This is a genomic window from Cupriavidus sp. GW821-FHT07C08, assembly GCF_059419025.1.
On the sequence record NZ_JBWKQZ010000036.1, the window covers coordinates 1 to 55,739 of the forward strand.

The 55,739-nt window shown below is 63.3% G+C and carries 60 protein-coding genes (1 of these 60 running past the window's edge); 29 read left to right on the forward strand and 31 right to left on the reverse strand.

Annotation, left to right across the window (positions count from 1 at the left end):
- Positions 1–360 precede the first annotated feature (360 nt).
- The 8 genes from AC07UK_RS32740 to AC07UK_RS32775 form a co-directional block, all read right to left on the reverse strand.
- Positions 361–600, reverse strand: a complete 240-nt coding sequence (locus tag AC07UK_RS32740) for a hypothetical protein (protein ID WP_494687640.1) — start codon at positions 598–600, stop codon at positions 361–363.
- Positions 597–3,704, reverse strand: a complete 3,108-nt coding sequence (locus AC07UK_RS32745) for an SNF2-related protein (protein WP_494687641.1) — start codon at positions 3,702–3,704, stop codon at positions 597–599. Before AC07UK_RS32745 ends, AC07UK_RS32740 begins: the two co-directional genes overlap by 4 nt.
- A 67-nt stretch (positions 3,705–3,771) precedes the next feature.
- Entirely contained in the window at positions 3,772–4,479 is a 708-nt protein-coding gene (locus AC07UK_RS32750) for a hypothetical protein (protein WP_494687642.1), read from the reverse strand.
- A gap of 61 nt (positions 4,480–4,540) precedes the next feature.
- Complete coding sequence (locus tag AC07UK_RS32755; protein WP_494687643.1) at positions 4,541–5,326, reverse strand: hypothetical protein; 786 nt, start codon at positions 5,324–5,326, stop codon at positions 4,541–4,543.
- Between the two features lie 117 nt (positions 5,327–5,443).
- The gene (locus tag AC07UK_RS32760) at positions 5,444–5,926 is read right to left on the reverse strand and encodes a hypothetical protein (protein ID WP_492316554.1); all 483 of its coding nucleotides are present in this window, start codon (positions 5,924–5,926) and stop codon (positions 5,444–5,446) included.
- Positions 5,927–6,009: 83 nt separating this feature from the next.
- Positions 6,010–6,252 (reverse strand): hypothetical protein, encoded by a 243-nt coding sequence (locus tag AC07UK_RS32765; RefSeq protein WP_494687644.1) that lies wholly within the window; start codon positions 6,250–6,252, stop codon positions 6,010–6,012.
- Between the two features lie 104 nt (positions 6,253–6,356).
- Entirely contained in the window at positions 6,357–6,551 is a 195-nt protein-coding gene (locus AC07UK_RS32770) for a hypothetical protein (RefSeq protein WP_494687645.1), read from the reverse strand.
- A gap of 161 nt (positions 6,552–6,712) precedes the next feature.
- Complete coding sequence (locus AC07UK_RS32775; RefSeq protein WP_494687646.1) at positions 6,713–7,192, reverse strand: hypothetical protein; 480 nt, start codon at positions 7,190–7,192, stop codon at positions 6,713–6,715.
- A gap of 188 nt (positions 7,193–7,380) precedes the next feature.
- On the opposite strand from AC07UK_RS32775, the gene AC07UK_RS32780 reads away from it, so the two are divergent.
- The 8 genes from AC07UK_RS32780 (at position 7,381) to AC07UK_RS32815 (ending at position 12,104) form a co-directional block, all read left to right on the forward strand.
- Entirely contained in the window at positions 7,381–7,824 is a 444-nt protein-coding gene (locus AC07UK_RS32780; RefSeq protein WP_494687647.1) for a hypothetical protein, read from the forward strand.
- A gap of 171 nt (positions 7,825–7,995) precedes the next feature.
- Positions 7,996–9,234 carry a DUF1173 family protein gene (locus tag AC07UK_RS32785; RefSeq protein WP_494687648.1) on the forward strand — a complete coding sequence of 413 codons (1,239 nt, stop codon included), beginning with the start codon at positions 7,996–7,998 and terminating at the stop codon, positions 9,232–9,234.
- 67 nt (positions 9,235–9,301) lie between these two features.
- On the forward strand, positions 9,302–9,427 hold the full coding sequence (locus tag AC07UK_RS32790) for a hypothetical protein (protein ID WP_494687649.1): 126 nt from the start codon (positions 9,302–9,304) through the stop codon (positions 9,425–9,427).
- Positions 9,427–9,837, forward strand: coding sequence for a DNA translocase FtsK (locus AC07UK_RS32795; RefSeq protein WP_492316549.1), 411 nt, complete (start codon positions 9,427–9,429; stop codon positions 9,835–9,837). The genes AC07UK_RS32790 and AC07UK_RS32795 overlap by 1 nt, the downstream gene beginning before the upstream one ends.
- 2 nt (positions 9,838–9,839) lie before the next feature.
- Positions 9,840–10,154: a hypothetical protein gene (locus AC07UK_RS32800; RefSeq protein WP_492316548.1), complete on the forward strand. Its 315-nt coding sequence runs from the start codon at positions 9,840–9,842 to the stop codon at positions 10,152–10,154.
- 176 nt (positions 10,155–10,330) lie between these two features.
- The gene (locus AC07UK_RS32805) at positions 10,331–10,939 is read left to right on the forward strand and encodes a hypothetical protein (protein WP_492316547.1); all 609 of its coding nucleotides are present in this window, start codon (positions 10,331–10,333) and stop codon (positions 10,937–10,939) included.
- Positions 10,940–10,990: 51 nt separating this feature from the next.
- Positions 10,991–11,935: a DNA/RNA non-specific endonuclease gene (locus tag AC07UK_RS32810; protein ID WP_492316546.1), complete on the forward strand. Its 945-nt coding sequence runs from the start codon at positions 10,991–10,993 to the stop codon at positions 11,933–11,935.
- Positions 11,936–11,948: 13 nt separating this feature from the next.
- A complete protein-coding gene (locus AC07UK_RS32815) occupies positions 11,949–12,104 on the forward strand; it encodes a hypothetical protein (protein WP_435385155.1) in 156 nt (51 codons plus the stop codon).
- Positions 12,105–12,195: 91 nt separating this feature from the next.
- Here the strand turns inward: AC07UK_RS32815 and AC07UK_RS32820 are convergent, their stop codons facing one another.
- Entirely contained in the window at positions 12,196–12,831 is a 636-nt protein-coding gene (locus tag AC07UK_RS32820; RefSeq protein WP_435385154.1) for a hypothetical protein, read from the reverse strand.
- Positions 12,832–12,850: 19 nt separating this feature from the next.
- Positions 12,851–14,005 carry an integrase domain-containing protein gene (locus AC07UK_RS32825; protein ID WP_494687650.1) on the reverse strand — a complete coding sequence of 385 codons (1,155 nt, stop codon included), beginning with the start codon at positions 14,003–14,005 and terminating at the stop codon, positions 12,851–12,853.
- Between the two features lie 1,088 nt (positions 14,006–15,093).
- Here AC07UK_RS32825 and AC07UK_RS32830 point away from each other — a divergent pair.
- Positions 15,094–16,098, forward strand: coding sequence for a PRTRC system protein D (locus AC07UK_RS32830; protein ID WP_479944787.1), 1,005 nt, complete (start codon positions 15,094–15,096; stop codon positions 16,096–16,098).
- 12 nt (positions 16,099–16,110) lie between these two features.
- On the forward strand, positions 16,111–16,536 hold the full coding sequence (locus AC07UK_RS32835; protein ID WP_492316542.1) for a hypothetical protein: 426 nt from the start codon (positions 16,111–16,113) through the stop codon (positions 16,534–16,536).
- A gap of 235 nt (positions 16,537–16,771) precedes the next feature.
- On the opposite strand, the gene AC07UK_RS32840 is transcribed toward AC07UK_RS32835, so the two are convergent.
- The 6 genes from AC07UK_RS32840 to AC07UK_RS32865 form a co-directional block, all read right to left on the reverse strand.
- On the reverse strand, positions 16,772–16,990 hold the full coding sequence (locus AC07UK_RS32840) for a hypothetical protein (protein WP_479944789.1): 219 nt from the start codon (positions 16,988–16,990) through the stop codon (positions 16,772–16,774).
- A gap of 113 nt (positions 16,991–17,103) precedes the next feature.
- Positions 17,104–18,177 (reverse strand): primase-helicase zinc-binding domain-containing protein, encoded by a 1,074-nt coding sequence (locus AC07UK_RS32845; RefSeq protein ID WP_494687651.1) that lies wholly within the window; start codon positions 18,175–18,177, stop codon positions 17,104–17,106.
- 240 nt (positions 18,178–18,417) lie between these two features.
- A complete protein-coding gene (locus tag AC07UK_RS32850) occupies positions 18,418–18,993 on the reverse strand; it encodes a single-stranded DNA-binding protein (protein WP_479944791.1) in 576 nt (191 codons plus the stop codon).
- An 18-nt stretch (positions 18,994–19,011) separates the two neighbouring features.
- Entirely contained in the window at positions 19,012–19,773 is a 762-nt protein-coding gene (locus AC07UK_RS32855) for a hypothetical protein (RefSeq protein WP_494687652.1), read from the reverse strand.
- Between the two features lie 8 nt (positions 19,774–19,781).
- Positions 19,782–20,210: a hypothetical protein gene (locus AC07UK_RS32860; protein WP_494687653.1), complete on the reverse strand. Its 429-nt coding sequence runs from the start codon at positions 20,208–20,210 to the stop codon at positions 19,782–19,784.
- Between the two features lie 95 nt (positions 20,211–20,305).
- The gene (locus AC07UK_RS32865; protein ID WP_494687654.1) at positions 20,306–20,614 is read right to left on the reverse strand and encodes a hypothetical protein; all 309 of its coding nucleotides are present in this window, start codon (positions 20,612–20,614) and stop codon (positions 20,306–20,308) included.
- Positions 20,615–21,526: 912 nt separating this feature from the next.
- On the opposite strand from AC07UK_RS32865, the gene AC07UK_RS32870 reads away from it, so the two are divergent.
- The 4 genes from AC07UK_RS32870 (at position 21,527) to AC07UK_RS32885 (ending at position 25,509) form a co-directional block, all read left to right on the forward strand.
- Positions 21,527–22,696 carry a hypothetical protein gene (locus tag AC07UK_RS32870; protein WP_494687655.1) on the forward strand — a complete coding sequence of 390 codons (1,170 nt, stop codon included), beginning with the start codon at positions 21,527–21,529 and terminating at the stop codon, positions 22,694–22,696.
- Positions 22,697–22,707: 11 nt separating this feature from the next.
- Positions 22,708–23,892 (forward strand): FlhC family transcriptional regulator, encoded by a 1,185-nt coding sequence (locus AC07UK_RS32875; RefSeq protein WP_494687656.1) that lies wholly within the window; start codon positions 22,708–22,710, stop codon positions 23,890–23,892.
- A gap of 84 nt (positions 23,893–23,976) precedes the next feature.
- The gene (locus tag AC07UK_RS32880; RefSeq protein ID WP_494693904.1) at positions 23,977–24,288 is read left to right on the forward strand and encodes a hypothetical protein; all 312 of its coding nucleotides are present in this window, start codon (positions 23,977–23,979) and stop codon (positions 24,286–24,288) included.
- Positions 24,289–24,492: 204 nt separating this feature from the next.
- Positions 24,493–25,509 (forward strand): CAP domain-containing protein, encoded by a 1,017-nt coding sequence (locus AC07UK_RS32885; protein ID WP_494687658.1) that lies wholly within the window; start codon positions 24,493–24,495, stop codon positions 25,507–25,509.
- A gap of 572 nt (positions 25,510–26,081) precedes the next feature.
- On the opposite strand, the gene pilV is transcribed toward AC07UK_RS32885, so the two are convergent.
- The 15 genes from pilV to AC07UK_RS32960 all read right to left on the reverse strand — a co-directional run bounded on the left by pilV (position 26,082) and on the right by AC07UK_RS32960 (position 40,937).
- Complete coding sequence (gene pilV, locus AC07UK_RS32890; protein ID WP_494687659.1) at positions 26,082–27,329, reverse strand: shufflon system plasmid conjugative transfer pilus tip adhesin PilV; 1,248 nt, start codon at positions 27,327–27,329, stop codon at positions 26,082–26,084.
- Between the two features lie 7 nt (positions 27,330–27,336).
- Positions 27,337–27,816, reverse strand: a complete 480-nt coding sequence (locus AC07UK_RS32895) for a hypothetical protein (RefSeq protein WP_494687660.1) — start codon at positions 27,814–27,816, stop codon at positions 27,337–27,339.
- A gap of 196 nt (positions 27,817–28,012) precedes the next feature.
- On the reverse strand, positions 28,013–28,513 hold the full coding sequence (locus tag AC07UK_RS32900; protein WP_439672811.1) for a type 4 pilus major pilin: 501 nt from the start codon (positions 28,511–28,513) through the stop codon (positions 28,013–28,015).
- A 34-nt stretch (positions 28,514–28,547) separates the two neighbouring features.
- On the reverse strand, positions 28,548–29,588 hold the full coding sequence (locus tag AC07UK_RS32905; RefSeq protein WP_494687661.1) for a type II secretion system F family protein: 1,041 nt from the start codon (positions 29,586–29,588) through the stop codon (positions 28,548–28,550).
- The gene (locus AC07UK_RS32910; RefSeq protein WP_494687662.1) at positions 29,585–31,390 is read right to left on the reverse strand and encodes a GspE/PulE family protein; all 1,806 of its coding nucleotides are present in this window, start codon (positions 31,388–31,390) and stop codon (positions 29,585–29,587) included. The genes AC07UK_RS32905 and AC07UK_RS32910 overlap by 4 nt, the downstream gene beginning before the upstream one ends.
- Positions 31,390–32,628: a type 4b pilus protein PilO2 gene (gene pilO2 / locus AC07UK_RS32915; RefSeq protein ID WP_494687663.1), complete on the reverse strand. Its 1,239-nt coding sequence runs from the start codon at positions 32,626–32,628 to the stop codon at positions 31,390–31,392. The genes AC07UK_RS32910 and pilO2 overlap by 1 nt, the downstream gene beginning before the upstream one ends.
- Before the next feature lie 3 nt (positions 32,629–32,631).
- Positions 32,632–33,318 carry a type IV pilus biogenesis protein PilP gene (gene pilP / locus AC07UK_RS32920; RefSeq protein ID WP_494687664.1) on the reverse strand — a complete coding sequence of 229 codons (687 nt, stop codon included), beginning with the start codon at positions 33,316–33,318 and terminating at the stop codon, positions 32,632–32,634.
- A gap of 15 nt (positions 33,319–33,333) precedes the next feature.
- The gene (locus AC07UK_RS32925; protein ID WP_494687665.1) at positions 33,334–34,992 is read right to left on the reverse strand and encodes a type II secretion system protein GspD; all 1,659 of its coding nucleotides are present in this window, start codon (positions 34,990–34,992) and stop codon (positions 33,334–33,336) included.
- On the reverse strand, positions 34,989–35,501 hold the full coding sequence (locus AC07UK_RS32930; RefSeq protein ID WP_494687666.1) for a toxin co-regulated pilus biosynthesis Q family protein: 513 nt from the start codon (positions 35,499–35,501) through the stop codon (positions 34,989–34,991). Before AC07UK_RS32930 ends, AC07UK_RS32925 begins: the two co-directional genes overlap by 4 nt.
- Positions 35,502–35,529: 28 nt before the next feature.
- A complete protein-coding gene (locus AC07UK_RS32935; protein ID WP_479944807.1) occupies positions 35,530–35,967 on the reverse strand; it encodes a lytic transglycosylase domain-containing protein in 438 nt (145 codons plus the stop codon).
- Entirely contained in the window at positions 35,964–37,247 is a 1,284-nt protein-coding gene (locus tag AC07UK_RS32940) for a TrbG/VirB9 family P-type conjugative transfer protein (RefSeq protein WP_494687667.1), read from the reverse strand. Before AC07UK_RS32940 ends, AC07UK_RS32935 begins: the two co-directional genes overlap by 4 nt.
- Positions 37,244–38,011 (reverse strand): lysozyme family protein, encoded by a 768-nt coding sequence (locus tag AC07UK_RS32945; RefSeq protein WP_494687695.1) that lies wholly within the window; start codon positions 38,009–38,011, stop codon positions 37,244–37,246. The genes AC07UK_RS32940 and AC07UK_RS32945 overlap by 4 nt, the downstream gene beginning before the upstream one ends.
- Positions 38,012–38,054: 43 nt before the next feature.
- Positions 38,055–39,314: a TraB/TrbI/VirB10 family type IV secretion system protein gene (locus AC07UK_RS32950; RefSeq protein ID WP_494687668.1), complete on the reverse strand. Its 1,260-nt coding sequence runs from the start codon at positions 39,312–39,314 to the stop codon at positions 38,055–38,057.
- 14 nt (positions 39,315–39,328) lie between these two features.
- A complete protein-coding gene (locus tag AC07UK_RS32955) occupies positions 39,329–40,213 on the reverse strand; it encodes a TrbG/VirB9 family P-type conjugative transfer protein (protein ID WP_494687669.1) in 885 nt (294 codons plus the stop codon).
- 16 nt (positions 40,214–40,229) lie between these two features.
- A complete protein-coding gene (locus AC07UK_RS32960) occupies positions 40,230–40,937 on the reverse strand; it encodes a VirB8 family type IV secretion system protein (RefSeq protein WP_492316519.1) in 708 nt (235 codons plus the stop codon).
- A gap of 382 nt (positions 40,938–41,319) precedes the next feature.
- Here AC07UK_RS32960 and AC07UK_RS32965 point away from each other — a divergent pair, with 382 nt between their 5' ends.
- The 15 genes from AC07UK_RS32965 to AC07UK_RS33035 form a co-directional block, all read left to right on the forward strand.
- Positions 41,320–42,369 carry a TadA family conjugal transfer-associated ATPase gene (locus AC07UK_RS32965; protein WP_494687670.1) on the forward strand — a complete coding sequence of 350 codons (1,050 nt, stop codon included), beginning with the start codon at positions 41,320–41,322 and terminating at the stop codon, positions 42,367–42,369.
- Positions 42,370–42,384: 15 nt separating this feature from the next.
- Complete coding sequence (locus tag AC07UK_RS32970) at positions 42,385–42,735, forward strand: TrbC/VirB2 family protein (protein ID WP_494687671.1); 351 nt, start codon at positions 42,385–42,387, stop codon at positions 42,733–42,735.
- A 6-nt stretch (positions 42,736–42,741) separates the two neighbouring features.
- A complete protein-coding gene (locus AC07UK_RS32975; RefSeq protein WP_479944815.1) occupies positions 42,742–43,071 on the forward strand; it encodes a conjugal transfer protein in 330 nt (109 codons plus the stop codon).
- Positions 43,065–45,512, forward strand: coding sequence for a VirB4 family type IV secretion system protein (locus AC07UK_RS32980; protein ID WP_494687672.1), 2,448 nt, complete (start codon positions 43,065–43,067; stop codon positions 45,510–45,512). The genes AC07UK_RS32975 and AC07UK_RS32980 overlap by 7 nt, the downstream gene beginning before the upstream one ends.
- A 36-nt stretch (positions 45,513–45,548) precedes the next feature.
- Complete coding sequence (locus AC07UK_RS32985; protein ID WP_494687673.1) at positions 45,549–46,298, forward strand: conjugal transfer protein TrbJ; 750 nt, start codon at positions 45,549–45,551, stop codon at positions 46,296–46,298.
- A gap of 10 nt (positions 46,299–46,308) precedes the next feature.
- Positions 46,309–47,295 (forward strand): TrbL/VirB6 family protein, encoded by a 987-nt coding sequence (locus AC07UK_RS32990; protein ID WP_494687674.1) that lies wholly within the window; start codon positions 46,309–46,311, stop codon positions 47,293–47,295.
- Between the two features lie 2 nt (positions 47,296–47,297).
- Positions 47,298–48,584, forward strand: coding sequence for a TraI domain-containing protein (locus tag AC07UK_RS32995; RefSeq protein ID WP_494687675.1), 1,287 nt, complete (start codon positions 47,298–47,300; stop codon positions 48,582–48,584).
- Positions 48,585–48,588: 4 nt separating this feature from the next.
- Positions 48,589–50,445 (forward strand): conjugative transfer system coupling protein TraD, encoded by a 1,857-nt coding sequence (gene traD, locus AC07UK_RS33000; RefSeq protein WP_494687676.1) that lies wholly within the window; start codon positions 48,589–48,591, stop codon positions 50,443–50,445.
- 6 nt (positions 50,446–50,451) lie between these two features.
- Positions 50,452–50,958: a hypothetical protein gene (locus AC07UK_RS33005; RefSeq protein ID WP_494687677.1), complete on the forward strand. Its 507-nt coding sequence runs from the start codon at positions 50,452–50,454 to the stop codon at positions 50,956–50,958.
- Positions 50,930–51,175 carry a hypothetical protein gene (locus AC07UK_RS33010; protein ID WP_494687678.1) on the forward strand — a complete coding sequence of 82 codons (246 nt, stop codon included), beginning with the start codon at positions 50,930–50,932 and terminating at the stop codon, positions 51,173–51,175. The genes AC07UK_RS33005 and AC07UK_RS33010 overlap by 29 nt, the downstream gene beginning before the upstream one ends.
- 1 nt (position 51,176) lies before the next feature.
- A complete protein-coding gene (locus AC07UK_RS33015) occupies positions 51,177–51,794 on the forward strand; it encodes an IncC plasmid conjugative DNA transfer DtrJ family protein (protein WP_494687679.1) in 618 nt (205 codons plus the stop codon).
- A 78-nt stretch (positions 51,795–51,872) separates the two neighbouring features.
- Positions 51,873–52,724, forward strand: a complete 852-nt coding sequence (locus AC07UK_RS33020; RefSeq protein ID WP_494687680.1) for an ATPase — start codon at positions 51,873–51,875, stop codon at positions 52,722–52,724.
- Positions 52,725–52,875: 151 nt separating this feature from the next.
- Positions 52,876–54,078 (forward strand): RNA-guided endonuclease InsQ/TnpB family protein, encoded by a 1,203-nt coding sequence (locus AC07UK_RS33025; RefSeq protein WP_494687681.1) that lies wholly within the window; start codon positions 52,876–52,878, stop codon positions 54,076–54,078.
- A gap of 96 nt (positions 54,079–54,174) precedes the next feature.
- Complete coding sequence (locus AC07UK_RS33030) at positions 54,175–54,345, forward strand: hypothetical protein (RefSeq protein WP_494687682.1); 171 nt, start codon at positions 54,175–54,177, stop codon at positions 54,343–54,345.
- Positions 54,335–55,739 carry the 5' portion of an ATP-dependent helicase gene (locus AC07UK_RS33035; RefSeq protein ID WP_494687683.1) on the forward strand. The gene runs 302 nt beyond the window's last position, so only the first 1,405 of its 1,707 coding nucleotides appear in the window; the start codon lies at positions 54,335–54,337; its stop codon lies beyond the right edge, outside the window. Before AC07UK_RS33030 ends, AC07UK_RS33035 begins: the two co-directional genes overlap by 11 nt.

Sequence of the window (55,739 nt, forward strand, 5' to 3'; positions counted from 1 at the left end):
TGCACGAAATCACCGAAATGTATCGGATCTTCCAGAAAAACGAGTAAGCCGCCGGAAGTTGTGGGTAAAGGCAAGATCTGGGGAGGGCGAGTACTACGGGTCACGGGGTTGTAGCAGGAGCGCTACAGGAACCCATAGTAACTGGCAATCCGGCCATTTCACCCGGCGTAAGCTCGCGAACTTGCTTGCGTTTCGACGGACAGCTCCATATCTGACGCCCCGCGACAAAAAAAAATGCCCTCCGGAAACCGGAGGGCCGACATCAAGGTATTGCGTTGGCGTGGCACCGACCGTCGCTGCGACAGCGACGACCGGCACCTTGCTCCGGCCCACGGGACAGTCGGACTGCCCATGCTCTCGCTATGCCTGCTGCCGCGGCCCGATCGGGCGCGACAGAAGCGTGGTAACGGCGCCGGCGACGTGCCAGCCGCCCAGCTCCGACTCGTGAATGCCGTGTACCAGTCGGTCCAGACAAACCACCTCGACCCCGTCTGCTTCGACGGTGCCCAGGATCTTCGCCACGGCGGTACCGCGGGTGCCGCTGCGCTTCACGGTAGCCACGCCTTCGCCGATGGCGATGGTGCAGGTTTCAGTCTTCATGCTGCCTCCTTGAGCAGTTCACGTTGATCCCGGGCCTTGCGGCCGTGTAGCTTGGCGAGATCGTCCACAAATTCGTCCAACAGCGTGTCCATGTGCAGGAACGCCTCGTCCTCCAGTTCCGGCGTCGCCCAGTCCAGGCCCGCCTCCATGGCGTCCCGTTTGTGCGCCACCATCTGGTCCTGGTAGGTGTCGATGCTCCCCGGCAGATGGAAATACAGGACCTTCAATTGCCCCTTTCGGTTCCAGCGCAGCGCGCGTCGCATCGCCTGATACTCGATGCGCCATGTCCACGAACGGTCATAGAAGAGGACGTAGTCGGCATTGGGCAGGTTGTAGCCAGCCCTCCCCGACGCCTTGGTGCATAGCAGCCCCGTGGCATTGCCGCCGACGAACCGCTTGTCCTTATCGGCCACGCGCTTCGCAATCGGAATCCCGCCGTGGAACGGCACTGTCTCCACCCCCTTCGCCTTCAACTGACTGGCGATTAGGTTGATAACGCCTGGGTTCTCGGCAAACAGGATGGCCTGTTTGCCCTCCCCCGCGATGGATTCCAGCCGCTCGACGACCGCCCGCTGCTTGCTGGTCAGCTGCCCCAGCGCTCCAACGCCATCCACCCCATGCTGCGGGTAGTTGGCGGCGAAGTGCACGGCACGGATGCGGGCCAGAATGGCGATCAGGTTGTTCGGCCGGCCGTCCTTGCGCATCTCCCGGTACCACTGGGCAAACTCGTCAGCGGTACGCAGGTACAGCGACAGATGCGCGGGATCCCAGGGCGTCTCGACAATCTCAACTGCCGGAGGCTCAAACCGGATATAGCGGGCCACATCGGGCTCGCACACCAGCCGGCGTTTCACATGCGGCGCCAGCATCTGACGGTACCGTGGCAGGTTGCCGATCTTGGGCACTTCGCGCTTGGCCCCGTCCTGCAGGCTTTCGGCGAATTCCCAGGTCACCCACTCCAGCACCACGAAGTCGCTGCGGAAGCGGTCGATGCCGCGCTCGGCATGCTGCACCGAGGCGAGCCAGTTCGCTTCCAGGTAGCCACGCCGGTAGCCATACGGCTGGGCCGCCGTGCCGTCACCGCCCGTGAACGCGATCAGTCCGAAGATATCGCGCGGGTAGTTGGCAATCGGGCTGCCGGTCAGGATGTAACGCCGCTTCGCCGATAGCTGCCAGAGCGCACGGCTCTGGTCGCTGTTCGGATTGGACAGGCGCTCGCCCTCATCGGCCACCAGCAGGCCAATGCGACGGCGCAACCGATGCGCGTAGGTGACGCGGCGCGAAGCCTGCCGGTCGACAGGCATGCGCAAGCGCTCATAGGCGATCAGGTTGATGCGGCCAAGCCGCACCAGATCCTCCGGCGACTGAATCACATGCACGTCCGAAGCCGGCATGACCTGCTCCAGCTCGGCGCGCATCTCGGCAATGAGACGAGCCTCCACCACGATCAGGCCGTGCTTGACGCCCGACAGCAGAATCAGGCCGGCCGCGAGACGCGACTTGCCACAGCCCTGCTCCCACGCCGCTACCGCGCCGTTGGGCTTGAGCAGCAACTCGACCAGGTCCTCCTGTTGGAACTGCCAGTCCAGCCAGCGCTCGATGCCCAGCGCCAGCAGCCGCTTGCGCAGCCGCTCGGCCTGCTCGGGGTAGCGCCTGGCCAGCCCCTCGTGGACGATCTCCCACGCCTGCGCCGATTTCTCGACGCTGTAGCGGGTGGTGATCTCGTCCAACGAGACGACGTAGCCCTTGTCGCGCACCTGGTACTGGTAGCGGCCATCGGTCTGCCGATCGAAGCGCACCTCCTGGCCAGCCTTGATGACCGGGCCTCCCCACAGGGTCGGGTCAACGACATGCGTTTTCGTCGCCGTACCCGTAAGGGTATTGGCGGCACCTACCCCCGTCGTCCAGACCGCATGGCGCAACGGCAACGCTTGCCGCTGGCTACGACGCAGGCGCCGGCGGAAGTGCTCGAGAAAGCCCTGTGCAAACTCAGGCTCGCCGCCGGCGGCTTTCACCAAGCCGACGAGCTCGCCCAAGGCCCCGATCAGATCGGGCTGCACCAGATAGGCTTCCAGATCCAGCCGGCCCGTGCCGGCGTAGCGAAAGCCACGCGGCAGGCGCTGCCCTTCCAGCGACACGATGCGGCGCTCCAGCACACGGGTGAGCACCATCGCCTCGACGAACCCACAGTCGAAACCAAGCACGATGCGGCGGCCGTCATGCGAGATGCGTACCCGTTTCTGCGAGGTCACCGGGCGCGTGATGGCCGGCCCTTCGTCGTCCAGCAGCTGGTGACTCAGCCGCGGTTCGCCGTACAGGCGATCCTCCGCTTGCAGTTCCAGTGTGGGCAACGGTTGCGCCAGATCCGACACGGCTTGCCGCACGAAATCGCTGGCTCGCATCCGGAAGCGCGCGAACACCGCAATAGAGGTGCGCACCTCGGCGCCTTCCTCGCGGAAGGCGTTTGCCGGCAGGTCGAACACGCCGACGACACGCCTTGCGGCATCGCTGAAGGGCTCGCCATGACCGATGATCCGGCCGGCGAACTTGTCGACGAAAGTCGTCGGCAGCAGTGCCACCACGATCTGCGCCGCGTCGAGCGCCTGTGAGAGCGCATATTCATGGCTCAGGGCGCTAGTGTTGGCCCCGAACCGTCCCCAAGTGGTGCAGTCGTAGGGCTTCAGGTGCGGCGATTCGAGGTGGATGGAGAACGGCGGATTGATGAGGGCCGCATCGAAGCGCTTCGGATGGATTTCCTCCATGCCGGCGTGCCGAAAGCTGCCGTCAAAACCAGCCGCCTCGACGGCTTGCTGAACCGCCTCGATCGTTGGTTGGTGCACGTCCACACCGTACAGGCTGTGCGTGCCCGGGTCCGCGAACTGCAGCAGGCGGGCCGAACCGACCGAGTTGTCCAGAATCGACACCTTCCGGTTTGGCTGCCAGGTGGCCACCACGCCCCACATCAGGTGGGCAATGGCATCGGGAGTGAAGAACTGGGACAGATGGCGCTGACGCGCCGCGTGTAACTCGCCCATGTGGGCGATCTTCTCGGCCTGCGAGCCAAGACTGACAATCGCCCGCAAGGGCGCGTACCAGGTAGACATGATGGGTTCCAGAAAAGAAAAAAGCCCCGTCGGTGACGGGGCGTTAAGGGGATGCAAGCCGTGGCGGCTATGCGAACTGAGGTGCTATGCCGACGTGTCGCTGGACAAACGCCAGAAGCGTGTCCGCAACAGGCGTGGCGAATCGCAACTCCCAGTAGTCGTTGTACTGAATGACGTCGAGCCCTGGGAAGGTGCGCCGCTGCTGCGACTGAAACACGTCGGCCGGATGAAACTGCGCTAGGCAGCTCGCCAGCAGGGTGTGGCCATCGCGGCGTGCAAAGACCGCCAGAGCCGCGAATGCCTGCGTGACAGGCTCCAATGAGCCGAAATGCAGCTGCCGCGAGGGCCGCGTTGCACTGCTCACCGTCTCCGATACCGCCATGAGCCTGAGCCGAACGAAGGCGGCGGAGCGGCGCACGGCCGAACTGCTGGCCAGGCCGAAGGCACGGAAGAGCGTGGCCGCCGTTTGCTGCTCGGCCTTCGCCGGCCCGTCGGCCTCATAGGTTTGGCGCAGCAGATTCCAGAAGCGATCGAGGTCCGGCACGACGCCGGCCCGGATGGCTTCCCAGACATTGGGATAACCGTCGATGGGCAGGCGTGTTTCGTCAATGGCGATAGGCGCGCCGGCGAGGCCAAATTCGACGCTCGCCCGCTGGATGATCTCTGCCACCTGCTTCCTGCAGAACCGCTTGAGTTCGATCGACGCAGATGCAAGTGCTTTGACTCCGCCCGCTGTCTCCCCTGCGCGGAATGCCTCAATGCGTGCGTTGTACATGTCCTTCTACTCCGATATGACGGGGCGCCCGCAGGCGCCACGCAGAAAGTTTACATGGCAACTAGGCGGCTTCCTGCATGAACGCCTCGCCGTACTCGCCGAGGAAGAGCAACAAGTCGTCGGCGACCTGGTGGGAGAACTTAAACTCCCAAGCTTCCTTGAAAAACACGATGTCGAGACCGGGGTAGCTTTGCTTCTCGCGGTAGTTGTATTCGACGTCGTGCACGTTTACGCGGTTGAGCCCGGCCGCCAGCAGGTGATGCCCAGCCTTGGCTGCAAACGTGGCAAGGCCAGACAGGCAGTCCGCCGTGCTCTGGCAGCTGTAGTAGCCGACCTTGCGCGACGATCGTCGATAGCAGGCCTCGGAAATGACAGACTTGCGCAGCACCACGGCCGAAGCGGTACGCTGGACCTCGCGCCGGCGGTTGAGACCGAACCCAGAAATGATCCGCTGGGCGGCCTGCTGATAGGCCAGTTCCGCCCCGCCATGACCGCCGTAGCGGCGGGCCATCGATGCCCAGAGTCCGTCAATGTCGGGTATCTTCCCGGCCTTCAGGGCCTTGTCGATATCCAGCCCGGCGCGTTCATACTCGTCCTGGTTGGCAATATCCAGCCGAGCGCCAGGCGGAGCGAATTCGCGGCGTGCGCGATTCACGACGCCGCCAGCAACCGAGCGGCAGAAGCTCTGTAACTCTTTCTCCGTACGGTATTCGCTGCGAAGCTCCACCGAATGGTAGTGGTCGGGAATAGCGGCCACGGTTTCGCGCTCGAAAGCGGCGGCCGCGGCGTACGCGGCGTGGGCCGCCTTCTGCGCTGCGATGAACTGCTCAATGATTCGCTTGTACATGGAAGGTCTCTCAAAGATGGGTTGGGAGACCACCCAACGGGAGTCTCCCGAAGGGGTAAAAGGTGGGGCTATAGGTCGATGCGCTCGGCTATGCCGAAGTCGTCCGCCCAGACTGGATCAGTGCAGGGCCAGTGCCGGGCCGGTAGGCATCGGCACGACGCCAAGCGCCAGCCAGTGCGCGACCGGATGATCCGGGAACTCCGGAATCGACCCGAGGCGATACAGCATCGGCACGTCCTGCAGTTCGCACTCGCCGTCCTGCAACAGGCGGCGGTAGCGATAGCTCAGGCGCAGCCAGGCCAGCTCGGCGCGGGCGACGTGATCCCACTGCGCGGGCAGGCGGGATGCATCGAACAAAGCATGGCCTGCCGCGTTCATGCAGGCTACTACTTCGTGATAGCGACCGAGATCGTGAGGGAAGCCCCGGCGCACGAAGGTCAGGACTTCGGGCGCGTGGACGCCGAAGATCCGGCCTAGTTGGCGGATATAGACCGCGCACTCTATAGGCGAGCGTTCGGCATAGTCATCGCTGCCGACCTGCGCGCATGCTTCGTCCCACGGAGAGGGGCCGACTTCGATTTCGAGGAATTTCTGGAACATGGCGTTTCCTTGGATCACGCGGGGAAACGCCCCAACCGGGAGCATTCCCCAGTGGGTTGATGATGGGCTGACGCGAGTGGCGCTCAGCCGGCGATGGTGGAATCGGCTTCCGGCATCGGTCGCAGCACGCTGCCATCGCGCTGCATCGCGTAGCTGGTGGCAAGCAGCCAGCCAACGAACAGCAATGCGGTAAGCAAAATGCAGACGGCGAGTTGGAACGCAAGCAGCCATGCGTCCTCGGTGGTCATCGAGAAGGCGAAGGCCAGGGCAAAGATGCATCCCACTGCCGACAAAGCGAAAGCGGAAAAGCGGTCGATGGTGGACATAAGACAGGCTCCAAAGGGCGAAGACGGAGCCTGCCCATCGAGGACAAGGCCCCAACGGGAAAGAGTGTGGTCGAGAAGGAGGGCCGCAGAGGCGGCCCGAGGCGTCAGCCCAAAGCTTGGACGTAACGCGTGTGCGAGGAATAGGCAACCAACCAGGCCGCGACGATCAGGCTACCGATCATCGCGCAGCAGGTCAGTTGCAAGTACAACAGACCTGAGTCGACGGTTGTGACCGTGAAACCCAGTGCGGCAAAAAGGTTGAAAACAATGGCCAGAACAGCCATGGGGGTGACAAACATGGTGGCTCCTACGAAAGATGGAGCCGTGCCCATGGGGACAAGGCCCCAATGGGTGAGAGAAAAAGCTGTGCTGGCAAAAATGCCGGCGGTGTCGATGCGTCAGAGACGCTGAAGTAGCCCGCAGGATACCGCAAAGCGCGCCGCCGAGAAAGGCTCTGGCGCTACTTCAGGGCAATGCCCGCCTTGCGCAGCCGGTTGACGACATTCCAGCGATAGCGCGCCGCCTCGGCCGGGTCCTGCACGGATGCGTAGTCGGGCATGCGCTCATTGCCCCGCTTGCCGCCTGGCCTCTCAAAGCTCACAACTTCCACGCCGTGAATCGCGCCTTGAAACTCCGTGAGCGACCAGGACACTTCGTACGTCGCGATGGTGTCCCAACGAGCCGGGAGGGAATCGTGGTCGAACCAGACCTCGCCAAAGCAGTCCAGGATTGCCGTGACCGTGTATTGGGTGCCGGCGCCGGACGGGACGGCGCGGATCTCGAAGCGCAGCACATCACCCGGCGGATGCCAGAACACCCGATCCAGCATCCGTCGATAGGCCTGCGCGTGGATGGTGGCCAGCTCGCGGTAGTACGGCTCGCCGGGAGCGGCGAGCGCCCGCTCGTCGCGGGGCCGGGTGCCGAGGTCGACTTCCATCATGGGATGCGGTTCAAGGGCAGATTAGCCGGTCAACCGGCGTAAGAGAGGCGAAATGATACGTCATTCCCCAGATCAGACCGGCCGATTCGCCCCGACAATGGTGACTGCCGCAATGGGTCCGCCCGCCGCCTTGACTTTGCGCAGGGCCGGCTAAGCTGGATTCGTTGAGCATCCAGCCGAGCCAGACCATGCGCTTCACACGCCAAGAACGCTACAACCCAATTGCCTTCACCGCCCGCCGCCAGGCTGCCTTCACCCGCAAGCAGGCACGCGAGCGCGAGCGCTATCCGCTGCTGGCCGACCACGTGGCCGCCGAACAACATTCGGTGGAAGAAGAGATTGCACGGCGCACGGTGCGCACCGATTCCTGCGAGCAAAGGATGCGCGCTTACTACGCGCGCAGCTGGCGAGACGCCCGCAGGATCTACTTTGCCCAACCGGAGGCCGTGCGGGCCGTGATCCGCGCGAAGTGGTCGGCATGGGTCGGCCCGACCACCTCTACGTACTTTGCGTGGATGGTCGACGTGGAGAGTGGCAACCAGGCACGCCGCGTCGCCGAGTGCCGCGCCCGGGATGCCGCCGCACGCGCAGCATGCCCAGTGCTGCCGGCGCAAGAACCGTTGGCCATCTGACGTGCGACCGACCGACGAACTGGATGCTGTGGCCGCGGTCACCGCTGGCGGCCCGGTCAAGGCCTACGCCGGCGCTGGCAAAACCACCTTTCTACGCATGGCCTCCGAAGCGCGCCCACGCCGGCATTCCGCGATGGCCGTGTCCGACACGATGGATAGGAGAACAACCGGATGATCACCGTTCGCATTGGCAGCGAGGAACACGACCTGGAACGCGTGCTGGATTCACCCGCAGACTACGCCCGCGTGCTGGACCGCGCCAAGACCCACCAAGGTTTTGCCGAATGCGGCTGCAGCATGGTCTCGCCGCGCCCGAAGCTGGTGATCCGCCGCCACGGCAAGATCTTCATTCTCGCCCGTTGGCCGGACGATCCTGCCCCGCACCGCGAAGGCTGTCCATTCCTCAACCGGTTTAACCGGTCAAGCGGTGCGGCCAGCGCGCACGATGCGTTCCAGTCCGCCGACGGCACCCACGATGTTCGCCTCGATGTATCCCTGAAGGTCGCCGCCGGCGGGCAGACCGCCAGCAAGCGCCAGCCGTCCTCGTCCGCCTCGCGCAGCCAGCGCCGCGCCGCCCCGCTGCTGGCGTTCCTGCAATACGCCTGGCAGTCCGCGGGCCTTCACGTGTGGCCGGGGTATGGCCGCCGCGGCTGGAATGCCTGCTGGTCGCGGGTGGTGGCCGAACTCGCCGAGTGCAAGATCAACGGTCGCTCCGGCAGCGAGGTCCTGCATGTGATGGAGCGCTGGGACGAGGCCCGCAAGGCCGAACAGACAGCGGAACTCGAAGCCTTCCACGACCGCGCCAGTACCGGCAAGGACGGCTACCAGCGCGGCCTCATCATCGGGGAGGTCGATGCGCTGCAGCCTAGCCCCCATGGCGGCCGGCTCAAGCTGCGCCAGGCCCGGCACTGGTATTTCCTGTCCGACGAACTGTATAAGCAGTTCCAGCGCAAGTACGCAGTGGCGATTGCCGGGATCGGGCGGGAGGACAGCCGCTGCGTGGCCGTGCTCGCGTTCGAAAAGTCGCGCCAGGGCTATCTGAACGTGATGGACGTGGCCGCCATGCTCGCCAACGCCCAGTTCATCCCCTGCGATTCCACCTACGAGGTGGCGATGGCCGACCGCCTGATAGGCGCGGGCCGCGCCTTCGAGAAGCCTCTGCGGCACGTCGATCATGCACCCGTGCATCCCGATTTCCGGCTCACGGACACCACGCCCGAGACCGTGATCGAGGTGCTTGGCCTGGCCGGCAACCCGGAGTACGACCAGCGCATGGCTGAGAAACGCGCCTACTACGGGCAGGCGGACATTCCCCTCGTTGAATGGGTTCCCGGCACGCAGCCGCTGGACGCGCTCAAGCTGCCGCCCGCGACGCGACGTCAGTCAAGGGCCGCGGCCACGGCGACTTGACTTTCGTGTTGGGGCGCTACGCTGGTGCCGATCCTTCTCACCCCAGCACAACACTGCACTCAGGAATATGCCTCCACTTACTACCCCCGCCGCCACGTCAGGTGCCAAGGCCAGCGCATCCCTGGGCGCGCAAATGACCGATGAAGCGATCGCCGGCACGCCGCCAGCCAGCGATGCACCGCAGGAGCCCTAGTGATAGACGCCCAAGTCACGCAACGCGACCTCCACCTGACGACGCCCGAGGCGTTCAATGCCGCCTACGACGATGCGATCCGCCTGGTCCACGCCCATCGTGCGGCGTCGGTCCCGCTGGTCCAGCGTCACCTGCGCATTGGCTACGACGCCGCGCGGCGGCTGCTGGCCCGCATGTCCCGTGAAACGACGTTCGTGCGGCCGATGCTGAGCGGCCTCTATATCTATGCACCCGAACCGCTGGCCAACGAACTGAAGTCGCTGCACGGCTTCATCGCGGACGTAATGACGCGGAGCGCCCAAGGCCCGCTCGACCCCGACACCATCCGCTCGCTTCGCGACAAGCACGCGCTGCAGCACTACCTGCCCACCGGCGGCGACCAACACCTGCCGCCTGAACAAAACTGCTGACTATGAATGCCGACGATGATTTCCCCCAACCAGAAACCGTGCTGGCGATCCGCGGCGCCATCGCACTTGGCCGCCAGGGCGGGCCCCGGCCTCCCGATGGCTCATGGCTTGCCGAGTTCTGGGAGATCGGCTACATCGCCCGCAATGCGTCCGATGCGATGCACGAGGCGATCGAGCCGTTCCAGCGCCTGGTCGGCGACGCCACCGCGCACCTGCAAGACCATGTCGGTGCACTGGAGCGAGCTGCCGGCGCAATCGATCGAACCTACCCGGCCAGGTTTGAGAATGAGCCATTGCCTGCCGATAACCACGGCTGACAAGCAACAACTCTCATCCCGATCCATGCAACACGCCATCGCCAACCTGCTCGCCAAGACCGAGCAATACCTGCAGCTCACCCCCGTCGCCGGCTGAGCGAGCCGACCTGCGCCGGCGTGGGCGGGTCGCGGATCTTGGCATAATGCCAGCCAGATTCCCGCCAACCCGCCCCAATATGGCCGACGACCTTCTTATCTGCGCCCACTGCGGCAGCCAGCCTCGTTTCATCGCCAATCGCTTCGAGGCCGTCATCGCCTGCACCGGTTGCGGTATGACCACCCCACCGGAATCCCTTGATGCCGGCCGCGATCAGGCTTACGCCGTCCTGCGCGGCATCTGGAATACCCGCGTGACCCCGCGGCCGACCGAGCAGCACGAGCTATCCGCCATCGTGCGCAAGGAACTGACCAGCTCCGACCTCGGCACCGTGCTCGCACTCATCGCCCGCAACGAAGATGACTGGGAAGCGCGTGGTCCGCTGTTCGCCGCCATGGCCGAGAAGCTGTTGCAGCCCGAACCCTTCCTCCAGGAAATCGTGCCAGCCGAAGCCTTGCTCAAGGATGCCAGCCGCTACCGCAAACTCATGCGCCGCGCCAAGGTGATCCACATTGACGGCCGGCCCTGGATTCACATCGAACCGCTAGATGCACTGCCCGCAACGGTCTCCGAGGAACTGTTCGGCGGCACGACCATCCTGGAGGAGTTTTTGGCGCGCGTACTGGATACCACGCCGGACGCCGGCGAGAGCGTCGCGTCGCTGCAGGGGAAGCAGCTGAAGCCTTGACTTTGAGCGAGCCTTGGCAAGATAGGTGCATCGCCTCTCAGGAAAGCAACCATGCACAAGCCCCTGTTCTTTGCCGCGGCCATCGCCGCAACCTTTTTCGGTAGCACAATCAGCACCGCGCTCAGCACCGCCGCCTACGCCAAAGGCCCGGCGACCGATTGTCCGCACATCTTCGGTACCAACGGCAAGCCAAGCGTCGCCAGCAGTGCCCCAGCAAGCCGCACCCAGTTCCTGTGCTTCCGCGGATATGCCGTGCAAACTTCGGCCACTACCCGAACCGCGCTGTGGTCGGCCGAGAATCTCACAGCCCAGGCTGTGCTGGCTGCCCGTTCTGTCCCGCGTGACAGCGACTTCTACGAGGAAGCCGAGATTCCCGCCGCGGACCGTGCCCGCCTCTCCGACTACGGACGCGGTTCCGGCCTCGATCGCGGGCACCTCTCCCCATCAGGAGATTTCCCCGACCTGGCTTCCCAAGCCGAAAGCTTTAGCCTCGCGAATATCGTGCCGCAGGCTGCCGCCAGCAACCGTCGACTGTGGAGCCACATCGAAACTTCAACCCGCCGCATGGTGCGCGAGTACGGCCAAGCCTTCGTGGTCACCGGCCCGGCCTTCGATCCCGCCCAGGCTGCCCGCCTCAACGGGCGTATCTCGATCCCTACCTATATGTGGAAAGCCGTTTTTGTGCCCGGAGTCGGGGCCGCCGCCTATGTGGCCCGCAACGACGCGACGCCCCAGTATGCGGTCTTGAGCATCAACGAGTTGGCCAGCTTCGCAGGCGTCGACCCGTTCCCGCGTCTGGACAAGACCTACCGCGATTCCCCGATGGCGCTATTAGCTCCGACCCCGCACCCGGGCGAGAAAGCCGGCCGCAAGGTCAGCCTCGCCATGCTCACGTCCACCCTCGTTGACCGGTCGGCGCAGTCCCAGGAGCCGAAACATGCTTTCCGGGACTCCGGCGTCCTTCCTTTCGTCCGCGCCGTGCTCACCCACAACTGATCAGGAAACCGCCATGGATCGCATCAAGCAAATCATCCACGTCTTGCGCACCGACAAGGAGGCGCGCTTCTACGTCGCCGGCGTCTTCGCCATTATCCTGTTCCTGTGCTGGTGGGGCGCAACCGGGCACTGGGACGACTCCCCTTACCTGCCGGACTTCCTACGCTGAATGCCCTGGGAGCGCATTTAACCGGTTGATCGCGCCCCTCGGCTACCGGCCTCCTGTTGGATCCGACCGACCTATTGCGACCTGATCACGTTCAGTGCAGCACCGCCCGTGAAACGTGCCGCCCGGCACCGATTCCATCCCGCAAATCAGCAAGATACTCGGGCTGTTGGCACCGACGTGAGATTTCTGCAACGTTCGCCCTCAGGATTGCAGAGCTCATAGAGTATGCGTTAGGCGCGCCTTCCCACCCCACCCCAACTTCCTGAAACCACTGCACACGAAGGAACTCGCCAGTACCGTCGTTGCCATCCCAGTCCCACCCGCCGCCGTCAAGCACTCCCCCAACAGCCTTGGTGAATTCGAAGCTCACAACATCGCTTAGGAATGTGCCAACCGTTTCGCCATTGCGTCTCAAGTGCGAAAGCTCCACATACGGATCGGCTGCCAGATACCCGATTACCTCGGTGAGCAGCCCTTCTTCATCCTCTGTCTGGTCCACCACCAAAAGTCCCCAGTGCGTACGCAGGCCCCGCCGCAAGCGAGTCGCCTCCTCCAGGGCCTCCTGAACGTATGGATCGTGCTTGTCCTCCATACAATTCACACTCGCCACGGCGATAACGTAATCCGGAAGTGCTACCCATGGCCATTCAGCGACCGCTGCCGCATCGAGACCACGTTCGACTATCACGTTAATCTCTTTGTCCGAATAGATTTTGTCGATAAGCATGCTCGCCCTCCAATGATAACTACACCGATTTCCCCCCGGCCTGATGCCGGTCCAACAGTCGGTACAACGCCTGCCGCGAGATGCCCAAGGCCTGGGCGGCCTTAGCCTTGTTGCCACCGGCGGCGATGAGGGTCTCCTTAGCCTGATCCGGATTGACCTGTGGCTTCTCCTTTCGCGCCATGGCAGTGAAAGTCGACAGGTAAGCGCCGGTCTTCGACGCCTTGCTATGTCCCGCAGCTTCGACGACTGCCTGGATCGCATGCCGGTGCGCCTCCAGGTCTGGTGCCTTCCCGCCCTTGATCGGCGCGTCCACACCGGTCAACGTCTTGTAGCGCTCCTGAAGCCACTGATGCCGCAGACCGTGGCTGGTCACGCCCAGCCCCTTCTTGTAGATGCCGTACTTGCGCAGAACGCCGTAGTAGCGGGACCGCCAGTCATTGATGGAATAGGACGCAGGCGTTGTCGAGCCGCTTGAGGGATCCACCAGCGCCGCCGCCTCCTCCAGTACCGCAAGCCGCAGCTGCACCGGCACCTCGCGCGCGCGCCCGCCCTTCGTACCATCGACGACACGCATCGTGTCCAGGTTGCGCAAAGCAGTACTGAGCTTCAGCGAGAAGCTCTCCTCAATGCGCAGGCCGAAGGCCGCCTGCAGCTTCAACTGTATTGCGACGCGAGGGTCCTCGGCGCCAATCTCGGCAATCTTGGCCGTGGCGTCGATGCCGTTTCCCGACCAGGATTTGTCCGTCGTCGTCACGTAGCTGCGCACGAGGCCGTGTTCCTTACGATCAACGTAGTCGCCCAGTGTTCGGATCAGGTTGTGCTTGCCGATCCACTGGCAAAAGGCCTTCAGGTGCGACAGCTTGTTCTCGATCGTCCCGCCTGACTGCTTCTGCGACACCCAGTAGTCCACCAGCGCCTGCACATGCTTGTGCCGGAGCGAGTATGGGCTCTCAATGTGGAAGCCGCATCCGCGCAGCTCCACGAACGAGCGACACACCGTGTACATCCGCCGCTCCTGCGTCTTGATCGACGCGTTCTTGTGGCTGATCCGTGTTTGGCTGAGGATCTTCTTCACGTTGCCGGCGACCGCAACCTCGATCTCAGCCTTCATCCTCGTTGGCATGTCATACCTGGCCAGCAAGCCACGTACGTCAAGCGCGATTGCCTGCCGCATCCCGTCATTCCTCTATCACGCGTTGCGCTGCGCGCCGGACCTACGCCCGCATCCCCCGTGACGCTGCGCGTAACCCTTTCTGGCACGTGTTGTGTTGCCGTTTGCCGTCGACCACGGTCCTGCCTTCCGATCCTTTAGCGATCCCCTTGCTGGTCGGCCCCACACGTGGAAGTGCGTGTCATGACCGTCCCGTTCCCTTGCCACCAGTCGCGCTGCGCGCAATATGGCCGGCAGAGTTCGGGCTACCCGATTGCCAGGATCGCTCCCGACATGAACGCCGACCAGTGCTTACGCACCCGCCTTCGCCACTCGTGTAACTCTTGTTGCGCTGTTTCTTGTGACGGTCGCGCTCACCGTGCTCGTATCGTTCCAGAGATTTCATGGCCTTGCGCCATGCAATCCCCCGCCCCCCAGGTGACGACATCTGGACCGCCGTGTATTGGGCCCGCAGTGTTCGTCTACCCCGCATCTCGCTGTCAGGCGTGGTTAGGTATCGGAGGCGGCAATGTGTCCGGTGTCCGGTTTCCACATGTCCTCATCACGTCCAATTCCTCCAGACAACCCGCTAAGCCAAACGGCATCGCAGTGTCCGGTGTCCTCAGTGTGGGCCAGTATGTGTTTGTGGCAAAAGAAAAAAATACCGCGACAGTGTGCGGCGTGGACAGCGTGCGACCGAGAGCCCATTTCGGGCGGTGTCGGTGCTTTGGGATGGCCGCCAACGTGGCGGCAGGGTCGATGCGTCGGGGACGCGAGAAGTACGTTAAGGATAACAAGCCAGGCCCGCCTGCGCAACCCCGGTGCATTGCGAAACGTGCATGAAATTGGCGAGCTTTCGATCGTCGCGCAGCGCCGAAACAGCCATACAGTAGCTGGGCGGACGATCTGACAGAAACTGACAGACACCGACACTCACGGCGACTATCTGACACTGTCTGATAGAGGGTTCCACGCCGTGCCACTGACACTGTCTGACACTGTCTGACACTGTCTGACAGTTTCGGAGAGTCACTGCCAGAGACTGACAGTGCCCAGATCGCTGCCGCAACCACCGTTCACCTTGTTCTTGCTCTTCAGGAAGCGACCTCTACATGAAAGCCACAGTTTTTGCTACCGACGTTGGATACGGCAACACCAAGAGTGCCTTTGCACGCGGCGCCGAGATCGGCCTGCAGATGTTTCCATCCCTCGCCCCCCCTGCAACAAACTCGACTCTCTCCCAACACGGCGGAGGATACTTGAAGGCTCGCGATGTCATCACCGTCACGGTCGATGGATCCCGCTACGAGGTCGGCCCGGACATCACGCTCACCACGGCCTACGGTGACACGGGCCGCACGCTCTCCGAAGACTTTGTGACGACGCCCAACTACACCGCACTGCTGGCTGGCTCCCTGCAATATGCCGGCGTCACCGAGGTGGACCGTCTGGTGCTCGGTCTGCCGGTGCACACTACCCCGAAATACTCGGACTACCTGCGCGACCGCTACACCGGCGAGTTGGACTTCGGCGACATGCGCATCGTCGTGCGCAACGTCATGCCGCTGCCCCAACCGCTCGGCGCGCTAGTTTCGTTTTCCCAGTACGGCGGGGACCAGTTCGACCCACGAAACTCCCATCTGATCGTGGATGTGGGCTACTTCACGACGGACTGGGTGGTGGCCCGCGGCTTCACCATGGATGACAGCCGCAGCGGCGGCGTCCCAGGTGGCGCTGCGAAGATCTACCAACAGATGGCCGCGCTGATCGGCAAGGCCGAAGGCGAAGCGGTCTCCGGCATCGAACGCATCGACGAATGCCTGCGCGAGAACCTGCCGATGCTCTTCTATGGCAAGGATCTCGACCTGCGCCCCTATTTCGAGGAAGCCCGGTCGCTTTGCCATGCCACGGTTAAGGAGATGCAATCTCGTGTCGGCCGCGCCGAAGACATTCGATCCATCGTCCTGACCGGCGGCGGCGCAGCTATATATGCCCCGTTCATCAAGGCCGCTTTCCCGCGCACAACGGTGCACATGATGGAATCGCCCTGCTTTGCCAATGTCCGCGGGTTCTACCTGATTGGCTCGGCGCACCAGGCACGCGGTGGCGGCCGGTAACGGAGAGAGGTTGTGGGAAAGCTCGAAATCAAAGTCACGATCTCGCCGGCGGCAACACCTGCTTTGTACCAACGACTTTCCGCCATGGGCGACCCCCGGCAACGTGCCTTCTTCCTGAAGCAGCTCGCCGAGTACGGTGCATGCAATGTCTCCGAGGGAATCGGCATGGCTGTGACGCCTCCCCTCGCTGCTTCGTCGGCGCCGACCGTGTCCACCCCGCCGCGTCGTAGTACAGCTGAGCCGGTGATCGTGGCGGTGCCGGTGTCGGACGTCCCGAGCGGCCAAGCGCCAGCTCCCTCACTCCCGTTCGCGTCCCTCAACGATCCGACCAACGAGACGCCAGCACTCGGGGCGTCTGCCCCGGCTGCAGTCGCTGGCGGACTCTCCTCCCTCACGCTAGACGCGCTGGTGGCAGCGACAAGTCGCTTCAACGGCTAGGTGCGAGGCCTTGACTTGGCGCGCAGGCGGGTACAGTAGAATCAACCGCAACGCACCAAGAGGGGCCAGAACTGTGACCGAATACGAAATCATCCGCTTTTTCAAGTTTCTGCTGACGATCGGCATCGGCTTTTGCCTGTGGGAAGCCGCGCTGAGAGTTGTCATGGCGCTCCGCAAGAAGTGAGCGGACAAAAAAAAACCCGGCATCGCCGGGTCTTTTTATATGGGGTAGTTGTCAGTGCAGAGTCGGTCGTTGCCGGCCGGCGCAGTAAGTAAATGCGGCATCGAAATCCACTTCGGTGTGCTGAAGTTGAGTCGAGCCGTCGGCATTGCGACGGTAGACATGGTAAGCCTCGGCATCCGACTGGCAGGCCGGTACGGTGCCGGACGCCAGTTCCCGCATGGCGCGGATTTGCAAGCGACCGACGATGACACTGAACCCTTTGAACGACATAGCAGAACTCCAAGAAATGAGCTGCCGCAAGGGTTCTCCCCTGCGGGCAAGAACCCGCGGGGCAGAGTGAGAAAGAGGTGCCGCCTTGAGAGCCGGCAATAACAACGACTGGTTTAAGCGCAGACTGCGCGCGGGCCAGCAATGCCTTGCAAACGGTTGGCGGTCAGCCACTGGTCGCAAAAGTCCGTGCCGCGCACCATCGGGCGATGCACGTGAACCGTCAGCCCTTCGTTGCGCACGCGCTTGGCCAGAGCCAAGGCATCCGCCATGCCAGGCGATTTTCCTGTCTTCGGATCAATTTCATCGAAGTCAGCAAACACATGCAGCGTATGGATGCCCAGACCTTGCGGCACCACGAACCGATTGAGCAACACGCGGTTCAGGCAGTACCAGGTAGGCACACCGAATAGCATGTGGGCGGCGTAGGCCGTTTCCAGCCCCTCGGCCACACCCAGCACTCCATCGCGCGGCGGCATGAGACGGACTGCCCCGCCGGCGGTGGGTAGCGCGGAGACGTCATTGCGCTTGGCCGGCAGGATTTCCCCGTCAGCGGTCACGATATACGCCTTAGCCGGCTTAGCCGGGTCCAGCGCCGTGCGGTGCACCGTCGCCATGCGGCCATCGGGCAGCGTGAACTGCGCAACGATCGTCGGATAGCGACCTATCAGAACGCCGTCGTACCGGTAGTCCATCGTCGCCAGCCGCAGCGCACTCGGACAAGGGGCAGCAAGGCCCGGGATGCGAGCGGCCAGATACCGCATCGCGGCATCGCCCGGCACCAACGGCGTGGCGCTGGTCCAGACGCGCTGGATTCGCTTGGCCTTCGCCTCGTCCGACATGGCTGCCTTCGGTGACGCCGGCCGCGCTGATTGCGGCAACACGCGCGGCGGCCGATTGCCTTCCAGCTCCCTGGCCAGCTCGGCAAACGACATGCCTGATGAGCGGCGAATGAGCTCCAGACCGTCGCCAGCCATGGGATGGCCGTCCTTGCACTGACGGCAGACCCAGTCGCCGCGACCACGCTTGTTGTCGTAGGTAAATCGGTCATGCCCCCCACAGATGGGGCACGGGCCTGGCCTGCCGCGCCAGAACTTGTCCGTCAGGACGTTCGCCGGCAGGTACTGCATGATCAGGGCGTCCCATTGAGCGGGCGTCCAATGCTTCACGATATCACTGAGGCTTGTCATGGGATGCCTCCGAACTGGAGTGGTTGGTCGATGCCTGAGACAGGCGGGGAAACTCGCTTGCTCAAAGGACACCCCGGCCGAGCCAGAGGGTCTTTTCAGCATGGCGCATCGCGGGTGGGATGGGGTATGGACGGCCCGGGACCGGGCTGGAAGAGGAAGGGACCACTGCCGCCGGCGCGAGCCGGCAGCAGTAGCGATACAACGTGGAGAATGGGGCGGGACTACGGACTTTTCCGGTGCTCAGTGCATCGGCGCACCGTCGTAGCGGAACGGAATCCCATCGAGCGCCGCAGGGCGCATGAACGGCATATCCTCATCCATGTCCGCGAACCCGTTCGATGGCGCTTGCTGCTGACGCGGTGGCGCACTCCTGCGCTGCTGGCCGCCCTGCTCGCCCTGCGACTGGCGGGCCGGCTGCTGACCTTGCGACTGACGGGACGACTGTTGGCCGTAGCCATCGTCATCACCGGTGCTGCCACCCTGGCGGCTGCCAAGCATCTGCATCTGATCGGCAACGATCTCGGTGCTGTACTTGTCCTGGCCGGACTGATCCTGCCACTTGCGGGTACGAATGCGGCCTTCGATATAGACCGATGAGCCCTTCTTCAGGTACTGGCCCGCGACCTCAGCGAGCTTGCCGAAAAACGAGATCCGGTGCCACTCGGTGGCTTCCTTCATCTCCCCGCTCTGCTTGTCCTTGTAGCGGTCGGTGGTGGCGATTCGAATGTTGGTGACGGCGTCACCGCTGGGCAGGTAACGCACTTCGGGATCAGCCCCGAGGTTGCCAACGAGAATGACTTTGTTGACGGATGCCATGGAAAATTTCCTTATTGATTAATCTGAACGGGTTATCGACCACAGCCACTTGTCCCACAGGATCTGCTGGCCGTTGTTATCGAGTTTTGGCTTCCCCGATCTACGGTGGAAGGCCGGAACCTTGACCTTCTTCAGCCGCCGCACCTCCACCAGGTCGCCAAGTTGGCAACCGGTTTCCGCGATGGCGTCCTTGAGCCCCTCGCCTTGCAGCGTTTCAACGCCTGTCGCCGTTTCCAGCTTTAGTGCGAACGAGGTGTAGGTGCCGCCGACGCGCTTGCGGTCAGGGAATTCAGCCTCGCCCCAGAAGGCGATCGTGCCACGATGCGCCGCGGTGCCTGGCTCGCGTCTTGCTGCTGTCTTCGGCAAAGCGGGTGCCGCTCGCTGGGCACTGGGCTGGGTCTCATGAGGGGACTGGAAAGCGCCGTTGCCGGTCGGCACGTCCGAGCGCGCCGCCGGCGTGGCGTGCGCGCGGATGGCGGTGGCGATGACGCCGGACAGTTTCGCGCCAGGATGCTCCCCTGCCACGCTCCAGTAGGGAACTGGATCAGGCAGCAGCTTCTGGCCGAAGCGCGTCGCGGTCGGGCGGGGGTCGAAGGCAGCAACGAAGTGAACGATGCGCTCGCCTTCGTCTCGGAAGAGATTCGGCACGCCGCCGATCTCGATGTGAACCTCGTTGCGCGAGCCGGTACCGACGGCTTGCGCGCCGGCTGGAACGGCTTCGGCTGCGTGAGGCTGTAGGGCGTCGTGCAGGGCGCCAAGGAGTCGCTGGATGAATGCCATGGCAACTCCTACAGCAGCGTGCCACATCGCATCCGGCGAACTTCCTCCAGGTCGCGCTTGAGACGGGGGTGATTGAGGATGATGTCCTGCAGAACCTCGGGATCGACGCCAGTGACGGCGCAGACATAGGCATAGGGCAATGCCCCGTCCCAGTAGCCGAAGATCCAGCCAAGCGTCATGTCGAAGTCGTCCTTCTCGACTGCCTTGCCCTGCATGCGCGCACGCAGCAGTTCAGCGCAGTCAGCCAGCGACTCGGGCAGGTTGTCACCGCGACGGCTGTCGCAGGCGAGACTGATGAGCGCATCTATCATCTGGTCGCGCACGGTCTCGCTCCAATACATCGGATCGGGCAGCGGGTCGCGCTTGGGAGGATCGTTCACAACAGACGCGGCGTCCCCGAAGAAATCGAGTTGCCAGGCGGCGGGTTTCATTTCCATAGGGTTCTCCGAGCGGGAACCCTAGCCCACCTGCCGGTGGGAACAAGGTTCCCACGACAGGTGGATAGGCCGCCCTCACACGAGGGCGGAGCAGGTCAGGCGCTGCGACGGGCAGCGTCTTGACGTTTCAACGGGACAACGACAGGGGACTTCGCATACACAGGCGCTTGTCGCGTCTGCGATTGCTCAGGTTCTGCAACAGTTGCAGCTTGCGGCTTGGGCATGACCACATCTTGCGGCGTCGGCACAGCGTGCTTACGGCCGAAGATCTTGTGATAGCACCACGACGCCCCAACAATCGCGAGGAAGAGACCGCAGACTGCTGATTGTGATGCCACGTAAATCGCCATCAGCGTGAAGAACAGGCGGACAGGCGAGCGCAGCAAATTGGCCAAGGATTCCATGGTTTTCTCTCTTGAAAACAGTAAATGGGATTTCCCGACAGGAAGGTCGGGCGATTATTCGATGCTCAAGTGAGCAAGGAATCCTTGGAGCGGCAACGCGCTTGCCGGATGCCTGGGCATCGAGCAAAGGCGCTGCGCAAGGGGAAATCGCGAGGGAAGTGAACTACGGGGACGAAGCAAGCCAAGGAGGCCTGGAACTGCTTGTCGAAGTCGATGCGTCAGGGACGCGAGAAGTGGACCCATAGTAGCGCAGAAACCCAGACGCCAGCAAGGGCCCTGACCGAAACGGGAAAGGGTCGGAGCCTCTGCGCGCCCCGAGCACATGAGTCCACCCTATTTGCGGTAACGCGAGTGAATTCGCACTGTTATCGCTAGTAGGGTGGGACTCATGTGCTCGCCCCCTTCTCTGCATACAACAGCGGCCGATAGCCTTCCCAAGCCTGCCGGTTACACACACATCCGGCTTCGGGTGCGCCCATGGGCCTCTGCGCACCCCGAGCACATGAGTCCACCCTATTTGTGGTAACGCGAGTGATTTCGCACTGTTATCGCTAGTAGGGTGGACTCATGTGCTCGCCCCCTTCTCTGCATACAACAGCGGCCGATAGCCTTCCCAAGCCTGCCGGTTACACACACATCTTTCGGGCGCGCCTATGTGCCACACCCCACGCAAGTGGGATGAGTGTTAACACCTATGCATGTTGAGCCGATAAAAGAGGGGCGAAATCGCTGCGCTTTACACCTTGACAAGGTAAAGGGCCCCAAAAAAGCGAGCTTATGACCGCAAGAGGTGTCGCAAGTCGCCTTAACCTCTGTGCTGCGCGATGCGTTGACTTGACTTCTTTCACCATCCATTAGGGTGAGGAAAGGGTCAAGCTCCCGCTCTCGGCCCGCCTTCACTATGACAAGAACATGGATAAGAAAAGCAAATTTGAACTGACGGATAGCTCCCGCCAGCCGTCCATTCTGGACCTGGCACGTGAGCAACTGACCCCCTATTTTGACCAGACCGCAATCGCAAGGATCGTCCAGGCGGGCGAAGAGATTGCCATTGCGCGTGAGCGGATCTTCTCCGAGCACGTAATGATCGGTTCTCGGCTCGCACAGATCCAGCACATCATGTGCACATCGCTGACCGCTCACCGCTCTGACCCGGCCCAGGCGGCAAATGAAGCGCGCACGCTGCTCTACCGATTTGCGGAGCACTCGCTCAAGATCCCCAAGTGGTCGGCCAAGCGCTACGTCCAAATCTACGAGCGCTTCATGCACAACAACGATGCGCTGACCTTCCTGAATGTCGGCGAACTGAACACCCTCAAGCGGCTCGACATCACGGCAGACGAAGTTGCGCTAGTCGTCAAGGCCAAGAAGGCAAACGAATCGTTCAGCCGGAGCGAAATCTTGCCCTTCATTGACCGCTACCGCGCACTGACCGCGGAGATGGAGACGCTGGAGACCCAGCTTGCCGGCACCGAGGAAGAACTTTCGGCCAGCATGGCGCAGCAGGATCAATACCAGTTCGAACTGAAGTACCTGAAAGAGCAGATCGCCTCCGCCGGCCGGAGTACCGAGGCCCAACAAGCCGCCCTTGTGGAGGCCCAGACTGCCCTCGCCTCACAGAGCGCAAACGTCGACGCCCTGCAGACGGCTGTCGAGAAGGTCAACCGGGAGAAGACCGACCTGCAGCGCCAGCTCGCAGATATGAAGATCCGCGTCGACGTCAAGGAGGTGCCAGTGGTTCCGGAGGGCTACACGTCCGTGACACAGGCCATCGAAGACGCCCAAGCCCGGCTGCAACAGGTGACCAGCGAGCTTCAGGCATCCGAGGCGCAACTCGCCAGCACGCGGGAGGCCATCGCTGCCAACGAGTCACCCGCTCCGGCGCTAAGCGCGCCACCTGCTGAACGCCATATCGGCCTGCGCCTCGACGGCCTCGTTGCGGACTTCGACGCGCTACGCGGAAAGTTTCAATCTTGCCAGCAGGCTCGCGAGTTGCGCGACCATCGCAGCACGCTCGCCTCCCTGGCCGCTTCGGTGGCCACCTTCCACCAGGAACTGCTCGCCGCAGCAAAGGCCGCTTGAGAGACACCAAAATGACACGACGCCACACCAGAACGTTTCACGAGCAATTCCTGCATCCCGCATGGGTGCGGGATCGCACACTGTCAGCAAACCTGCGCCTGTCCACCGCGGTGGTCAATACCCTCGCCGTGAAGCCCATGTTCGAGGCGATATTTGGCGCGAAGAAGGATGATATTCAGGCCTTGCGTGACAGCGTCGGGCAGTCTTCAACAGTTCTTGGCTCGCCGTTTCTCGTCTTCGCGCCTACCCTGGAAACACCGGCAGACTGGGCTTGTTTTACTGAAGGCTCCACGTCAACGCTGACCTTTGACAGGTTGGCAATGGCGACTCCCGAGTTGACGCCGGTGGACAAGATGCTGCTGGAGCAGTACAACCGGCTCTACGTGGGCACCCTGTACGACGTCCTCAATATGTCGGTGCTCGCCGCACCGCTCCTTGGCATCTCCAACGAACTGGCCGAGTACCTGCGCACGCTTCCGCAGCACCGCGTGGAACTCGCGATCTCGTCGCGGGCGATCCCGCTGTTTAAGTGGCGCTTCGCCAATCCCATGTTCTGGGCCGAAGCCAGCGCGGGTCGTCTGTCTTGTGAAGTCATGGCGCACTACCTGATGGTGCACTCTCCGGTAAAAGCCGACAAGCTGCCGCACTCCGGCGCTTGGGGCGGTCTTAGGATGGCGCGTCCACTGCAGGAAGCCTATGCCGAGGCGTTCGTCTACTTCAAGTGCCGCGCCAAAGGCGTCGCATCGTTGTTCAATATGAACGTCACGACGGTGCGCCAGATGTATCTCCGCATCCATGGCGAATCCTCGCCGTCCGGTCATTCGCCAACCTCGTCCGGTTGGTACCTGGAATCCGCTGGGAAGCGTTTGCAATCAACGTTCCATCTCTGGCTGTTCCGCTCTGCGTTTGCGACGGGTGCCACGATTCCCGAGGCGTTCATTTCCGCGGTCGATACTGGCAGGCACATGTTCGGCGATGAGTCCAAGGTTACCGCCGACCGGGCATTCCACCTGTTGCGCTCAATGGCAACCGAGCATGATCTGGATGTGCGCGCATGCCGCACCTGCAGCACCGCATACCTGACCGCGAGCGGCGACCTCGCGCATTCGGTCCTGTGCCCAAGCTGTAGCGGCACACTCACGTCCCCGAACGTGGGACGGGTCGGGCGAACGCGGCCGCGCAAGAAGAAGCGCTGACACCCCCCAACGACCAACGGGGCGTGCGCTGACACGCCATGTCACCAGCATCCTAAGGGAGGTCTCTTGGACTACGGATTTTGGATGTTTCAAGGGCTGTGCATTCTCTACACGGCCTACCTTGCCCACCGTCGTGGCAGGAATCCCTGGCTTTGGGGCGCGCTGGCGTATGTGTTGACCCTCGCCACGCCATTCGTCCTCCTGTTTGTCACACGCCAGAAGCGCGTCTCGCTGAAGCAATACCTGGCGCAGTACCCGCATTGCCGTACCAACCGGGGCATCGCCTGCGCCCATTGCAATTCCGGCAGCATTCGGATGTGGCGCAACAGCGGTCTGCTGTCCAATCGCGACCAGCATCTTTGCAACCACTGCGGCTCCTACCTTTACGACAGCTAAGGCCAGTCCCCGAGACTTCTAACGAGGCGGGCGAGCGGACTTGATCCGTCCCGTTCTCAAGTCTCGCAGCCATGCGCCGTTATGCCGATTAACTCCAATTGTCACGCGTGGCTGCCCGCGTGACTAGCTCGCGTCCCGTGCCGCAGCCTTGACTTTCGATTCAAGACGGTAGGATAAAATTTCAAATCACGAGAAGGAAAAACAATGAAAACGATGATTAAGCCTGGCCTCTCCGCACTCGCCCTCGCCTCGCTGCTCGCGCTGGCCGCCTGCGGTGGCGGCGGTGGCGACGACGGCGGGTCCAAGCAGGCAAGCCCGCCCCCTACCACGCCGACGACTCCCCAGGAACCAACGTCGATACCGCCCGCGACAACGGCCCCGGCTTCCTCCTACCCCGGAGGTGACTTGCGCCTGGCAGCGTTCAATGCCCTGAACGACTATCGGATCAAGATGGGCGTTGGTGCCTTGAAGCAGGATACTGCCCTCGATGTCGCCGCGGACAACCATCTGGGGTACATGAAAACGAATGGCACCAGAGGGCATCTCGAAGTGGCAGGCAGCGCTGGCTTTACAGGCGTTAATCCATACGACCAAGTTGTTGCAGCTGGTGGTAACAAGAACCAGTGGATCGGGCAGGTTGCAAGCGGTTCTACCGACTGTCTTGGCGACTTCAAGGATACCGTCTACCATTTGCAGGCTATCACCGGGAACCAAGAATCCGTCGGATTTGCAGCGCGTGATGGGTACTGCGTCATAAACTTCGGTGTCGTAACCGGCGCCAACGGGAGCGGGTACGGTCTGCCGCAGTGGGGTGGCCAGCAATTGGCCAGCAACGCCGTTGCATACAGCCCGGTGGACAATGAAACCGTCTACGGTGGATTTACGCCCGCCGCCGAGTCGCCGAATCCGGCACCGGATCTGACCAGCGCAGGGCGCCCGATCATGTTCCGTGTACCGGCCCCGGACGCCAATGATGTGCTGACCGTTTCCAGCTTCACGCTGAGCGGGCCTGGTGGCGCCGCCATCCCGGTGCGCGTGCTGGTTCCGTCGAAGGCGAAGGCCGGTTCCGTGGCCAGCGCGATCGAGGACAAGAATCTCTACGCTGGCGTGGTCTTCATGCTGCCGACGCAACCGCTTGCCGCAGGCACCTACACCGCTACCTTCAGCGGCGCGCGCAACGGCGTGGCGATCACCAAGTCGTGGAGCTTCACGGCGTTCTAAGACTCGCTGCATGTAGGCACCGAAAGCAAGAAAGGCCCCTGCGGGGGCCTTTCTCTTTGAGGTAGCTATTCCGTCTTTCTACCGGCAGACTTCGTTAATGGAGACTCCCATGTTATTGCCATTGCCTATTTCGGTCCCAAGGCCTCTGCCGAGGCTGTATCCAGTTGTTGCGATGGCGGCAACGGCGCGAGCGTTAAGAGAGGGCCAATCCCATGTGTCAACCCACATTTCACTCGCGACAATGGCGCCTCCGTAGTAAATCATGTATCCCGTGCCCGAACAGCCGCCATCTGCTGAACAATAGCCCATATCGCCGATATAGATGGCGAAGCGTTTGTATTCATACTGGCATGCCGGTGGGGGCGGGGGCGGTGGCGGGGGTGGCGGAGGCGGCGGATCCGCGAATCCACAGGTAGGTAATCCGTTCTTCATCCTCCAGATATGTCCACCTTTGCAGTCTGCGACGGTCATCGGCGGCGCTGGGTACGAATACAGCTGTGCGTTAGCCGCGGCGACCTCAGTAGCCAGAACGCACGCCAGAATAAAACGCTTCATAGATCCATCCGATGTTTCTAGAACATACAGCCCGTTGTGACGGTGCCAACCAGCTGGCCCCCAAGCGCGCCGGTATCATTACCGCCATACCACGCGGCTGGCGACATAGCGCTAGCCTGCGCGTACCAGTAGGTACCGTAGTCGTTCATCGAAAAGTACGTTCCTTGAATCGGCGGCATCACGTAGCCCGTGATATTCACCATTTCTTGTTTAGGCGTGTATAGCGCCCATGCGGTGCCACCAGGACAGTTATCCTTGGAGAACGTCATGCCATCCGTCACGTTTTCGAACTTGCGCGTGATCGACAAATTCCCCAGCGCGTTGTTCAACGCGACATATCGGTTGCCCTTGCAGACGTAGCCGATGTTCGTTCCTCCTGTCGCGATCTGGCCATTGTTTCCGCACCACATACCTTCAAAGACGTTTGCCACCGCAGTACCAACGGGCTGCCAGATTCCGCCGGAGCAGATCACGAAACCAGTGCCTGTGGTGCTTCTACGGGCTGAGGTATCGACGCTGCAGGCCGCGCCGGGGCTGCCGGTATTGGTGAGGTAGGTCTCGCCCCCACTCGTCAGCGACGTGTTTGCGGTTACCCGCCTAGCGTTGTTGACGTCGTTGCCGGCCATATCGATCGACGTCTGCATCTGATTCAGCTCGGGATGGCCCGGAACCTGTACCCGGTACAGATAGCCGTTGTTAGCCTGCGCGCCGGCGAATGCCAGCAACGACGCCAGACGGCCGCTTCCCGGGTTGGTGTAGTTCGCCAGCGGCACCTGCCATGCGCCGTATGCCCCATAGGCCTTGGAGGACACCATCGTTGGATCGCCGTTCTGTCCCGCATAAGGCACGAAGCCGCCCTGCGCACCGGCTTGTGCGGCGATCTGCACCAGTTGGCGCGTGTCCGTGATGGCACGGCCGCCCTGCGATGTGACGAGCGCCTGCAGGTTGTTTGGCGTTGGCTGCAGGACCTGAAGTAGCCACGTCTGCCCGAACACGTTCGTCGCTGAGAATCCGGCGGGCAGATAGCCACCATTGACCAGCATCGTCGTCGTGACCGATACCGGCACACTCGCCGTGGCCTGGGCGACCAGCGTTGCGGCTTCGTCCTGCACGAACTGCAGGGCCGCCTTGTCAAAAACCAGCATTTGGCTCGCCGCGGCTGCGGTCTGCACGTTCGTGACGCCAGCTTTCGCCCACGTCGCAAAGCCAGCAAGGCTCAGCATCGAGAGCATCAGCGCGATGAGATATCCGAGGATCGCTTCCATGCGTTTCTCAGGTGTTCAGCTGGACCCAGTGGACCAGCGCCCCAATGGGAATGTTCGCTGGCACGCTGTAAGCCATGCCGGTAGCAAGATTGACGGCCGTGCCCTGACTGCGGACGCGGAACCACGCCAGGCTGCCTTGGGTGGTGCCGAGCAGCGACCCGCCCGCCCCTGAGGACACGCGCACATACCCGTACACGTCGCGCCCACCGGCGGGGTTGGCCACGGCCATGCAGCCCGCGCCGGCAGGGGTCGTCATGCCCGCCGGCAGCACCGGCAGCACACTCGCCCCGACCAGGCCGGGCGTAGCGCCGGCAGTCGCTATGCAGGCTGCGCCGTAGGCCTGCGCCTGCTGTGCCGTAACAGTCGCGACCGATTCCATGCGCCCGGGCACACCGGCACCTGGTGCCGCCTGCGACAGCTGCGCAAGCTGGGCCACGACCCCAAGACAGAACAGGACCGTGGCGATCGGCATGATCAGGAAACCCATGACATTTCTCCTGGGGACCTCGACCTCACTGGAAGGTGAGCGTGAAGGCAGCGGTTGCACTGAACGCAGCGCCCGCGGTCGCTCGGTCTGGCAAGGCAGCCTGCGTGAAAGTTGTGGTCCCAACGACCGGCGATACTTTGTCCTTGAGGCCAAGGGCTGCGCTCACGCATTGCTTTGCGGCGGCCGCCCTGCTTGCTTACTGGAAGGTGAGCGCGAAGGTCGCAGTAGCGCTACACGCCGCGCCTGCAGTGGCCTGGTCGGGCATGTTGTTCTGATTGAACGTCGTGGAGCCTACCGTCAACGTCACGTAGTCCTTCAGGCCAAGAGCCGCGCTCACGCATTGCTTCGCCGTCTGTGCGTTGCCCCCGCCGAAGGTGATGACGCCCTGGGAGCCGTTGTTGGCCGACGACAGCGTGACTGCGTTGCCCCACGGATCGACCAGCGTCGTACCGCGGACCATGTCCGTCGGAAACATCCCGCCGGTGATCATCGCTGGAGCGTTCGCCGTCGTGAAGTTCGTGTAGCCGTTGTTGCCCTGCGAGAACCCGGCACGGGCGTTCGTAATCACCTGCGCAATGTTCGTCGCAACGACGCCGGCCTTGTGACTTTGAAAGCCGTTGTAGCCGGCATAAGCAATGCCTACCAGTGCGAGCAGGCCCAAAACGATGGCGACGATGCGCCCGAGAATTCCATCCATGTGATACCCCTTTTGAGTTTGAAACTGTCGTAGGTTAGAACTGCCCCATCGAGGACGTGAGGATCGATGAGAGAGAGTTGGAGCCGAGTTGCAGCACCACGAAGGCCAGGAACATCAGGCCGGTGAAGACTGCTGACATCACCATCCCTTTCGCAAGCAGCTGCCGCTCGATGACCTCTGCGTTTTGCCGCACGGCCACCGTGATCTTCTCCGTGAAGTCGTCGAAGCCCGCATACGCTCCGATTTCGTCGATCAGGTCCAAAGACGGAAAACCGTTCCCGGTCTGCCGCATGGCTTCCGCCAGGTCCAGGCCATCGGCCAGCCCGAGCCGAATCGGCCGCAGGCGAGACGCCAGCCACGGCGATGCCGAGCCGATCTGTCCCTCCAGCGCGGCGATATCAGGAACGTTCGCCCGCAGCAGCGCGACAAACGACATCAACCAGGTGAAGCCGGTGATCTCCCGGTATGCGGTGAAGGGGAACACGTGCTGGTCACTGAACCGCCTGCCCCGGCCGGTCCATCTGGACAGTGCCCACCAGCTCCATAGGGCATACGCACCCAAGCCTCCGAAGATCACTGGCGCCGGCCACCCTACCGCCAGCTGCCCCATCCAGTACATTGCATAGGCCCAGTCCGTCCACTTTTCGAGCGGCAGGACGTCAAGGAACTGAGGCACGATGTAGCCACCGATCAGCAACAAGACCACGTAGAGCGTCACGAGGTACACCGCGGGCGCAAAGAAGCTCGCCTGCAGTTTCTGGCGAAGGCGCGTCGTCAGATCCCGCACGTCCAGTACAAGCCGCATCGCGTCCGACAGTTGCCCTGCCTTCTCGCCCGCGTCCAGCACGCTTCGCTCAAGGTCGCTGAGGCTCGCACCCATTGCCGCCATCAGGGTCTTGCCGTCCCGGACCTGGCGACCGACCTCGTGTGCAGCGTCTGCCGCGCGCTTGCGTCCGCGCCTGGCCTGCCGCTCTCGGAAATCGTCCAGAATCTGGGCGAGGGTCAGCCCGTTCTCCAACTGGCTGGATGCCTGCTGATACAGGCGTCGCCGCATTGCCCATGACAGTCCGCTCACGATTCCTCCCGCATTGGAATTGCGTCAACACTACGCTCGGCGTCCACCGGATCAAGCCGGCCGGTCAGGACGAGATCCATCGCATGGGCAATCATCGGCTTGTCGGAACCAGGCCGCGCCCGGTGGTTCCGCCTCGCGACCAACACGCCGTGCTCAATGCAGTCCTGCATCAGCGCCTCACTGGCCACCACGACCTCAGCCACCGCCTGTTGGCCAATGATCGCCTCGCCATGGCAGTGATCGCAGCCAGCCCCACGGACTCGCACGGCAGACGTATCTCCCCATGAGCGCACCGCGCGCAGCATGTAGTCCGGCAGATTTGCCTGCGCGCTTTCGAGTGGAACGGCGCATTCGGGACAGAGCAGCGGAACAATCCGCTGTGCAATCAGACCGATAATCTGGTTGTGATTGCAGATGACTTCCATCGCCAGTCGCACGTGATCCAACATCGCCAGGCGCGAGAAGGTTTCAAAGGGATCGGTGACGTGCAGGGTGGTCGCCACCAAATGACCCGTGGCAGCGGCCTGCAGTGTGGCGATGGCCTCCTCTACACCCCGGATTTCCCCGAGCAGGATGACATCCGGGTCCATCCGCAGCGTCATGCGCAGCATCTCGGGAAATCGTTCGCTTTCCGTAACAAGCTGGATCGCCCAGTCCATCGGATACTCGGTCGGGTTCTCGATGGTGATAAGGCGCTTCTGGGGGAATAGCCGCGCTTGATGGCGGGTGCACTCAAAGAGCGTCGTCGTCTTGCCGCTGCCAGTCGGACCCGTCACGACGATCACGCCCATGGGACGACGCAGCAGTTGCGAGACGAGCTCCACCTGGAGCGGCGTGTATCCCATCTGACCAAGCTTGAACGCGCTGGCCGAGGCCTCGGGGATGCGCAAGTCCAGACGTTTCGCCGCCTCGATGGCGTCAGCCTTGCGGGCTCCCTCGTGGTGCTCACGATATTGCAGCCGCGCCACGAGAAAGCCGCCGCCGCTCTCTACCGGGTAAGCGGGTCCGCGCACAATCCGCACGCTCGAAATGCCAGTGCCCGGCAGCGCATCGCCCGCGATCTGGGCGTCCTGCACGTCCAGCGGGTTGTAGGTGGCCGCCTTCACAGTGGCCAAGCCGGTGTACATGGCGCGAATCAGGCGTTCCCCTTCCTCCCGGCGCATCGACAAGGCCGAGATCGTGCGCAGGTCGCCCTTGATCCGTACCTGAATCTCGGTATGGTGCTCGCGGACCAGAATGTGAATGTCCGAGGCGATCAGGACAGCGCAATCCGCGATCAGCCGCCGCGCCAAGCTCAAGGTCTGCAGGTCAGTATCCAGCTGCTGGCCGGAGCCACGCTGCTGTCGCAGCACGGCCAGCTCCTGCGCGGACACCTTGCGCAATTGCGGGGCTGCGCCGTTGCGCCGCAGTTTGGCCTCCCACGTCAGAAGCCGCGGGGTGCCGAAGTGCCGCGCATCCACATAGACTTCACAAGCGTGCACCGCCAGCACTTCCTGAACGTTGTCATCGGTCAGGCCAAGCCCTTTGGCAAGATCCTCGACGTAGAGCCCGCTTTCCGACGCGCGCTGACGCAGCGCCGCCGCTTGCTCCGCCGTCAAGTGGCCCAGGTTACAGGCAACACGGTCGAAGGTTGCGGGCAGACTGCGTGGATACAGGACATGCGGATCCAGGACATCCGGCGGCGGTGGCAACTTCAGCACATCCGTCTTCACCGATGGCTCGGCCCGCATGGGGAATGCCATGCCGGTTGCCGACTCCTTGCGTGGACTGCGCCACAGGCGCGTAATTGTCGCGAGCATCATCAATTCCTCGCGGGCAGCGACGCGCTGTCCCGCATTGCGTACAGCTTCCCGGTTCCCTTCCATGCCTGGGCGGCCGCTTCATAGCTGACTTCCGTCAGGCGCAAGCCGGCCACAGCGTCCAGGCCCTCACCGGCGCACAGCCATGGCGGTGCGCCGAAGCCGATGTCCGCCGACATTGCCAGCCACGGGTCAGCCGGGGACTTTCCGTCTGCAGGGAGCAGCGCGGGCGGCATGGTCAGTTGCAAGCTCAAGCCGTTGCCCTGCGCGTACGTCCACATCGACCGCTGCGCCACAGAAGGCGCGTTGACCGCGCGCGAGGATGGCAGGAAGACAGCCGGCGCATGCGCCGTGGCGTTCGCCTGATTGCCGTCCGCCGAAAGCACGCCTGGGGCATTGGCAGCCACCCCGCCATCCCGCTTCCAGCCGGTCTCGATCGTCAGGGTCGTCGTGGTAGCAGGCTTGCAGCGCCAGGTGGCGAGCGTCCACCCGGCGTCCGCCAGGGCCTGCCGGTCCCACGCCCGCCGGCACGCCTGCAGGAAGGCCGTCGGCGTGGCCTCTGCCACCCAAGGCAACGCCTGTTGCCGGGCAGCTTCATTGGCGCGCTGCGCGGCGACGATCGCACGCTGGCGCATCAGCTGCGCCTCGCGCTCGGCCTCCTGTTTCTGGTCATACCAGTACCACCCACCCGCGAGAAGGGCCGCCACGCCAGCGACTGCAGCGACCGGATAGGCGGCCGATTTCCATGGGCCGGACTGGACATCTCGCAGTACCGACACACCCTTCGAAGCGCGCGCCATGCTCGCGAGATCGCGCAGCGTGCCCTCGACTTCCGTCCAGTCCCCCAAGGCACGATGCCGCTCGCGGAGCGTAGTCAACTCTTCCAGCGAGCCAACCCGATCACCACCCGCAATGACGGCGTGTCCTTGCCGGACCGCGATGTACCAGTAGCGGCTTCCGTGCAGGTGAAAGAGCCCCATCCATGGCTGACGGTGCTGGCCGGCCACAATGGCGGCCAGCGGCTTCAATGCGGCCGGCTTCGCGCCGGCGATGGCTTCGCAGAAGCCACTCTGGACGGCACCTTCCGCGCTTTGATGCACCACGCCCCAACGCACGTTGCGGCCCAGCTCCAGCGCTTTCGCTCGCAGGGCGCTCCTGCGCGGCTGCTCCTCTTCGTGTTGCCAGGACAGCCCGATGGCGAAGCCGCCTTTCAGCCCGGGGAATGACAGGATGTCCGCCATGGCTCAGGGCCTCAGAGCGCGCACGCGCTTCCCGTTGGCAAGCTTTACCCCACCGTCGTCGATGCTCACGACCTTCCAGCCGCCATCCAGCGTGTCGCCAGCCTGGACCGGAACTGTGCGCCCGTTGACATCCATCAAGGCGTTGTAGTGACCATCGAAAGCGCGCAACGAAATCAGTCGGGGCGCTTCCGAGGCAAGCCGCGGGCCCCGTTCGGCAACGCCGCCCGACGGCATCGGGCCAGCCAACGAAATCGAGGGCGCCCCCCCTGCCGGCGGCGCGGGCACGCCCGCGGGCGCGGCCGCCAGCGAGTCCTCCGCGCGCCTGACTTCCGCCTTGTACTTGGCGATCTCGGCGCGTGCCTTCCATAGGGCAATCTGCGACTGCAACACCGCCAGCTCCGAGGCGTCGGAAGGGCGCGACGGCTGGGTACTTTCGGCCACCGTTGCCGCCATCGCGGCGGTAGCGGCACTGCCGGCGCCAGTTGTCGGAGTGTCGGTCTTGGCCAGCGCCGCCGGGGCGGAGGCCGGTTGCGACGTCACCGCGCCGCCCCCAGCCGATGCGATCGCCGCCGAGACGGAATTCGACGTCGCCGGCAGCGCGTTGGCCGAGAAGGATGCCGACAGGCCAACGATTGCGGCAACAGCCAGCGCGGGCGGAGCCCAACGAAGATTGAATGCGAGTTTCTGCATGGTGTGGTCTCTGTGTTACAGCAGGCGGGCCGAGATCACGATCGCGATAACCGTGTCGCCTTTGCTGGCGCCGACCCCGCCGCCGAGCGCTGCCATCCAGGGCTCGCCAATCCCGTTATTGGTCGTCGTCACTTTCTGGTTGCGCAGCCCCGTCAGCACCAGTGATTCGCCCGGCTTCAGGGTGATCGACTGTGTGAACCGATTGGTCGGCATGGTGCGCAGCTGGACGCTGGTCTGGTTCGAGGTCCCGCCCGAGTTGAACCGCTCCAGCGGCAGCAGGTCGGACAGCGTCATGTCGAAGTTCATCAGGATTCGCCCGTCAACGACCTTGGGCAGGAAGTTGCTGGTGAAGCCATAAGTCACCGTGCCGGTCTGGATCGAACTGGTGGAACCTACATTCGAGGCGAGCGTCGTTTGCGACTGCGACACATAGTCCTGCAGGGTTGCAGTCTGCAGCGCCAGCACCTTGCCGTTCTGCGTAACGCCCGAGCGCGACACCACCTGCGACACATTGCCAAGCGTCGAAAGCGCCTGGACCACGGCTTTGCTGCCAGCAAACGGCCCGCTCATGATCGTCGCGCCCAGGTTCATGGGCGAGGCGCTGCCAGAAACTGCCGGCATGCTTGCCGAATTGAACGATACGCCGGTGCCTCCACTGGAGCTCTGGTAGGCGAGCGAGAGATTCAGACCATAGTTGTCCTCCCGCGTCACGCGGACGTCGTAGACCTGCACATCGATGGCCACCTGCTTCCCATACATGGCTGCCAGGCTCTTCACGAACTGCTCAATGCGATCGCACTGCACGGGGTCGCCAGTGACCGTCAGGGTGCCAAGGTTTTTGTCAACAACGACCTCAGCGCTCGCGCCGGCGACTGCCTTCGCGGTGGTCTGGAGGGTTTCCCAAGGCTTCATCTCGATGGACATGCTCATCGACTGCCCGCTTCTGCCGCCGCTGCCGCCAGCACTCCCTCCATTGCTTGAAGCGCCTGCCATCCCGCCAGAACTGCTGTCCGACGTTGTGATCGATCCGTTCATCAACGAGGCGTCGGCAAGGCTCGGCAGCATGAAGGTCCGAGTTTCCGTCCTGAAGAACGTCACCGTGCCGTCGTTGTAGCGGGACCAGACGCCGAAATGGGCCTCAACTGCATCCAGAAAGCCCTTGAAGTTGCCGTCGTACCGCAGCGTCAACGGCATAACCGAGGCGATACTGGCGGCCGGGCCAGCAGACACGCTGCCCAATGGTGCGGCGAGGTCTACCACACGCGGCGCTCCGCCCATGGGGATTGGACCGCCTGGCCGTACCGCGGCAGCGGGCTGCGCCGGCGTACCGGCGGCTGTGGACGCAACGGCCGACACATCCAGAGTCGCGCGCACGCCGACGCTCTGTGCGATCCAGTTGACGGCTTCGTTCAACGAACCAAGTGTGCCTTTGAACATCACATGCTTGCCGTAGATGTCCGGCTGAGGCTTGCTGGCGCGGATCTTCTCGCCCAGCAACCAGGCGCCTTCATGCACCCGAAACACAGGGCGACTGCGAGGCGCGTCGGCGTAACGCGCATGCGCCTCGCTGCCGATGGCGTTCTGCACATTGCGCGTCTCCATCACGCCGCATCCTGATAGCAGCGTGGCGGTCGCCACGGCAGCGGCGGTATAGCGTTTGCTTTGCATCTTCATTGCACCATTCCGTTTTGGCTGATGATCACCGTGCGGTTGCCGCGCCAGCTATCCCCCACCACGTCTGCACCGTTGCTGGCCAGCTCCTCGACAACGCGCTTCACAGCGCCTTCGAAGTCGCTCCCGTAGTCCTTGTCGCCCGGCACGATCCAGCCGTCCGGAACATTCCATGCGACTGTCCAGCCCGCCCTGGCGGCCCAGCTCTGAAGCTGCTGTTGAAGCGCCTGCCCTTTGACAAGGCGGAACAGGTCGCCGACCACCGGAGCGCCGCCCGAAGCGGCAACTGCCAATGCCGGCGTATTGGTTGGGACCGATGCTGCGGTCAGCGAGGACGTATTCGCGGCCAGCAATGTCTGGTCGATTGCGGCCTTGTTGATCCGCGCCGGCTGCAGTTGCTGCCAGCCGTCGCTCGACAGTTGCGAGGCATGCACTGCCGGCGCGAGGCTCAAGCCGCTCAGTAGCGACGCCGCGGTGACGGCAATGCGGAGGGTTCGGTTGGATTGGCACATAGCTAGGCTTCCGATTGATCTGAAGGAACTACCGCAAGGCGGCGCGTTGCAGCGCCTGCCACCGCGCATGAATCTGGTTGGCGTACCGCAACTGCTTGTCGGGCGATGCCGCGTTGTAGGCACCGACCGCCTTCCAGGTCGGGCCGAAGCGCTGGATGTTCTCGCGCAGAATCCACGCACCGACGTAGGCATTCGTACAGCCGTCAAACAGGTGGGCACGCGTGATGCCGTACCTGGCGAGCCGCGGGAGGTGAATCGTGTTGATCTGCATGAGACCAATGTCTTCGGAGCCGTTGGCATTTCGGTTCGTGACCCACGGCTTCATTCCCGACTCCTGCATCGCAATGCTCCGCAACAGGGGCGAGCTGACGCCATGGAAGACTGCGGCATCGTCAAGACAGTCGGCCTGGGCTGCACCGGCCAGCAAGGCCGAGGCCAGCAACGCTCCGATCGTCGTGCGGATCACAGCGCCACCTTTCCAGGCTGCTCTTTGAACCGCACTTGCGGCACGCGATCCACATAGACCACGTTACCGTCGGCGATCACTGTCAGGCGCGCGGCAATGCCGTCGAACTTGTAATAGCGGTCCTTCTGCTCACCGTTGCGCTGGTGGTCATCGCCGAACACGGAAACGCTCAACATCGACTTGGCAAAGCTCAGGTAGGTGGCACCGTCCTTCTCGAAGACCATATCCAGCCCGGCGCTGTTCTGACGGGAAAACTCATAGGTAATTTCCGGGGTGCGCTTCACCTCCACGGATTTCCCGCCCGCCGTCGCCGTGAACTGGTCAACCGTCGCGAACGACAGGACGCGCTGAGCTTCATCCCACTTCGTCCAGATCTTGCTATCAGACGCATCGCGCAGGCCCAGGTCCTTGGGCTCCTGCTCGAACCTGATCTCGATCCGGCCTTGCTTGTTGTCACGGATCGCCACCGCGCCGAATGCAGAGGCCAGGGTAGGCCCCTCTGGCAACGGTGTGCCGGCTGCTGCCAACGGCGCTGGTGCTGCTGGAGCTGCAACAGCTGCAACCGCTGCAACCGCTGTCGCGGCAGAGGCTTGGAGCGATCCGGCCATTGCTGCCCCGCTGGACGGCTCGCCCACCACCGAGAAACTCTTCGGTGGCACGGCACGCAGTGCGATATTGCGCCGGGTGAAGTCCACTTCGGCGTAAAGGCCGCGACGCTCGAGTACGCGTGACAGCGCCTGCAGCCAGTTCTCACCGCCGTTCAGTTCAACCGGGACATCCTCGGTCAGGGGAATGTCCTTCTGCGCCGTGCCGGTCCAGCCTGCCGGGGCGATGGACTTAATCATCTGCGCCAGAGGCAGCGACGACCGCCCTGCACGCACCACAGCCAGCGTGGTGTACTCACCGATCACCGCCAGCCGACCCGAGATGCCAGCGAGGCTGCGCGGAAGGTCGCCGCTTGGGTTCGCCGGTTCGGCCGTGAAGCCATTGGCGCGCTTCCAGCGCGCCTCAACCGTCTGGCCATTGACCGAGTACCGCAAGACATCGGGCACGCCGTCAATCACCCAGTACGGACCGCTTTGCTGCGCACCGTCTGCCGACACGGCCTGACCGCGACGCGGCTGAATGTAGGTGGACATGCCATCGTTGAAGATCAGGGCCGGGCGGTCACTCGCACGCGCCACCACCTGATAGTCGAAGTCCAGCGGATCGGTGTCCGCCGCGACGGCAGCGCCGCTCGCCGCCAGGGCCAGCACGGAGATCAGAAGCGGCTTCATCATGGTTGAGGGGCCTTCAGTTGCTGGAAGTGATTCAGGAATCGGGCAAAGTACGGGCCGCCGCGCGCCGGATTGGCACTGTGGTACCAGGCGACGGCCTTCATTGCGGAGCCGCTGCGCTGCAGGTTGTCAATGAGGATCGCTTCGGCCACGCCAATGTTGGTTGCGGGACTCAGTGCGTCCCATGCCGACGCGAAGCGCTTGCCGTGGTAGCACCAGTTGATCTGCATGATCCCCACGTCAAAGTCGCAACGCCGGGCGGCAAGCAGGCGCTCGATCGCGGCGTGCGCGTCCTCTCGGGAGGCGAAGAACATGCCACGCCCGGCGACGTTCAGCGTCCATGGCCACGGCCGCCCCCGATAGGCTGACTCGTTCATGGCGATGCCGGCCAGGATGCGCGGATCGACCTTAGTGCTCATTTGCGCGAAGGCTTCGACCTTGGGCGCGCACGCCCAGCCACCGCGGCGCTCGACCAGCGCCACCTGCGCGCCGTCATCCAGCCGCTCGGGGCGCAGCCAGCCGTCGCGGGCAAGCACTGTGGTCAACGCCAGCCGCTGCCCATTTGCCTCGACTTCCGGCTCCCTGCCGGGCTCCAGGCGCAGCCCCGCACCAATCATCCGCGCCGACCATCCGAGAAATGGATCCAGCCCGCAGTAGAGGACAGGCTTTCCCGGCAACGACACCATGCGCGCTGCCGCGCCTTCCCGCACCAGCACGGTAGTAGGGCTCACCATCGCCTCGATGGTCTGGGCACCGACGCCAGTCATGGTCAGCGCCAGCAGAGCGGCCAAGGCAAGTCGTCTCACCCGGCTAGTCACGGTAAGGCTCCAGCACGATGTCGTGCTTGACCTGCACCATCATCTTCTGGCCAGGCTTGGTCGTGATGGTCGGGCGGATGTTCTGGTTGCGGTTCAGCATCGTCTGCGCTGTTTGCGCAGCGACCTGCCCGGCGGTATTGCCGTAAGTGGTGATGCCGCTGGGGCCGGCCGTCGTGGCCGTCGCCGTGACGTTAAAGCGCTGCTCCAGCACGCCGATAATCAGGGCACCAGTGAAGATCTTGAAGAAATGATTGTTGACGTCGCCGCTGATGCCAGCGTAGCCATTCGGGTCAGCCCCGCCCATCCCGAGCAGTGGTACCCACTTGCCGTTGGGCAGCTGCATGCGCACGAAAGCGGCCAGGATGCGCTCCTGCCCGATGGCAATGTCGCTGCTGTACGTGCCGACCAGCGTAGAGCCGGCGGGAATCGCCTTGCAGTTGCCGTGCACCGTGTCGTACACATCGTTGGTGACCGTCGCGCGAAACTCCCCCGGCTTGTCCGAGTTCAGGCCACCCACGAAGGTAGCCGGGATGACGAAGCCCTGGCTCACCGTGCAGGGGGCGAGCTTGCCCGCGAACCCGGTGCGGGTAAATGTCGTGGCCGCCGCGCCGCGCAGGAACTGGTTGTCGCTCGACTGGGGGCCGGGATCAGTTCCGCCCGTTGCACCCGCGCCCATGCCGGCCATGCCAGCCCCATAGGCCGCGCCGCCGTCCATGCCCGCCACGGCGGCCCGCTGCTGGGCGCGCATCTGCGCCGGGTCGGTCACGCCGCTCAGATCCGGCTGCCGCCTGCCTGAATCGCGCCGCATGGCCTTGCCGTCCGTCTTGAAGATCGGCGACGTCATGATGGTATCCATGTCGTTCGCCTTCGCCAGCTCGCCTGCCTGCGGAGTCGTGGACTGCTGCACGAAATCCTTCGCGGTCATGACCGGCGCCTTGCCGGCCGGCTCGGCCTTGGTGCCTTCTCCCTTCTGCAGATCGGCTAGCCTGCGCGCCTCGTCCTGCTGCTGACGGATGAGCTGATCCAGGCCGCCGCTGTCCGGGTTGCTGGTGCGCTCCTGCAGCTTCTTGGCCTTCTTCTCTTCGGCTTCCTTGGCTAGGTCCGACTCCATGCCGCTCTGATAGAAATACCCGAGCGTGCCCACCACGACCGCGGCGACCACGCCAAGCGTCATGACGATATTGCGCGGCACTTTGCCGCTGGTGAGGCGCTCTTTAGCGTCGGAGACGTCGGTCACGGGCTGCTGTTTCAAGGTATGCGACTCGCTCAGAACAGGCCCAGGAAACGCCGGCGGCCGCGCTGCACCGTCACTTCGGTATCGCCGGAGCGCAGCGCCACCTCTTCGGCCATGCGCTGCAACACGAGGAAGTCGCCGCGCCGGATGAAGTTAGCCACCACGTAATCGCTGCCGTCCTTGACCAGCGCCACCGGCCAGTCGGCCGACTTCGGCATGCGCATCCAGATCGCCTTGCCGTCATCGAACACAGTCTCGGGCTTGAAGTTCGCGCTACCCGAAACGTGATAGTCGAAGTTCATCTTGTCCGGGGACACGGCCACTGCATCGGGCGTGGCGGCACCAGCTTCACCCGCCTCCGGCCCCTGATCGGCACGTGCCTTCGCCTTGGCACCAAACGGCTGTTGCACCCGGAAGCGCACCTTCTGATAGAAGATGCCGCCCAATGGCGAGGACACCAGCGTGAATTCGTAGCTGCGCTTGTTGGTGTTGACCGACAGCGTGTTGACCAGCCCCGCTCCGCTCGGCTTCACATAGAGGTGGTTTGCGCCGTCGGTCTCGAAGCTCCAGCGGACATTCTCGCCCCAGGCCGGCTCGCCCACGATCTGCTCGTCGGCGGCAAATTCGATGGTCGTTACCTTGAGCGGCGCCGTCAGCACGCGGAAGATCTGATCGCCACTGTAGGGGAACACCACCAGGCGCGAGTCGCCGGGCAACGCCATCGGCTCGACCCCACCGTTGAATGGGTTCATCGGGTTCATCGCGTCGGCCATGTCGCCGATGCCGAGCATCGGCAACGGCGGCGGCGCCTTGCGCGAGGGCTTGTCGGCCGAGAAGCCCGGGCCTGCCGACAGCATCAGGCAAAGGACCGCAGCAAGGCCAACGACGGAAAGTTTAGAACGCAGGGATTGGGACATGGCTTCGGTGGCGAACTCAGGCGGCGGACTTCTGGATACTGAAGAACACGGGATAGATGCCAAACGGGTTCGAGGTCAGGGCAGCGTCGCTTTTCGGCGGGTCAATCTGATAGCGGAAGGTCATCGCGTAACGCTGCCTGCGCGGCTTCGAGCCTTCGTCCCGGGTGGACGTGACGAACTCCACCGCGACGGTGTTGTCCGGCAGCAAGGCGATGTTGGTGATCTGGACCTCGCGCACCAGCGACGGGCTTTGCGCGATGGCACGGAACGGTGCGTCTTCGGACAGCCAGTCCTCGAACTGCTTGCGCGCCGCGCCTACCATCTGCTTCTTCACGCCGTTGATGTTCTGGAAGATGCGGGAATCCTCGATCTCCGGCGTGAGCACCGGCTCGATGGTGAACATGCGCGTGACCACGTCTTTGAAGGCGACCTTGATCTCCAGCGCCTGGGGCTGGTACGCGTCCAATTCGCGCGCCACCGGCTTGCCGTTCGCATCGGCCGAGACGCCTACCACGCGCACCACCGGCTCCGGTGGCTGGCGCGTCATCACGGCTGCCACGGCCACCAGAGCGGCCACGAGCGTCGCCAGCTTCCAGTGATTGCGTTCGACCATCACGCGAGCGGTGCGGTCAAACAGGAATTGCGTGACGTCCTCGCCGGCGTACATGCCCGGCGCGGGTGATAGAACTTTCTTGGATTCGTTGCGGCGGGAGAACAGTGGCATGCGGCACCTGTTTGGATGCCGCCTATTGAACCAGCGAATCGGTACTCACTGCGCCGCGAAAGGTACGCGATTTTCGACAGCTTTCAATTTTTCTTAAATCACTAGCGATGAGACTCCATGTCAGTGATCACCTTCATCGGTGTCGCTTGTCTTTGACCTGCACTCCCGGTTGCTGTCATCTACCCCCGAGCACATGAGTCCACCCTATTTGCAATAACGCGATCGAAATCGCTCTGTTATCGCTAGTAGGGTGGACTCATGTGCTCGCCCCCTAAGTTGTCTGCCGCGGCTTCCTCATGACTCCCTTAGGGCCGGTGAAAGCTCACGAAAATCGCATACCTTTTGCCCGCACACGCGCACGCCAAACGAGAACAATAGCGGCATGTCTGCATCCGCCGCACACTCTCCCCTGCAGTTCGACCAGCTCGAAGCGAGCGCGGTCGCGATGTTCTTCGAGGCGCTTGGGCCCATCAAGACGTACGTCGAAGCGCCGGACATTGCCGAGGTCATGATCAACCATGCCGAGAGCGTCTGGATTGAACGCCACGGAGAGTTGCTCCAGCTCGATATCCGGCTCGATCCTGCCATGCTCGAAGGCGCGGTGCGGGCGCTGGCCGCCTCGGTGCAGAAGTCCGCGGTGCGCGGCACCGACCAGGGCATCATCAACGCCGGCTACAAGGGCATGCGGATTGCTGCCGTCATGCAGCCCACCGCCATGGACGGCAACGCCCTCAGTATCCGCCGCCATCGCGAGAAGAACCTGTCGCTGGCGGACTATGTGGAGATGGGCGCGTTCTCCGCGCGCGTGGCCCGCAACACCACCGACGAAGTGCCAATTTTCGACAGCCCAGTGGAGGACGAAGCGCTTAGGGCCGCGCTTACCCAGCTCGTCGTGCAGCGCAAAAACATCCTGGTTGCCGGTGGCACGTCGTCGGGGAAGACGACGCTCCTGAATGCGCTGGTGGCCGAGATCCCCCACAGCGAGCGCGTGCTGTCCATCGAGGACACGATGGAACTGAAGCTGGCGGTGCCCAACAAGGTGCGCCTGCTGTCCAACGCCGACACCCGCGTGACCACCCAGCAGCTGGTCGCCCTGTCGCTGCGTTTTCGTCCCGACCGCATTCTCGTTGGCGAAGTACGCGGCGGCGAGGCGTTCGATCTGCTGCAGGCGCTCAACACCGGTCATGACGGCGGCATGGCGTCGCTGCACGCCAATAACGCCCGCTCGGCCCTGTCGAGGCTGGAGAGCTTGGCAATGCTCGGCATCCCGGCCGGCTCACGCTGGGAGCTGGACGACATGCGCAAGCTCATTGCCGAATGCTTCCACTATGTCCTGCATCTGCGCCGCACCGGCGAGATGCGGCACGTATCGGAGATCCTGGAGATCCAGGGCTTCAAACACAACGACTACGTCGTCAATCGCGTTTTCTAACCGGAGTTCAACCACATGTTCCGATCCAATCCGCAACCGGGAATGCCACTCAGCGCCGCCCGCACCCGTAGCCAGCACACTGCCCTGCTGTTGGGCGCCGCGTTGCTCCTGTGCGCGCAAAGCGCCTTCGCCGCCGATCTCGGCATGTTCAGCGGCCTGACCAACATGATTTGCTCGATCCAGGCTCTGGTCAGCGGCCCTGTCCTCTTCGTGATCGGCGTGGTGGTCATCATCCTGGGCGCCATTGGCATTGCCAATTCTGAATCGACCATCGTTAAAGTCGTCATGACGGCGATCATGGGCATCGGCCTGGCGGCAGCGGCCATCCCAATCGCCAAGAACATGGGTCTCACCCAGTATTGCTGACCGACCATGCGCAAGCACGCCGTCAGCCGCTCGCTCTCCCTGCCCCGTATGCTCGGCGGGGCTGTGCGCGGGCTCGCCATTGCCAACGGTACGATCACCGCCCTGCTGTGCTACGCCACCTACACGGGCGGCTTCTGGACGGTGGCCGGCTTCTTCCTGTTCGGCCTGTGCGTCCATTTCTTCCTGCGCTGGCTCACCACCAGTGACCCGTGGTGGAACCTGGTACTGAACGCCTACAACCACTACGGCGATGTGTACGAGTCGACGCCGTGGCATGGCAAGTTCAGCCCGCGCTTTCGCCGCCCCTATGGTTTCGATAGCGATCTGCCATGCTGACACGCCGCCCCATCCAAGAAATCGCACCGTGGATGACGCTTGTCACCCCCGACCTGGTGCTCAACAAGGACGGCTCGCTGCTGGCCACCTATGAGTTCGACGGCATCGACGCGGACAGCCCGAACACGCACGACGTCTCCTCGGCCCGCGACCAACTCGACCAGGCCTGCCGCAGCTTCGACAGCCGCGTGACCGCGTGGTGGCGCCTGCGCCACCGTCGTACCCGCGACTACATTGGCGGCACCTTCCCCGCCGCGTCCGACGCCCGGCTCGATGCGCTCAACCGCGCGAACATGGCCAGCGGCCGGTACTTCCAGAACTCGCACTCGCTCGCCCTGGCCTACACGCCAGAGAACGGCATCGACAAGGTGTTCGAGCGCATGGCCTACCACATGACGGTGGGGGCCAAGAACTTCGCCGTCGCTGCGTTCGAGACCGCCAAGGACGTGCTGCTGGCCCGCAATGCCTTCGCCTTCGACCTGCAGCGCACTGAGGCGGACGCCAAGCGCTTCGAATCGATGCTCGATGCCTTCGCCGGGGGCGCGAGCAGGCTCGGCCTGTCGCGCCTGTCGATGCAGGACAGCCTCGGGGCCCTGCACCAGACCGCTAATCCGACCGTGCCGCCGCGCCGCGTGCGTTTCCCTGTGACGCTGCTGGACACGCATCTGACCGAGTCGGAAGTCACCAGCGGCTCGGACAAGCTGCTTTTCGAATCGGCCCACGGCAAACGCTTTGCCGCCATCGTGGCCGTCAAGGAATGGATGGGATTCCAGGAAGCGGCGCTCGACGTGCTTACGCAACTCGACGTCGAACTGGATATTTGCATTCTCTATCGCTTCCTCGACACCCATAAGGCCACCAACTATATCGAGAAGATCCGCCGCTTCTACAAGATGGCGAGCTTCAACCTCTGGTCGGTCGTCAAGCAGATGGCCGCCAAGGAGGAAGCGGAGAACGACGAGGGCCGTCAGCAACTGGCAGCCGAAGCGGGCGATGCACTGCGCCGCCTGACCGCCGAAGGGCAGCAACACGGTTTCGTCAATATTTCCGTGATTGTCTACGGCGACACCGAGGTCGAGTGCGAGGATGCCGTGAGCGAGGTGGTGGGCGCCATCACCAACGCTGGCTTCGGCCCGATCCGCGAGAAGGCCAATCTGCTGCCCGCCTGGAACAGCACCCTGCCCGGCCGTTGGGACAAGCAGCGCCGCTTGCAGTTCGTGGAAACGCCGGCCGTCTCAGACATTGCCCCGTTGCGCTCGGTGCGGGCCGGCCCCACCCGCAACAACTGGCTCACCAACCTGTCTGGCGTGGAAACGCCGCCCCTGACCTGCCTGCCGACGCGCCATCGCACCGCCCAACGGGTGGACCTGCACCAGCCGGGCGGCAACGGGCACCTGCTCGTGCTGGGCCCGATCGGCGCTGGCAAGTCGGTCATGCTCAACTTCCTCGTCACGCAGGCGGGCCGCCAGGGGGCGCGGCGCATCCGCTTCGACAAGGACCGCTCGACCCGGATTCCGACGCTGCTGGCCGGCGGCAAGTTCGTCGACGTGACCGGGCGCTTCCAGGGCGCCACGCAGACCAATCCGCTGTCATTGCTGGGCAACCCGGACAACCACGCCTACGTCACCGACTGGCTGGTGCTCGCCATCGAGGATGAAGAGTTCCGGGTCACGCCGCAGCAACGCACCGACCTGTATCAGGCCGTGCAGATCCTTGCGCGCTTCCCGCGCGAACGCTGGACGCTCTCGAACCTCTGCACGCAGCTGCACGCTTCGCTGCGCGAGCGCCTTCAGATCTGGGTGCAGGGCGGACAGTACGGGCACTTCTTCGATCACGTCGAGGACGCCTTCGAAGTCAGTGACGACCTGACGATCGAGATGGGTGACCTGTTCAGCAACTTCCCGCGCGCCGCGGCCCTCTTCATGGACTATGCGTTCTATCGCATCAGCCAGTCGATGGGCGGCACGCGCTACACCATCATTGAGGTGGAGGAAGCCGGCTTCTTCTTCACCAACCCGCGCTTCTACGCTCGCCTGGAGACGTGGATCGTTACGATCCGAAAGCTCAACGGCGCGATCTGGATGGCGACGCAATCGCTGCAGCAAGTTGCCCGCGTGGCCGACTTCGAAATCCTTAAGGACAACATCGCCAACATCCTTTACCTGCCCAACAGCCAGGCCGTCACCAGCAAGGAGCTGTACTGCGACGTGTTCGGCCTCACCGTCGACCAGGTGAAGCTGCTTGCCGAGGCGGTGCCGAATCGGGACTACTACTGGACCACCAGGACCCAGAGCCGGATGCTGCAGACCGCGTTCAACAAGGAAATGGTCGCCATGCTGCGCTCGGACGGCTATGCGCAGGAAGTGCTCGACCGCCACTACGCCTCCGGGCATCCCGACTGGCAAGACCGGTACGTGCGCGAAGTGCTGGCGCGTGCCTAGCGAATTCCCTCCCCTACTCTCAGGAACCACCCACTCATGAAAGCAGCTTTCGCAAGCGCGCTGGTAGCGGCAACGCTCATGACCTCGACACTGGTCCACGCCGGCGGCATGCCGGTGTTCGATGCGGCCAACTTCATCAAGAATACGATGACCGCCTCGCAGGCGCTCAAGACCGAGATCTACGAAAACACGAACATCGTCTACCAGAACAAGATGATGCTCAACCAGCTCCAGCAGGCGGTTGGCCTTGACGCCGTGTCAATGGCTTTGCAGGAAAAGGGCATCGTGGAGGATATCGAGAAGTACCAGCGCTACGGCCAGACACTGAAGGATCTGTACGGCAACGTCGCGGACACGGCCGACTTCCTGAACAACGTGCAGGGTCTGATGGCAACTTCCGGCAAGTCGCCAGACCAGTGGTTCCGCGACCAGCGCACGCTGCTCGACACCGGCGACAAGACGGCCAAGCGCCTCTTTGGGCTCGGCCAGGCCGTAACCAGCAACAACCAGAAGCTCGCCAAGCGCCGGCGCGACCTGCAGTCCGATCTGGAACTGAATCAGACCGCGCAGGCTACCGCCCAGCTCACCAACCAGATGCTGGACGTCATGTCCGGGCAGAACGCCGACCTGCTGCAGCTCATCGGCGCAAAAACGGAGGCCGATGCCGTCAAGGATCAGAGGGCCAATGCGCAGGAGACCGAGCGTAATGACGCCGGCGAGAAGCTTCAGCGCGACCGCGAAGCCCAGCTACGCGAACTGGAAAGCCGCGTCTTCCGCAAGCGCTGAGGCTGGCACTATGTCGATGAAGCAAGTTCTGCGTGCACTTCTGGCGTGCGTGTTGGCCTGGTGGCTGGTATCGCACGGGGCATTCGCCGAAACCGCCGCCGCTGGGCCAGACGCGACCAACAGTGCGCAACGGGGGCTAAAGAATGCGGTCGATCAGACGACCAACATCACCAGCGGCCTGATTAGCTCCGCCATCAACCTGAGCCACAAGGTGACCCCCGAGGCCAACAAGCTAGCCTTCGCCCTCGCGGTCATCACGCTGACCCTCGCCAGCTTCCGTTTCATGGGCGCGATGCACCCCGTCGGGGCATGGGTCAATCTGATCGAGACGATCACGGTGGTCGGTATCTTCGCAGCCATCTATCTTGCCTATGACAATTTTGCGTCGGGCCTGTATGAGTGGTTCAGAACCCTCGCCGCCAGCCTCAGCGGCGATGACAAATTGAGCATCGCCAGCACGCTGGCGACGACCGCCGGCAAGCTGTGGGATGCGGTCTGGCGCGTGCTCAAGTCCGGCGAACTTCTGCAGGGCATCGTAAGCGCATTGGTTCTGTTCTTCGCCTTCGTGGTCGTGGCTCTGACGGCCTTCGTGTACGCCTTCTTCATGGTGCTTGGCGAAATCCAGGTCGCCGTCGGCATCGTGCTCGGCCCGCTCGCCGTCGCGCTCGCCTTCTCCGACTACACGCGACGCTACTTCATGTCGTGGCTCGACTTCATGATCGGCGGCTGCATGTATGTCGTCATCGCGGCGGTCCTCGCCAACCTGGTCGGCGGAACTATGGAACCGAGCCTGAGCAAGATGAACGATATCGGTACCGATACCGTCGCAGCGGCTGCCTACGCCCTTGGCATGGCCATCATGCTCCTCCTGGTCTCACTGGAAATCCCGAAGCTGGCCGGCGCGGTGTTCGGCAGCGGCGCGGGCGCATCGGGCGGCTCAGCGATATCCGGCGTGGCGCGTGGCGGGTGGAAACTCGGCGCAAAAATCGCAGGCTGACCATGAACCAGCACCTCCCCCAGGACGCCGAGACACTGCTCGCCTCCCACGCTCAACGCATCGCCCTGATCCGCCAATACGCCAACGAGGCCAACCCGGCCGAGTTCGACGCAAAGTGGCTCTCGGTGCTGCGCGCCTGCGCCAACTGGTTCTCCACCATGCCGCTGCAGCCCGAGCTGCATTCCGAGCCCGGTGGTGCGTTCCGCGCCACGGTCGAAGTCGCCTACTTTTCCATGCGCCTGTCGGGCGGGCAGAAGTTCGCCGCCGACCAGCCCTCGGAGCGTCGCCGCCGGCTTGAGCCGCAGTATCTGTACGCGCTCTTCCTAGCCGCGTGCTGCTCGTGGCTCGATGAACCCTGCCGGCACTTCCATTTCGTGCGCGAGGATACCGGTGAACAGTGGTTGCCCGCCGCGCACGGCGCGTTTCAGCCGTGGCTGGCGGGGAACCCCTACCGTGTGATCCGCCTGGAAGTGGCTTTGCCGGTGGAGCGCATGCGCAGCGCCCTACTGGCCCGCTCAATTCTTGGCGCCGAATCGTTGTCGTGGCTGGAAGGCCCGGTGCTGTCGGAGCTGTTCGGCGCGATCAACCCAGCCCCGATGCCGACCGGCTTCGAGGCTCAGCTGCATAAGATCGTGCGCCAGGCCGTTGCTGCCGCCCGCGACTACGAGCAAAAGGCACGCCGCGCCGTCTTCGCCCCCGACCCCACCGTTCCGCCGTCGGCCGAGAAGCTCGCCGCCGCGCCCACACCCGGGGCGCAGACCACCAACACCAAAGCCAGCCTCACCGCGCAGGTCCCGGAGCCCGTTGCGCCGACACTGAGCGCGGCGGCAGGCGCGGCGGCCCTGTTCCAGCCCCCTGCCGCGGCCGAGCCGGCTGCGGCATCGACACCCGCCAGCCCGCCGCCTGCTACGGCGCCCACAGCCCCTACCGCCCCGCCGACGTCAGCACCAAGCGGGCCCGCACCGGCCGCCATCGATGCCGCCGCACTTGGCCGGGCACGCCGCGACACGCCAGATCCGTTCACCGTGCTGCTGGGTGGCTCGCGCATGATGAGCGAATTCTTCCGCGCGCTCGCCCAGGACGTGACGGCGGGCAAGATCAAGGTCGCTTGGGCCGAAAAAGGCCTCGTGCTGCCCAAGAAAATGATCGGCAACTACGGCATCGCCAGCGACACGCTGATCGATAACCTGCGCAAGCTGTCGCTGCTGTACGCGGTCGAAGGGCCCGACCTGGTCCTCGCAGAGCGCATTGGCACGCTGATTCTGCCCCGTCCCAACACCCCGGCCTGATCCCATGGTTCGCTATATCAATCACTTCCGCCCCATGTTCGAGGCCCGCGCCGCTGCCGGCTGGGCGCTGGGCCTGGTGCTGATCGCTGCCTCGGGCATGCCGCACGCGGGCTACTTCGCCGCGCTCTGCACTGTCATGCTGCTGCTGCGTGGCACCCAAGTATGGCGGGCGCTGGCTTTTCGGATGGCGATTTCCACGAAGTGGCTCGCCAAGATCCGCATCGACCAGTTGCTCGGAGAGAGCGGCCAGCTGCGCAAGAGCGACGACGCCATGTACCTCGGGACAGGCTTCGAATGGACGCAGAAGCATTGCCAGATCGCACACGACATTCTGCGCATGCCTTCCACTGAGATCCCGGGCCTGCCGCGCTGGCTGCCCGCGCCAGTTGCCAGCGCCATCGAAGCCAGGTTCGGCCCCGCCCATAGCATTCGCGACCTGACGCCGCAGGGCCAGTCGTGGATTCACGGGATGGAACCGAAGAAGGTTCGCGTGCCGCTGCACTACAAGGCGCTCGGCGGCCACACGGCCGTTGGCGGCACCACCGGCGCGGGCAAGACCCGTACCTATGAGGTCATCGCGACACAGGTGATCCACAACGCCGAAGACGTTTTGATCATCATCGACCCCAAGAACGATCGCGACCTAAAGGACCGCGTCAAAAAGGAGTGCGAACGCACCGGGCGCAAGTTTCTGTACTGGAAGCAGGCCGCGCCGTCCGAGTCGATCCGCCTCAATCCGTTGGAAAACTGGTCGCAGCCATCCGAAATCCCCAGCCGCATCGCGCAGCTGATGGAGGAAGGCCCGTTCCGCGACTTTGCCTTCCTCTTCATCGACCGTGCGGTCAAGGGCGAACTGTATGTTGGCGACAAGCCCAACCTGCGCTCGATCCTCAATTACGCGCAGTCCGGCATCAACAGCCTGCTGGAGCGCTGCCTCAAGCGGTTCTTCCCCGAAGCCGGCATGGCCGACTGGGAGGACGAGGTCAACGGCTTCATGCAGAAGCTTGGCCAGAAGAGCGGCGCGACACTGCTCGACGGCATGGTGCAGCTCTACCTGCAGCGCTTTGCCAACGACGGGCGCGGCCACGAATCGCTCGACGGCCTGGTCTCGACCTTCACGCATGACCGCGAGCACTACATGCGCATCATCGCGTCGGCACTGCCGCTGCTGCAGATGCTGGCGACCGGCGAGACCGGCCTGATGCTTGCACCGAAGGCCGACGACTTCGAGGACGACCGGGAAATCTGGGACATCGACAAGATCATCAAGCAGAAGGCCGTGCTGTGCGTCGGGCTCGATTCCATGTCCAACAGCATCGTCGCCAAAGCGATCGCCTCGATGATCCTGTCCGATATCGCGTCCGTGGCAGGCACCATCTACAACTTCTATGACAAGCCGCCCGGCGTGGTGCTCGTCATCGACGAGGTGGCCGAGGCCATCAACGAACAGGTGATCCAGATTCTCAACAAAGGGCGCGGCGCAGGCTTCAAGGCCTTCGTCGCGTTCCAGAGCCGGTCGGATTTGGAGGCCAAACTCGGTAACGCAGCAAAAATGCTGCAGGTTTTGGCGAACTTAAACAACCAGATCATCTTACGATTGGAAGACACCGATACGGCGCAGTGGTTCTCCGACAAGGTGGGCGAAACCGGCATCACCAACATCGTCCAGTCCAACACCACCAGCACCGGCAGTGAGGCCCACGTGGGCGAATTCAGCGGGTCGGTGTCCCGTTCGCGGCAACTGGAGAAGGTGCCCCTAATTCCGGTCCGGCTGATTACCCAGCTGCCCAACCTCCAATATTTCCTGCGGGTCTCCGGTGGCGCCGTCTACCAGGGTCGCATTCCCATCATCGAAGGATAAGTTTCAATGACCAGCCTGTTTCGCCAGATCGTCAAGGAGCACAAGCTCTCGGCCAAGCTGTCGCCCGTCTTCATCTGCTTTCCCGAGCTCGACGACGTCTGCACGCGGCTCGTGGACTTCATCGGCCTGAACTTCATCGTGCGCGACGAGCCGCTTGTGAGGGAAATGCTGGTGGATGCTCTGGCCGGATTCAAGGCCGAGCGCAAGGACGGTTCGGGCAATGTCGCTTTCATGCGCGGCCTCTTCGGGCGCTCGCATGAGCTGTATGCGAAGCGTTATGCCGCCTTCAAGGGCGAGAAGTACGTCGTCTGGGCGCCATTCCTGGAACCGATCCCGCTGTTCGAAGCGCGCCAGGCTCCGGGCTATGTGTGCCGCATGGTCGATGAGCCTTGCCCGGAGCCAATCACGCCGCGCAGCGCCGCTTTCCAGCTCGCCGCCCGTGTCCTCAGGGGACCGACTTTCCGCCGCTATTTCGAGGAATACGATGTCACTGGCCAGCTCGATCATTGCTAAGGTCGCCCGCGTCGCGCCGGAAGAGGTTGCCGAAATGCGCACATGGTTGCGCGCCAGCGACATTGACGCACCGGTGCCGGCGCAGTTCGCCCAGGGCCGTCACGCGTTCGCGATGGCACTGGTGAAGCTCGAACAGGACCGCCCTGCCCAGTTCTGGGGTGGCCTGCTCGCGTTCATCGCCATCCCGTGCCTCGTCCTCCATTCAATGCTGCGCTGATATGTCTAACAGCCGATTCGTTTCCCACCTGCGCCTGTGGCTGATCGTCACGCCCGTGTTGCTGGCGACGCTCGCGCCCATGCTGCCCGATGACAGGCACTTCGAGATCGACACGTCCGAGCTGGCCTCGGTCGAAGCACTGTTTGGGGAAGTCCGGGCCGATGACCTGGCCAGCCGCGCCAACGAACGGTTCCGGGCGTGGTTTGTCGACTCTGGCGCAATCCGCCGCTCTTATGCCGGCTCTGCCAACCAGTCGCTCATCAGCGACGGAGGCACCGCCGGCATTGCCTCGGCGTGGATGCGGCACCTCTGGATGGAGCTATACCGCGCCATCTACCGTGCAACGGTCGCCGGCAACTGGGCATGGGGCGCCCTCTTCTTTGGGGCGGCCATGCTCAACGACGGCGCGGTGCAGCGGCGCATCCGGGCCGCCGCGGCCGGGGTCGCAAGCCCGTTGGGCTTCCACCTCGCCGCGCACGGCCTGCTGATCGCGCTGGGGATCTGCGCTTCGGCCCTGCTGCTGCCAGTGTGGCTGCCGGCCGGCGTCTGGACGATTGCCGCGGCCTGCGTCGGTGCCCTTGCCTGGCGCCTGGCCGCCTCGTTTCATGTGAACCGGTAGCTGTACTCGCATTCAACACAACTTCACGCATTCAACGCGGATCACCCACCCGTGGGAGTCCATTCAGGAGAAAACCGCATGACCACCATCACCGACACCGCCGCCGTTGCCACCGTCCAGGACGACATCCCGCTCGCCGCTGAAACCGACACACTGGCTCTCGCGGCCCCCGGCGTCACCGACGGCGCGGACGATGGCTCGCTCGAACGCGAACTGCAGGAAATGGATGCTGCAGCGGAGACGCTGCGCAAGGAGGGCCTGATCTCGTCGGCGGAAGCCGAAGAGAAGAAGGCAGAGGTTGCCAACACCCGCAAGCGCTTCCGCGAACTGAAGCCGGAAGACCGCGCAGCGATCGTCCGCCGCCGCCGCGAGATCGGCGTCCAGATCCTGACGCGCCAACTGGCTGGCGCCGCGGTGGTGCCGGTCGCCATCAAGCTGAACCACACCCGCCTGCGCCCATTGTTCGAACAATGGTGGCCGTTCATGAACCGCATGAGCATCAACCTGCAGCGCTTTGGCGGCGCTACATACAGCAAAGCCGAACTGGCCACCGTCGAAGCGTATTTCGAGAGCGCCCTGTCGCGCCTGGAGGACTACGTCGACGAGCAGTTGCGCGTGGCCGAGGCTCTGCGCACCCAGCGCGAAGCAGACATGCGCGCAAAGAACGACATTGTGTTTGAACCGACAGTCACTTTGCCGTCGTTGAGCCTGACTGTCGAAGCCTATTCCCGCTTTTCGATGCGCGTGCTGGGCGTGCTGGCCAAGTTTGACCGCACGATGGATCAGTTCGACTTCATGGTGTGGAACGGCATCCGCGACCAGACCGATATCAACGACGAGGTGGCGCGCTTCCTGCGTACCTTCCACCCGCTCGGCCTGCGCAGCTACATGACCCACCTGAAGCTGATGACCACTGTTCGCGGCATCTGAACCTGACGTGCCGCCGCTAGCCGGCGGCCCCCTCGCAATCCCAACCGGTTGACCAGAATGCGCGTCAAGCCCCGGACTTCAGGCCGGGGAAGGATAGCGCGGACGCCGCAGGCGTCCTTGACAACGCATGAATCCTGATACGATTTGTATCATGCAACGACTCCAAGCCTTCAAGTACGAATTGATGCCGACCGGCGAACAGACGCGGGACATGCGCCGCTTCGCAGGTTCGTGCCGGTTCGTCTACAACAAGGCGCTGGCGTTTCAGAAGGAGCGTTACGAACAAGGCGAGAAGAGGCTCGGCTACGCGGGGCTATGCAAGGTGCTCACCGGATGGCGCAACAGTACGGATACTGCATGGCTCTCCGATTCGCCCGCCCATCCGCTGCAACAGACGCTCAAGGACCTGGAGCGGGCTTACGTCAACTTCTTCGCTAAGCGAGCCGACTTCCCGAAGTTCAAAAAGCGTGGACAACGCGATAGCTTCCGCTACCCCGACCCGAAGCAGATCAAGCTCGATCAGGCCAACAGCCGGATCTTCCTGCCAAAGCTCGGCTGGCTACGCTATCGCAATAGTCGGTTCATACTCGGCGAAGTGCGTAATGCCACGGTTAGCCTGAGCGCAGGTAAGTGGTTTGTCTCGGTCCAGACTTCACGTGAAGTCGAGCGTCCCATGCCACAAGCGACGGGCGCTGCCGGCATCGATGTTGGCATCTGCCGCTTCGCCACGATGAGTGATGGCTCCTTCCTGGCCCCGCTCAACAGCTTTAAGCGACACGAAGCCAGGCTGCGCCGCGCACAGCGCGCGATGAGCCGTAAGACGAAGTTCAGCAGCAACTGGAAGAAGGCCAAGGCCCGAATCCAACGCATCCATGCCCGGATCAGCAACGCCCGACGCGACTACCTGCACAAGGCCACGACCACGATCAGCAAAAACCACGCGATGGTGTGTATCGAGGATTTGCAGGTGCGGAACATGTCCAAGTCGGTGTCGGGAACAGCCGAGAGTCCTGGCAAGAACGTTCGGGCCAAGTCCGGCCTTAACAAGTCCATTCTCGATCAGGGCTGGTTTGAGTTCCGGCGGCAATTGGACTACAAACTGGCTTGGAACGGGGGCTGGCTCATCACTGTGCCGCCCGCGAATACGAGCAGAACTTGTCCGACTTGCGGCTTCGTGAGCGCGGACAACCGGACCACGCAGGCGCGGTTCCACTGCATCGAGTGCGGGCATGAAGCAAACGCCGACGTGGTCGGCGCAATCAACATTCTGGCGCGGGGGCACCGCGTTGCAGCCTGTGGAGAGCCGGTGCAGCTGGGCCGCTCTGCGAAGCAGGAACCCACCGAGGCGATCTGAGATGGCGATCATCGTTTCAGACGCGGTAAGAATCCCCTCCCTTTCCGCTGAGAGGCGGCGGCCGAAGGCCGAGGGAGGGGAGGATGTCAACATCCTATGAGCCTGAAGAACGCCACCGTGGAATTCCAGACCGACGTCGATTCGTTCGGCGAAGGCATCGTAATCGTGCATGACGAGAGCAACGGCAGTATCGTGATCCGTGACGCCGAGGGCATCCACTGGCGCGGCGTCGAAGATCATATCGTGGTACTCAACCATGCTCGATGAACTGAATCCGGCCCAGCGCGAAGTGGTGGAGCTGCGCCGGCATTGCGTTGCCGTGGCCTGCCCGGGAGCCGGCAAAACGAAGACCATTGCCACGAAGGCCGCGATGCTCTTGTCAGAGCCGAACGCGAAGGTTGGCGCCGTCACCTTCGGCAAGGATGCCGCCGTCGAATTGCGCGACCGTATTGCGACGCTGGCTGGCGGTAACGCCAAGAAGCGGCTTATGGCGGGCACATTCCATTCGCTCGCCTACAAGCAGCTCAGCAGCGGGGTCGAGGGACGACGCGATATTGCAACCGATGGGGATCGCATCGGGTTGCTTACGCAGGCGCTTTCTGACACCGGCTTGGACTGGAAGGTAGAGGACGCTATCACTGCCATCGAGGCCATCAAGACAAACTTTGGCCAAGTCCAGGCAGGGACAACCGAGGAGGTCCTGTACCGCGCCTATCAGGATTCGCTGGAGCGCAATGGGAAGATCGATTTTCAGGACATGCTGCGCTTGGCGGTCGAAGGCATGCAGCGCGGCACGATCGCGCCTTACCCCCTCACCTATCTGCTCGTTGACGAATTTCAGGACACCGATCCGCTGCAGTACCAGTGGATCGCGCTCCATGCTCACGCAGGCTCAATTGTGACCGTCGTAGGTGACGACGATCAGAGTATTTATGGCTTCCGGTCGGCCCTTGGCTTCCGTGGCATGGAGTCCTTCATTCGGCAGTTTGATGCGCAACCTGTGGTGCTGGGCAACAACTATCGCTGTCATGCTGAGATTCTTGGCGCTGCCGACAAGATCATCCGCAACAACCGCGATCGGATTCCGAAAGTCCTCGTCGCTCACAAAGGCCCAGGCGGCGATGTAGCCTTCCAAAGGTTTGCGGACGAATACGCCGAGGCAGTCGCCGCAATGGAACACCTCGCGCCTGCGCTCTCCCAAAGCCAGTCTGCGGCAATACTGGCCCGTACGAATCGCATCCTCGATCCGGTCGAGGCAGTCTGTCGCTCCCACGGCATCAAATACTTCAGGGCATCGGGAAAGTCTATTCTCAGCCGCCCTGAGGGTGCCCTGATGTGCAACCTTCTGGAACTCGTCCAGAAGACTAGGAAGGCCGGGATCGACGCATTGCTCTCGTTCGTGGGTGTCGGAACGCATGAACTGCGACTACTCCACAACAGTGGCAAGACCACCGGCGGGCAGCATCAGAGGAAGGACCTGGTCGAATTGGGTCTCTCCGAGAATTCGGCCGACAAGTATCGGGAGCTAATGAAGCGTTTGGCTGAATGGCGCGCGCTCTGCGACCGGCAGTTCTACTCGTTAGTTTTGGAGGGTGTGCACGAGTGGATGATGCAGCACGTAGGTGCTGATCAGGCCCGCCGCGCCATCACGACGACGTATG

Coding starts and splice junctions, on each gene's coding strand:
- AC07UK_RS32805 (WP_492316547.1), top strand. CDS start 10,331: ATGGCCGACGACCTTCTTATCTGCGCCCACTGCGGCAGCCAGCCTCGT.
- AC07UK_RS32975 (WP_479944815.1), top strand. CDS start 42,742: ATGCGCAAGCACGCCGTCAGCCGCTCGCTCTCCCTGCCCCGTATGCTC.
- AC07UK_RS32750 (WP_494687642.1), bottom strand. CDS start 4,479: ATGTACAACGCACGCATTGAGGCATTCCGCGCAGGGGAGACAGCGGGC.
- AC07UK_RS32830 (WP_479944787.1), top strand. CDS start 15,094: ATGAAAGCCACAGTTTTTGCTACCGACGTTGGATACGGCAACACCAAG.
- AC07UK_RS33010 (WP_494687678.1), top strand. CDS start 50,930: ATGTCACTGGCCAGCTCGATCATTGCTAAGGTCGCCCGCGTCGCGCCG.
- AC07UK_RS33020 (WP_494687680.1), top strand. CDS start 51,873: ATGACCACCATCACCGACACCGCCGCCGTTGCCACCGTCCAGGACGAC.
- AC07UK_RS32845 (WP_494687651.1), bottom strand. CDS start 18,177: ATGACAAGCCTCAGTGATATCGTGAAGCATTGGACGCCCGCTCAATGG.
- AC07UK_RS32775 (WP_494687646.1), bottom strand. CDS start 7,192: ATGATGGAAGTCGACCTCGGCACCCGGCCCCGCGACGAGCGGGCGCTC.
- AC07UK_RS32990 (WP_494687674.1), top strand. CDS start 46,309: ATGTCGATGAAGCAAGTTCTGCGTGCACTTCTGGCGTGCGTGTTGGCC.
- AC07UK_RS32955 (WP_494687669.1), bottom strand. CDS start 40,213: ATGTCCCAATCCCTGCGTTCTAAACTTTCCGTCGTTGGCCTTGCTGCG.
- AC07UK_RS32960 (WP_492316519.1), bottom strand. CDS start 40,937: ATGCCACTGTTCTCCCGCCGCAACGAATCCAAGAAAGTTCTATCACCC.
- AC07UK_RS32970 (WP_494687671.1), top strand. CDS start 42,385: ATGTTCCGATCCAATCCGCAACCGGGAATGCCACTCAGCGCCGCCCGC.
- traD (WP_494687676.1), top strand. CDS start 48,589: ATGGTTCGCTATATCAATCACTTCCGCCCCATGTTCGAGGCCCGCGCC.
- AC07UK_RS32925 (WP_494687665.1), bottom strand. CDS start 34,992: ATGAAGATGCAAAGCAAACGCTATACCGCCGCTGCCGTGGCGACCGCC.
- AC07UK_RS32840 (WP_479944789.1), bottom strand. CDS start 16,990: ATGTCGTTCAAAGGGTTCAGTGTCATCGTCGGTCGCTTGCAAATCCGC.
- AC07UK_RS32760 (WP_492316554.1), bottom strand. CDS start 5,926: ATGTTCCAGAAATTCCTCGAAATCGAAGTCGGCCCCTCTCCGTGGGAC.
- AC07UK_RS32900 (WP_439672811.1), bottom strand. CDS start 28,513: ATGGATGGAATTCTCGGGCGCATCGTCGCCATCGTTTTGGGCCTGCTC.
- AC07UK_RS32825 (WP_494687650.1), bottom strand. CDS start 14,005: ATGCGGCAGGCAATCGCGCTTGACGTACGTGGCTTGCTGGCCAGGTAT.
- AC07UK_RS32765 (WP_494687644.1), bottom strand. CDS start 6,252: ATGTCCACCATCGACCGCTTTTCCGCTTTCGCTTTGTCGGCAGTGGGA.
- AC07UK_RS32740 (WP_494687640.1), bottom strand. CDS start 600: ATGAAGACTGAAACCTGCACCATCGCCATCGGCGAAGGCGTGGCTACC.
- AC07UK_RS32800 (WP_492316548.1), top strand. CDS start 9,840: ATGAATGCCGACGATGATTTCCCCCAACCAGAAACCGTGCTGGCGATC.
- AC07UK_RS32870 (WP_494687655.1), top strand. CDS start 21,527: ATGGATAAGAAAAGCAAATTTGAACTGACGGATAGCTCCCGCCAGCCG.
- AC07UK_RS32745 (WP_494687641.1), bottom strand. CDS start 3,704: ATGTCTACCTGGTACGCGCCCTTGCGGGCGATTGTCAGTCTTGGCTCG.
- AC07UK_RS32810 (WP_492316546.1), top strand. CDS start 10,991: ATGCACAAGCCCCTGTTCTTTGCCGCGGCCATCGCCGCAACCTTTTTC.
- AC07UK_RS32895 (WP_494687660.1), bottom strand. CDS start 27,816: ATGGGTTTCCTGATCATGCCGATCGCCACGGTCCTGTTCTGTCTTGGG.
- AC07UK_RS32995 (WP_494687675.1), top strand. CDS start 47,298: ATGAACCAGCACCTCCCCCAGGACGCCGAGACACTGCTCGCCTCCCAC.
- AC07UK_RS32815 (WP_435385155.1), top strand. CDS start 11,949: ATGGATCGCATCAAGCAAATCATCCACGTCTTGCGCACCGACAAGGAG.
- AC07UK_RS32965 (WP_494687670.1), top strand. CDS start 41,320: ATGTCTGCATCCGCCGCACACTCTCCCCTGCAGTTCGACCAGCTCGAA.
- AC07UK_RS32910 (WP_494687662.1), bottom strand. CDS start 31,390: ATGATGCTCGCGACAATTACGCGCCTGTGGCGCAGTCCACGCAAGGAG.
- pilP (WP_494687664.1), bottom strand. CDS start 33,318: ATGCAGAAACTCGCATTCAATCTTCGTTGGGCTCCGCCCGCGCTGGCT.
- AC07UK_RS32945 (WP_494687695.1), bottom strand. CDS start 38,011: ATGACTGGCGTCGGTGCCCAGACCATCGAGGCGATGGTGAGCCCTACT.
- AC07UK_RS32785 (WP_494687648.1), top strand. CDS start 7,996: ATGATCACCGTTCGCATTGGCAGCGAGGAACACGACCTGGAACGCGTG.
- pilV (WP_494687659.1), bottom strand. CDS start 27,329: ATGGAAGCGATCCTCGGATATCTCATCGCGCTGATGCTCTCGATGCTG.
- AC07UK_RS32980 (WP_494687672.1), top strand. CDS start 43,065: ATGCTGACACGCCGCCCCATCCAAGAAATCGCACCGTGGATGACGCTT.
- AC07UK_RS32940 (WP_494687667.1), bottom strand. CDS start 37,247: ATGATGAAGCCGCTTCTGATCTCCGTGCTGGCCCTGGCGGCGAGCGGC.
- pilO2 (WP_494687663.1), bottom strand. CDS start 32,628: ATGGCGGACATCCTGTCATTCCCCGGGCTGAAAGGCGGCTTCGCCATC.
- AC07UK_RS32790 (WP_494687649.1), top strand. CDS start 9,302: ATGCCTCCACTTACTACCCCCGCCGCCACGTCAGGTGCCAAGGCCAGC.
- AC07UK_RS32885 (WP_494687658.1), top strand. CDS start 24,493: ATGAAAACGATGATTAAGCCTGGCCTCTCCGCACTCGCCCTCGCCTCG.
- AC07UK_RS33030 (WP_494687682.1), top strand. CDS start 54,175: ATGAGCCTGAAGAACGCCACCGTGGAATTCCAGACCGACGTCGATTCG.
- AC07UK_RS32850 (WP_479944791.1), bottom strand. CDS start 18,993: ATGGCATCCGTCAACAAAGTCATTCTCGTTGGCAACCTCGGGGCTGAT.
- AC07UK_RS33005 (WP_494687677.1), top strand. CDS start 50,452: ATGACCAGCCTGTTTCGCCAGATCGTCAAGGAGCACAAGCTCTCGGCC.
- AC07UK_RS32755 (WP_494687643.1), bottom strand. CDS start 5,326: ATGTACAAGCGAATCATTGAGCAGTTCATCGCAGCGCAGAAGGCGGCC.
- AC07UK_RS32875 (WP_494687656.1), top strand. CDS start 22,708: ATGACACGACGCCACACCAGAACGTTTCACGAGCAATTCCTGCATCCC.
- AC07UK_RS32780 (WP_494687647.1), top strand. CDS start 7,381: ATGCGCTTCACACGCCAAGAACGCTACAACCCAATTGCCTTCACCGCC.
- AC07UK_RS32820 (WP_435385154.1), bottom strand. CDS start 12,831: ATGCTTATCGACAAAATCTATTCGGACAAAGAGATTAACGTGATAGTC.
- AC07UK_RS32860 (WP_494687653.1), bottom strand. CDS start 20,210: ATGGAAATGAAACCCGCCGCCTGGCAACTCGATTTCTTCGGGGACGCC.
- AC07UK_RS32985 (WP_494687673.1), top strand. CDS start 45,549: ATGAAAGCAGCTTTCGCAAGCGCGCTGGTAGCGGCAACGCTCATGACC.
- AC07UK_RS32855 (WP_494687652.1), bottom strand. CDS start 19,773: ATGGCATTCATCCAGCGACTCCTTGGCGCCCTGCACGACGCCCTACAG.
- AC07UK_RS33015 (WP_494687679.1), top strand. CDS start 51,177: ATGTCTAACAGCCGATTCGTTTCCCACCTGCGCCTGTGGCTGATCGTC.
- AC07UK_RS32930 (WP_494687666.1), bottom strand. CDS start 35,501: ATGTGCCAATCCAACCGAACCCTCCGCATTGCCGTCACCGCGGCGTCG.
- AC07UK_RS32770 (WP_494687645.1), bottom strand. CDS start 6,551: ATGTTTGTCACCCCCATGGCTGTTCTGGCCATTGTTTTCAACCTTTTT.
- AC07UK_RS32865 (WP_494687654.1), bottom strand. CDS start 20,614: ATGGAATCCTTGGCCAATTTGCTGCGCTCGCCTGTCCGCCTGTTCTTC.
- AC07UK_RS33025 (WP_494687681.1), top strand. CDS start 52,876: ATGCAACGACTCCAAGCCTTCAAGTACGAATTGATGCCGACCGGCGAA.
- AC07UK_RS32880 (WP_494693904.1), top strand. CDS start 23,977: ATGTTTCAAGGGCTGTGCATTCTCTACACGGCCTACCTTGCCCACCGT.